The 57,671-nt window shown below is 63.1% G+C and carries 53 protein-coding genes and 2 pseudogenes (1 of these 55 running past the window's edge); 35 read left to right on the top strand and 20 right to left on the bottom strand.

Translation table 11 applies throughout. The features are described from left to right. Positions 1-278: 278 nt before the first annotated feature. From EV664_RS16730 to EV664_RS16740, 3 genes and pseudogenes are all read right to left on the bottom strand, one after another. Entirely contained in the window at positions 279-1,487 is a 1,209-nt protein-coding gene (locus tag EV664_RS16730) for an outer membrane protein assembly factor BamB family protein (RefSeq protein ID WP_133496870.1), read from the bottom strand. Next, positions 1,484-1,921: a toll/interleukin-1 receptor domain-containing protein gene (locus EV664_RS16735; RefSeq protein ID WP_133496871.1), complete on the bottom strand. Its 438-nt coding sequence runs from the start codon at positions 1,919-1,921 to the stop codon at positions 1,484-1,486. The genes EV664_RS16730 and EV664_RS16735 overlap by 4 nt, the downstream gene beginning before the upstream one ends. A gap of 115 nt (positions 1,922-2,036) precedes the next feature. Beyond that, positions 2,037-2,684: pseudogene (locus tag EV664_RS16740) on the bottom strand (magnesium chelatase domain-containing protein); the annotation flags it as partial. 112 nt (positions 2,685-2,796) lie between these two features. On the opposite strand from EV664_RS16740, the gene EV664_RS16745 reads away from it, so the two are divergent. The 7 genes from EV664_RS16745 (at position 2,797) to EV664_RS16775 (ending at position 7,084) form a co-directional block, all read left to right on the top strand. Continuing rightward, positions 2,797-3,096 (top strand): hypothetical protein, encoded by a 300-nt coding sequence (locus tag EV664_RS16745; protein WP_229668324.1) that lies wholly within the window; start codon positions 2,797-2,799, stop codon positions 3,094-3,096. Positions 3,097-3,183: 87 nt separating this feature from the next. Beyond that, positions 3,184-3,318, top strand: coding sequence for a 50S ribosomal protein L34 (gene rpmH / locus EV664_RS16750; RefSeq protein WP_010545931.1), 135 nt, complete (start codon positions 3,184-3,186; stop codon positions 3,316-3,318). Further along, on the top strand, positions 3,315-3,641 hold the full coding sequence (gene rnpA, locus EV664_RS16755; protein WP_133496924.1) for a ribonuclease P protein component: 327 nt from the start codon (positions 3,315-3,317) through the stop codon (positions 3,639-3,641). The genes rpmH and rnpA overlap by 4 nt, the downstream gene beginning before the upstream one ends. Further along, positions 3,638-3,895 (top strand): membrane protein insertion efficiency factor YidD, encoded by a 258-nt coding sequence (gene yidD, locus EV664_RS16760; protein ID WP_133496873.1) that lies wholly within the window; start codon positions 3,638-3,640, stop codon positions 3,893-3,895. Before rnpA ends, yidD begins: the two co-directional genes overlap by 4 nt. A gap of 3 nt (positions 3,896-3,898) precedes the next feature. After that, the gene (yidC, locus tag EV664_RS16765; protein WP_133496874.1) at positions 3,899-5,620 is read left to right on the top strand and encodes a membrane protein insertase YidC; all 1,722 of its coding nucleotides are present in this window, start codon (positions 3,899-3,901) and stop codon (positions 5,618-5,620) included. Further along, complete coding sequence (gene yihA / locus EV664_RS16770; protein ID WP_133496875.1) at positions 5,601-6,251, top strand: ribosome biogenesis GTP-binding protein YihA/YsxC; 651 nt, start codon at positions 5,601-5,603, stop codon at positions 6,249-6,251. Before yidC ends, yihA begins: the two co-directional genes overlap by 20 nt. A 170-nt stretch (positions 6,252-6,421) precedes the next feature. Next, positions 6,422-7,084: a glutathione S-transferase family protein gene (locus EV664_RS16775; protein ID WP_133496876.1), complete on the top strand. Its 663-nt coding sequence runs from the start codon at positions 6,422-6,424 to the stop codon at positions 7,082-7,084. A 39-nt stretch (positions 7,085-7,123) separates the two neighbouring features. Here the strand turns inward: EV664_RS16775 and EV664_RS16780 are convergent, their stop codons facing one another. Continuing rightward, a complete protein-coding gene (locus tag EV664_RS16780; RefSeq protein ID WP_133496877.1) occupies positions 7,124-7,570 on the bottom strand; it encodes a cupin domain-containing protein in 447 nt (148 codons plus the stop codon). Between the two features lie 12 nt (positions 7,571-7,582). On the opposite strand from EV664_RS16780, the gene dapE reads away from it, so the two are divergent. Further along, positions 7,583-8,722 carry a succinyl-diaminopimelate desuccinylase gene (dapE, locus tag EV664_RS16785; protein ID WP_229668326.1) on the top strand — a complete coding sequence of 380 codons (1,140 nt, stop codon included), beginning with the start codon at positions 7,583-7,585 and terminating at the stop codon, positions 8,720-8,722. Here dapE and EV664_RS16790 read toward each other — a convergent pair. From EV664_RS16790 to EV664_RS16805, 4 genes are read right to left on the bottom strand one after another with little or no spacing between them, the layout of a single operon-like run. Further along, on the bottom strand, positions 8,700-10,427 hold the full coding sequence (locus EV664_RS16790) for a putative bifunctional diguanylate cyclase/phosphodiesterase (RefSeq protein ID WP_229668327.1): 1,728 nt from the start codon (positions 10,425-10,427) through the stop codon (positions 8,700-8,702). The genes dapE and EV664_RS16790 overlap by 23 nt on opposite strands. A 43-nt stretch (positions 10,428-10,470) precedes the next feature. Beyond that, positions 10,471-11,037 (bottom strand): Smr/MutS family protein, encoded by a 567-nt coding sequence (locus tag EV664_RS16795; RefSeq protein WP_133496878.1) that lies wholly within the window; start codon positions 11,035-11,037, stop codon positions 10,471-10,473. Beyond that, positions 11,018-12,238: a murein transglycosylase A gene (gene mltA, locus EV664_RS16800; protein ID WP_133496879.1), complete on the bottom strand. Its 1,221-nt coding sequence runs from the start codon at positions 12,236-12,238 to the stop codon at positions 11,018-11,020. Before mltA ends, EV664_RS16795 begins: the two co-directional genes overlap by 20 nt. 6 nt (positions 12,239-12,244) lie before the next feature. Then, on the bottom strand, positions 12,245-12,892 hold the full coding sequence (locus EV664_RS16805) for a Tim44/TimA family putative adaptor protein (protein ID WP_268237688.1): 648 nt from the start codon (positions 12,890-12,892) through the stop codon (positions 12,245-12,247). A gap of 156 nt (positions 12,893-13,048) precedes the next feature. Between EV664_RS16805 and secB the strand changes: the two genes are divergently transcribed. From secB to trpS, 3 genes are read left to right on the top strand one after another with little or no spacing between them, the layout of a single operon-like run. Then, a complete protein-coding gene (gene secB, locus EV664_RS16810) occupies positions 13,049-13,561 on the top strand; it encodes a protein-export chaperone SecB (protein ID WP_133496881.1) in 513 nt (170 codons plus the stop codon). 36 nt (positions 13,562-13,597) lie between these two features. After that, positions 13,598-15,166 carry a murein biosynthesis integral membrane protein MurJ gene (gene murJ / locus EV664_RS16815; RefSeq protein ID WP_133496882.1) on the top strand — a complete coding sequence of 523 codons (1,569 nt, stop codon included), beginning with the start codon at positions 13,598-13,600 and terminating at the stop codon, positions 15,164-15,166. 8 nt (positions 15,167-15,174) lie between these two features. Beyond that, positions 15,175-16,182, top strand: a complete 1,008-nt coding sequence (gene trpS / locus EV664_RS16820) for a tryptophan--tRNA ligase (protein ID WP_133496883.1) — start codon at positions 15,175-15,177, stop codon at positions 16,180-16,182. A gap of 62 nt (positions 16,183-16,244) precedes the next feature. On the opposite strand, the gene EV664_RS16825 is transcribed toward trpS, so the two are convergent. The 4 genes from EV664_RS16825 to mutM form a co-directional block, all read right to left on the bottom strand. Then, a complete protein-coding gene (locus EV664_RS16825; protein ID WP_133496884.1) occupies positions 16,245-16,778 on the bottom strand; it encodes a hypothetical protein in 534 nt (177 codons plus the stop codon). A gap of 76 nt (positions 16,779-16,854) precedes the next feature. Beyond that, on the bottom strand, positions 16,855-18,249 hold the full coding sequence (gene dnaA, locus EV664_RS16830) for a chromosomal replication initiator protein DnaA (protein WP_133496885.1): 1,395 nt from the start codon (positions 18,247-18,249) through the stop codon (positions 16,855-16,857). Between the two features lie 429 nt (positions 18,250-18,678). Beyond that, positions 18,679-18,942, bottom strand: coding sequence for a 30S ribosomal protein S20 (rpsT, locus tag EV664_RS16835; RefSeq protein ID WP_133496886.1), 264 nt, complete (start codon positions 18,940-18,942; stop codon positions 18,679-18,681). A gap of 100 nt (positions 18,943-19,042) precedes the next feature. Then, positions 19,043-19,855: a bifunctional DNA-formamidopyrimidine glycosylase/DNA-(apurinic or apyrimidinic site) lyase gene (gene mutM, locus EV664_RS16840; RefSeq protein WP_133496887.1), complete on the bottom strand. Its 813-nt coding sequence runs from the start codon at positions 19,853-19,855 to the stop codon at positions 19,043-19,045. A gap of 91 nt (positions 19,856-19,946) precedes the next feature. Here mutM and EV664_RS16845 point away from each other — a divergent pair, with 91 nt between their 5' ends. From EV664_RS16845 to EV664_RS16905, 13 genes are all read left to right on the top strand, one after another. After that, entirely contained in the window at positions 19,947-20,678 is a 732-nt protein-coding gene (locus EV664_RS16845; RefSeq protein ID WP_133496888.1) for a class I SAM-dependent methyltransferase, read from the top strand. Between the two features lie 54 nt (positions 20,679-20,732). Further along, positions 20,733-22,265, top strand: a complete 1,533-nt coding sequence (gene ubiB, locus EV664_RS16850) for a 2-polyprenylphenol 6-hydroxylase (protein WP_133496889.1) — start codon at positions 20,733-20,735, stop codon at positions 22,263-22,265. Then, the gene (locus EV664_RS16855; RefSeq protein ID WP_133496890.1) at positions 22,265-23,380 is read left to right on the top strand and encodes a hypothetical protein; all 1,116 of its coding nucleotides are present in this window, start codon (positions 22,265-22,267) and stop codon (positions 23,378-23,380) included. Before ubiB ends, EV664_RS16855 begins: the two co-directional genes overlap by 1 nt. After that, positions 23,377-24,555, top strand: a complete 1,179-nt coding sequence (coaBC, locus tag EV664_RS16860; protein ID WP_133496891.1) for a bifunctional phosphopantothenoylcysteine decarboxylase/phosphopantothenate--cysteine ligase CoaBC — start codon at positions 23,377-23,379, stop codon at positions 24,553-24,555. Before EV664_RS16855 ends, coaBC begins: the two co-directional genes overlap by 4 nt. Further along, on the top strand, positions 24,545-25,345 hold the full coding sequence (locus EV664_RS16865; protein ID WP_229668328.1) for a hypothetical protein: 801 nt from the start codon (positions 24,545-24,547) through the stop codon (positions 25,343-25,345). Before coaBC ends, EV664_RS16865 begins: the two co-directional genes overlap by 11 nt. Beyond that, positions 25,342-25,788, top strand: coding sequence for a dUTP diphosphatase (dut, locus tag EV664_RS16870; protein ID WP_133496892.1), 447 nt, complete (start codon positions 25,342-25,344; stop codon positions 25,786-25,788). Before EV664_RS16865 ends, dut begins: the two co-directional genes overlap by 4 nt. Further along, positions 25,785-26,186: a hypothetical protein gene (locus EV664_RS16875; RefSeq protein WP_229668329.1), complete on the top strand. Its 402-nt coding sequence runs from the start codon at positions 25,785-25,787 to the stop codon at positions 26,184-26,186. The genes dut and EV664_RS16875 overlap by 4 nt, the downstream gene beginning before the upstream one ends. Continuing rightward, entirely contained in the window at positions 26,183-26,938 is a 756-nt protein-coding gene (locus EV664_RS16880) for a HesA/MoeB/ThiF family protein (RefSeq protein ID WP_229668330.1), read from the top strand. The genes EV664_RS16875 and EV664_RS16880 overlap by 4 nt, the downstream gene beginning before the upstream one ends. Next, positions 26,926-27,288, top strand: a complete 363-nt coding sequence (locus tag EV664_RS16885; RefSeq protein ID WP_133496894.1) for a peroxiredoxin — start codon at positions 26,926-26,928, stop codon at positions 27,286-27,288. Before EV664_RS16880 ends, EV664_RS16885 begins: the two co-directional genes overlap by 13 nt. 80 nt (positions 27,289-27,368) lie before the next feature. After that, positions 27,369-27,704 (top strand): hypothetical protein, encoded by a 336-nt coding sequence (locus EV664_RS16890; RefSeq protein ID WP_133496895.1) that lies wholly within the window; start codon positions 27,369-27,371, stop codon positions 27,702-27,704. Between the two features lie 54 nt (positions 27,705-27,758). Beyond that, positions 27,759-28,889 carry a non-hydrolyzing UDP-N-acetylglucosamine 2-epimerase gene (gene wecB / locus EV664_RS16895; protein WP_133496896.1) on the top strand — a complete coding sequence of 377 codons (1,131 nt, stop codon included), beginning with the start codon at positions 27,759-27,761 and terminating at the stop codon, positions 28,887-28,889. Then, positions 28,873-30,144 carry a UDP-N-acetyl-D-mannosamine dehydrogenase gene (wecC, locus tag EV664_RS16900; RefSeq protein ID WP_133496897.1) on the top strand — a complete coding sequence of 424 codons (1,272 nt, stop codon included), beginning with the start codon at positions 28,873-28,875 and terminating at the stop codon, positions 30,142-30,144. The genes wecB and wecC overlap by 17 nt, the downstream gene beginning before the upstream one ends. Before the next feature lie 280 nt (positions 30,145-30,424). Beyond that, positions 30,425-31,210: a metallophosphoesterase family protein gene (locus tag EV664_RS16905; protein ID WP_133496898.1), complete on the top strand. Its 786-nt coding sequence runs from the start codon at positions 30,425-30,427 to the stop codon at positions 31,208-31,210. Positions 31,211-31,240: 30 nt separating this feature from the next. Here EV664_RS16905 and EV664_RS16910 read toward each other — a convergent pair whose 3' ends face one another. Further along, the gene (locus EV664_RS16910; protein WP_162848893.1) at positions 31,241-32,281 is read right to left on the bottom strand and encodes a M48 family metallopeptidase; all 1,041 of its coding nucleotides are present in this window, start codon (positions 32,279-32,281) and stop codon (positions 31,241-31,243) included. Positions 32,282-32,468: 187 nt separating this feature from the next. On the opposite strand from EV664_RS16910, the gene EV664_RS16915 reads away from it, so the two are divergent. Then, complete coding sequence (locus EV664_RS16915) at positions 32,469-32,735, top strand: hypothetical protein (RefSeq protein WP_229668331.1); 267 nt, start codon at positions 32,469-32,471, stop codon at positions 32,733-32,735. 780 nt (positions 32,736-33,515) lie between these two features. On the opposite strand, the gene EV664_RS16920 is transcribed toward EV664_RS16915, so the two are convergent. The 7 genes and pseudogenes from EV664_RS16920 to EV664_RS16950 all read right to left on the bottom strand — a co-directional run bounded on the left by EV664_RS16920 (position 33,516) and on the right by EV664_RS16950 (position 44,012). Further along, complete coding sequence (locus EV664_RS16920) at positions 33,516-34,523, bottom strand: DUF2891 domain-containing protein (protein ID WP_133496901.1); 1,008 nt, start codon at positions 34,521-34,523, stop codon at positions 33,516-33,518. Further along, on the bottom strand, positions 34,520-35,431 hold the full coding sequence (locus EV664_RS16925; RefSeq protein ID WP_133496902.1) for a DUF979 domain-containing protein: 912 nt from the start codon (positions 35,429-35,431) through the stop codon (positions 34,520-34,522). The genes EV664_RS16920 and EV664_RS16925 overlap by 4 nt, the downstream gene beginning before the upstream one ends. Continuing rightward, on the bottom strand, positions 35,428-36,090 hold the full coding sequence (locus tag EV664_RS16930; protein ID WP_133496903.1) for a DUF969 domain-containing protein: 663 nt from the start codon (positions 36,088-36,090) through the stop codon (positions 35,428-35,430). Before EV664_RS16930 ends, EV664_RS16925 begins: the two co-directional genes overlap by 4 nt. Next, a complete protein-coding gene (locus tag EV664_RS16935) occupies positions 36,090-39,692 on the bottom strand; it encodes a hydantoinase B/oxoprolinase family protein (RefSeq protein WP_133496904.1) in 3,603 nt (1,200 codons plus the stop codon). Before EV664_RS16935 ends, EV664_RS16930 begins: the two co-directional genes overlap by 1 nt. 491 nt (positions 39,693-40,183) lie before the next feature. After that, positions 40,184-40,506, bottom strand: a pseudogene (locus EV664_RS16940) (transposase); the annotation flags it as partial. Positions 40,507-40,509: 3 nt separating this feature from the next. Further along, entirely contained in the window at positions 40,510-43,332 is a 2,823-nt protein-coding gene (locus EV664_RS16945; protein WP_229668332.1) for an exo-rhamnogalacturonan lyase family protein, read from the bottom strand. Further along, on the bottom strand, positions 43,329-44,012 hold the full coding sequence (locus EV664_RS16950; RefSeq protein ID WP_133496905.1) for a DUF6250 domain-containing protein: 684 nt from the start codon (positions 44,010-44,012) through the stop codon (positions 43,329-43,331). Before EV664_RS16950 ends, EV664_RS16945 begins: the two co-directional genes overlap by 4 nt. Positions 44,013-44,203: 191 nt before the next feature. On the opposite strand from EV664_RS16950, the gene EV664_RS16955 reads away from it, so the two are divergent. From EV664_RS16955 to EV664_RS17000, 10 genes are all read left to right on the top strand, one after another. Continuing rightward, complete coding sequence (locus EV664_RS16955; RefSeq protein WP_133496906.1) at positions 44,204-44,998, top strand: rhamnogalacturonan acetylesterase; 795 nt, start codon at positions 44,204-44,206, stop codon at positions 44,996-44,998. After that, complete coding sequence (locus tag EV664_RS16960; protein ID WP_188656457.1) at positions 44,989-46,224, top strand: rhamnogalacturonan acetylesterase; 1,236 nt, start codon at positions 44,989-44,991, stop codon at positions 46,222-46,224. Before EV664_RS16955 ends, EV664_RS16960 begins: the two co-directional genes overlap by 10 nt. Continuing rightward, on the top strand, positions 46,224-47,186 hold the full coding sequence (locus EV664_RS16965; protein ID WP_133496907.1) for an alpha/beta hydrolase: 963 nt from the start codon (positions 46,224-46,226) through the stop codon (positions 47,184-47,186). Before EV664_RS16960 ends, EV664_RS16965 begins: the two co-directional genes overlap by 1 nt. A gap of 27 nt (positions 47,187-47,213) precedes the next feature. Further along, the gene (locus tag EV664_RS16970; RefSeq protein ID WP_373287530.1) at positions 47,214-48,605 is read left to right on the top strand and encodes an oligogalacturonate lyase family protein; all 1,392 of its coding nucleotides are present in this window, start codon (positions 47,214-47,216) and stop codon (positions 48,603-48,605) included. A 308-nt stretch (positions 48,606-48,913) separates the two neighbouring features. Next, entirely contained in the window at positions 48,914-52,108 is a 3,195-nt protein-coding gene (locus tag EV664_RS16975; protein WP_229668333.1) for a TonB-dependent receptor, read from the top strand. A 116-nt stretch (positions 52,109-52,224) separates the two neighbouring features. Beyond that, positions 52,225-53,025: an IclR family transcriptional regulator gene (locus tag EV664_RS16980; RefSeq protein ID WP_133496909.1), complete on the top strand. Its 801-nt coding sequence runs from the start codon at positions 52,225-52,227 to the stop codon at positions 53,023-53,025. 15 nt (positions 53,026-53,040) lie between these two features. After that, positions 53,041-53,802: an L-rhamnose 1-dehydrogenase Lra1 gene (gene lra1 / locus EV664_RS16985; protein WP_133496910.1), complete on the top strand. Its 762-nt coding sequence runs from the start codon at positions 53,041-53,043 to the stop codon at positions 53,800-53,802. 45 nt (positions 53,803-53,847) lie between these two features. Beyond that, a complete protein-coding gene (locus EV664_RS16990) occupies positions 53,848-55,341 on the top strand; it encodes a rhamnogalacturonidase (protein WP_133496911.1) in 1,494 nt (497 codons plus the stop codon). 64 nt (positions 55,342-55,405) lie between these two features. After that, entirely contained in the window at positions 55,406-55,720 is a 315-nt protein-coding gene (gene rhaM, locus EV664_RS16995) for an L-rhamnose mutarotase (protein ID WP_133496912.1), read from the top strand. A gap of 1 nt (position 55,721) precedes the next feature. Further along, positions 55,722-57,671 carry the 5' portion of a glycoside hydrolase family 35 protein gene (locus EV664_RS17000; protein ID WP_133496931.1) on the top strand. It continues 1,056 nt past the right edge of the window, so the window shows 1,950 of its 3,006 coding nt (coding positions 1-1,950); its start codon is at positions 55,722-55,724; its stop codon lies off the right edge, out of view.

Below are 57,671 nucleotides of genomic sequence, written 5' to 3' on the forward strand. Positions count from 1 at the left end.
TGCTCCTCGCTGAACCTCGATCGCTTCATTCGTCCGTCTCCTTGTCGAAGGCCGGACTCTACCTATCAATGGAGGAAATCTAGGGGCTCAGACCATTCAGGAAGCGGCAGGCGGGCCCGCGATAGCGAAGAAGATACCGAGGTCCGACCGGCTCTTTAGGTTTTCAACGATGCGGCTTTAGTGATGCCTAACGTACTTTTGACCGGGAACGGGGGAGCCGCTCGACATCATTACATCCTAGAACACGACTGCCGTACACAAGGCGGCTCCAAGGCGATTTAATGCGCAAGAGAAAAGTCGATCCGAGCCAACGTTCCCGCCGTCGTTCCCACGAACAGTGAGCTACCACTGACACTCGGAGTTCCACAAATGCCGCCTACGGGCGCAGGTTCCCCGGGATAAAGACCGTAGTTATGTTCTTGGTATTCTTTCCCCAGATTGACCCGACCCAATCGCTCGGTCTCCGGCGTGGCAAGAGAGATAGAAGAGACAAGCTCCTCGTTGACCACATCAACAATCGAGCAGACACCGTCAACTCTACCAATAGCGACGTGGTGGGGACTTATCTGAACAGGCGAAGACCATTGCTGAAAGACATTCAATCCCAACTTAACGCCGCCAATAAGTTCACCGGTATCAGGGCTAAGGAAGGCAAGACGATCGGTGTACGCGCTAGCCACAACTAGTTTATTCGCGACCATCACAGGAGTGGTGCGACAATTTCCGAACGACTCTTTTTCGTCAGAATTAGACGCCGCCCACACAACACTTTCTTCGCGCAGATCGACACAAAAAACTGCCGGGTTGCGGTCGTACGTACATCTCGCGAAGCCGATATAAGCTTTGTCGCCGATGACGAGCGGCCTAGATGAGATTGAGGTGCCTCCTGCAAACTCTCCATCAGGTGCCAAAGCAATCGGATGAGTTAGCAACTTTCCTGTTTGAAGCGACCCTTTTAGGACATCTCCATTCTCAGCGACAGCGACAAAGCCGTCGGAACCGATCGGCATTAGTCCGGCACGAAACCCACCCCCGCGTTCTCCTAGCGTATGCAGAATGCTTGAACCGCTCTCGACATAATAGAATGTCCCCAAATGAGATGCGAAGAACGCCTTCCACGCCCCCACCGCTTGGAAGGTCAACGGCTCGCCAAACACGGGTGAGTCTGCGCGGTAAATCTCTGCGATTTCACCGTTTGCAGAATCGATAACAAACACATCGCCTGAGTCGGTCGGCGCAATGATTTGCCTACCCACCACTACGATCTCATTGACGTCGGAAAGAGTAGGGGTGAACCACACAACCTCGCCACTCTTCACATCGATGCAGTAGACGCCGTCATCTTTGTCTCGCTGATTCCAGCGCTTGCCACACGTGCCCAAGAAAAGGTGCCCCCCTTGGACAATCATCGTATTGCGGCTCTGGATACTGCCAATCTGAATCTTCCAAACGATTCTAGCTCGCGCGGTTCCGGTTTTGATCGTCATCTGCCGAGGTCCGCCTCTACCATATTAAGAAACACATCCATCTCTATTTCGTCGAGATTCGTCCATTGGAGGTTGGCTAAGCTAATGCTGCCTACTACAAGATCAGGTGGTGTGCAGTCTTCGATCAGCAAGGGTATCGCAAACCGTGTATTTGGAGGCATGTAGGCCATTGCCTCTAGCGCCAACCGAAACTCGTTTTGCACATATCCTACCTTCGCGATTGACGTTGACGAGAGAACCAGAATCACCCTCACAGCGCGCCTGATCTCTTCGGAAAGCCTCCGCCGCCAATCTTCTCCAGGTATCAAGCCGTCCGCCTGATAGGGCGCGGGAGGCTTATCCATCCACGGCTCCAGCCCTCTAGCTTTAAGCGCACTGTAGAGTTCGTGAGCAAACTCCGTGTCTTCTTTAGCGTATGAGATGAATATGCTCACCCTCTATCGCCCCATTCCCATCGTGACACTTCGGGCCTCGCGCCCCTATTTTTGAGGCTTTGCTGCTGAGCCTCGGTCTGTCACGCACAATGGTGATCGGCAAGGGTCTTTACGTACCCATCGGGAGCATATTGTGACCGCCCGCCGCCGCGATTTCCAGCGCGCGCTTCGCGGTCTCCTGCCCCTTTACCTGTTTGAGATCGGGGCCGTCGAAGCGCGCTTCCACCGCGCCCGCGACCGGCGCGGAAAGCAGTTGCTGTCCTTTCAGATGGTTGAGAAGCCCGATCAGGTCGGGCGCGGCGACCACTTCGACCGATGCCGCCCAGGCCGCCTCCGCCCCCTGCACCGCCGGGCAGATCAGCCCCTTATCGACCGCACCTGCATGCAAAGCGGCGAGCAGCACGCCGGGCGACGCAGCGATGCGGGCGTCGAGGCCAAGCTCGCCCACCACGACATAGCCCGCCAGCGCCTCAGCATCGGCGATGCCCATTGCGGCCAGCACGCCTAGCGCGATCGGCAGGTCGAAATGCGATCCTTCCTTGGGCAGGTCGGCGGGCGACAGGTTCACCGTGATCCGCTTGGGCGGCAGCGCGAGCCCGATCGCTGCCATTGCGGCGCGCACGCGTTCGCGGCTTTCGGCGACCGCTTTGTCCGGCAGACCGACAATCACAAAGGCGGGAACCCCCGCCGCCACCTGCACCTGAACCTCGACTGCGCGCGCATCGAGCCCGAGATACGCCACTGTCGAGACGATCGCGACCATATGAACTCCCCCCTGCCGGCCATCCTCATACCGTTTTTTCAGCGCTGCGGAACACCGGTCGAACGCAGGGGCGTGCGCAAAGCGCTTGCACTGGTGCCGGACGACCACCCATATGCAGGCCGTGTCCGGCATTTCCCCTTCCCGCTTCGGCGGTCTGTTCCGCCTGCCGCTGCTGTGCGTCGGCGTGCTGCTGGTCATCATATCGCCGATTGTCGGAGCGATTCCGGGGCCGGGCGGGATATTCGTGTTCGCCGCCGGGCTGGTGCTGGTCCTTCAGAATTCGCAGATGGCGCGAAAGCATTTCGTCCGGGCCAAGCGCCGCTGGCCGCGCGTCGGCGATCTGGTCGACCGGGCATTGCGCAGGCGCAGTGCGCAGCGGCGCAGAAAGCGGGAAAAGCGCGCCGCGCGTTGACTTAAAGTGCACTCTCGCTTATGGACCCGCCCGTCAAGGCCGCCGCTATGGCGGCCCTTTTAGTTTTGAATACCTAGGGAATGAGCGATGAAGCGGACTTTTCAGCCGAGCAATCTGGTGCGCGCGCGCCGTCACGGTTTCCGTGCACGCATGGCGACTCCGGGCGGCCGCAACGTGATCCGGGCACGCCGTGCACGCGGTCGCAAGAAGCTGTCGGCCTGACACAACTTACCCGCCGCGCGGACTATCTGGCGGCAAACCGGGGGGCGAGAGCCCCGATGCCCGGTTTCGTCCTGCTGGTCCGCGCGCGGGATGATGGCGATGCCACGAAGCGCATCGGCATCACCGTTTCGAAAAAGGTGGGAAATGCCGTGGTGCGCAATCGCATGAAACGGCGGTTCCGGGCTCTGGTCCGGGACGTCCTGCCCGATTCGGGCATTGCCGGCGCCGATCATGTACTGATCGGTCGGCCGGGCGGAATCGAGCGTGATTTTTCACGGCTCAGGGTCGAACTGAAAAAGGCGCTGGGGAAGCTGGCGCGGTGATCGCGAAGCTGCTCATCCTGCTCGCGCGCGGATGGCAATATGGCCCGTCGCTTATCCTGCCGCCCACTTGCCGCTACACACCCTCCTGTTCGGCCTATGCAATCGAGGCGTTACGCCGCTATGGCGCGCTGAAAGGTAGCTGGCTTGCGCTTCGTCGCATTGCCCGCTGCCATCCTTGGGGCGGATCGGGTTACGATCCCGTTCCGGAATCGGGCGAGACACGAAAATGCTGTCATCGCCATGGCGGGGAATAGTTGGTGAAGGACGAATACAAGAATTTCATCATCTTCGCGGTGATCGCCGCGTTCGTGCTGTTCGCATGGCAGCCGATCGTCGATCATTTCATGCCCGCCAGTCCCGAGCCGACCACCGCGCAAAGCGGCGTGAAGACCGAGCCGAAGCCCAATCCCGCTGCCGACCCGACCGCCGACTCCCCCGCGGCGACTCGCGACCGTGCGCAGGTGCTGTCCGAAAGCAAGCGAATCCCGATCGATACGCCGACGCTGAAAGGATCGATCAACCTTCGCGGCGCGCGGATCGACGATCTCGTCCTGAAACAATATGACGAGACGATCGCGAAAAATTCACCGCCGATCCGCCTGCTGTCGCCTGCGGGCGCGCCCGGCGCCTATTTCGCCGGGTTCGGCTGGCGTACCGAGGGCGTGAAAGCGCCCGGCGCCGATACGGTGTGGCAGGCGAGCGGCAATCCGGTACTCGCGCCCGGAAAGCCGGTCACGCTGACCGCCGATAACGGTCAGGGCCAGCGCTTTCAGGTCGAGATCGCGGTTGACGACCAATATATGTTCACCGTCAAACAGACGGTCGGCAATGGCGGCAATGTGCCGGTTCAGGCCGTCCCCTATGCACTGGTCAACCGCACCGGCGAATCGAAGGACAAGGATACCTGGACGATCCATACCGGTCCGATGGCGGCCTATAACGGTTCGGCGGATTACGGCATCGATTTCAAGGATCTGAGAGACGCGCCCGCCAAATTCGATTCGACCGGCGGCTGGCTTGGCTTCACCGATAAATACTGGCTCACCGCGCTCGTGCCCGATCAGTCGATACCGTTTGCGGGCCAGTTCCGCGCCGGCGGCAATGACAGCTATCAGGCCGATTATGCCCCGGCCAATGTCGGCATGATCGCACCGGGCAAGCAGCTGAGCTACACCTCGCGCTTCTTTGCGGGCGGCAAGGATGTGTCGCTGCTCCAGCATTATCAGAATGACGGCCATATCGAACTGTTCGACAAGGCGATCGACTGGGGCTGGTTCGAAATCGTTGAAAAGCCGATCTTCTATTATCTCGACTGGCTGTTCCGCCATATCGGCAATTTCGGTTTCGCGATCATCCTTTTGACCTTCACCATTCGCGGGCTGATGTTCCCGATCGCGCAGAAGCAATTCGCGTCGATGGCCGGAATGCGCGCGCTGCAGCCGAAGATGAAGGCGCTGCAGGAACGGCATAAGGAGGACAAGCCGAAGCTTCAGCAGGAAATGATGAAGCTGTATAAGGAGGAGAAGGTCAATCCGCTCGGCGGATGCGCCCCCACCCTGCTTCAGATTCCGGTGTTCTTCGCGCTGTATAAAGTGCTGATGCTGACCATCGAAATGCGGCACCAGCCGTTCATTCTGTGGATCAAGGATCTGTCCGCGCCCGACCCGCTGACCCCGGTCAATCTGTTCGGGCTGATCCCGTTCGACCCGCCGGGCTTCCTGCATATCGGCGTGGTGCCGATCCTGCTGGGCATTTCGATGTTCTTCCAGTTCCGCCTGAACCCGGCACCGATGGACGATACGCAAAAGCAGATTTTCGGCCTGATGCCCTGGGTGATGATGTTCATCATGGCACCGTTCGCGGTCGGGCTTCAGATTTACTGGATCACCTCGAACGTGCTCACCATCGCGCAACAGCAATTCCTCTACAGCCGCCACCCGGCGCTGAAGAAAAAAGCCGATGCAGGCACCGGTGGCTGAGTTCGATCCCGAACTGGTCGAGCAGGCGCGTAAGGTCTTTGCCGGACCGATCGCGTTCCTGAAATCGGCACCCGCGCTGCAATTTCTGCCCGATCCGGCGGTGCCCGAAGTGGCATTTGCCGGTCGGTCGAATGTCGGCAAATCCTCGCTGCTGAACGCGCTGACCAATCGCAACAGCCTTGCGCGCACCTCGGTCACACCGGGACGCACACAGGAGCTGAACTTCTTCGACGTGGGCGATCCGCTGCTTTTCCGGCTGGTCGATATGCCGGGCTACGGCTTTGCCAAAGCGCCGAAGGATGTCGTTAAGAAATGGCGTTTTCTGGTGAATGACTTTCTGCGCGGGCGGGTGGTGCTGAAGCGCTCGCTCGTGCTCATCGATTCGCGTCACGGGATCAAACCTGTCGATGCCGAGATCCTCGATATGCTCGATGGTGCTGCGGTCAGCTATCGCCTCGTCCTCACCAAGGCCGATAAGGTAAAGGCGACCGAGCTCGCCCGCGTGCTGCAGGAAACCGAAGCGGTGGCGCGCAAACGCCCCGCCGCCCATCCTGACGTGATCGCGACGTCGTCGGAAAAGGGCATGGGCATTCCGGAACTGCGCGCTGCGGTGTTCGAAGCGGTTACCTGACATTTCGCCGCATTAAGCCAACAACCCTTTGTCATTCCCGCGCACGCGGAAATCCGGGGCGAAAGGCGCACAAGCCAATTCTGACTCCCGCTTTCGCGGGAATGATGCGAACTGGCGACCTGAGCGAACGTGCATTGCCGCGCTGGCATCCGCCCGCTATCCCCTCGCCCATGAAACTGATCATCGGTAACAAGGCCTATAGCTCCTGGTCGCTGCGCGGCTGGCTCGCCTGCAAACAGTCCGGCCTTCCGTTCGAGGAAGCGGTGGTCCCGCTCTATGACGGCGAATGGGATCAGCGGCGCGAGGGCGATGAATTCGCCCCCTCATCGGGCAAGGTGCCGATCCTGTGGGACGGCGATGCGGTCGTATGGGACAGTATGGCGATCGTCGATTATCTGAACGATCGCACCGGCAATACGCGCTTCTGGCCGAAGGATGACGCCGCGCGCGCGATGGCGCGATCGATGGCGGCCGAAATGCATTCGAGCTACACCGCGCTTCGCCGCAAATGCCCGATGAACATCCGGCAGGTATTTCCGGCCCGGCGCCCCGACGATGATGTGCTTGCCGATCTGTCGCGCATCATGGAGCTATGGGCGCAGGCACGCGCGCGGTTCGGCGGCGACGGCGATTTCCTGTTCGGCGCATTCGGCGCGGTCGATATCATGTTCGCGCCGGTGGTGACGCGGATCGTCAGCTATCAGCTTCCCGTCGCCCGGTTCGCCCCTGCGTATATGAATGCGGTGCTTCAGCATCGCTGGATGCAGGACTGGATCGCAGCCGCGCAGGAAGAAGACTGGGTGATCGAGCGATTCGAACCGCAAGCTGTCTGACCGGCAAGGCCCAACCAGAACGGACCGCGCCCGCCCGGATCAAAATTCGCTGCCGTCCTTGCGGCGATACCGGCCGTCCGCGCCCAGATGCATATCGATATCGGGATAGTGGCAGTCGCTGGTCGGGGGCCGCCCGACGGCAATGAAAACACAGTCGGTATCGCCGCGATTCTGCAAAACATGGCCGTTGCCGTCATCCATCGGAAAGGCCGCGCAATCGCCGGGGCGCAGCACCGTTTCGCCCGAATCGTCGACCAGCACCGCCTCCCCGGCCAGCATGACGACGAATTCATCCTCGCCCGCATGCCAATGGCGCTGCGCCGACCATGCGCCGGGTTTCAGCGTGACATGGCTCACCCCGAACTGGGTCAGCCCGCCCGCCGGGCCGAGCCGCCGATACCAGCGGCCCGCGACCTTGTCGGCATATTCGGCCGGATAGCCGGTCCGGTTCGACTGCGGGATTGTATCGAGGTTCAGCTTGGGCAATGCATATCTCCCATGACGAATAGCGACACCATGACCGAAGCGACGGCGCTCGCCACCCGCCTGATAAACGCCGAAAGCGTGACCCCGGCAAGGGGCGCGGTGTTCGATGTGCTGGAGGCGGCGCTGGTCCCGCTCGGGTTCCGCGTGGATCGCTTCGTCGCGGGCGAAGCGCCTGACGGGCCGGTCGAAAACCTCCTTGCCACGCGCGGCAGCGGCGGCCCGCATTTCGCCTTTGCCGGGCATCTCGATGTCGTGCCGCCGGGCAAGGGCTGGGCGAGCGATCCGTTCGCTGCCGAGATTCGCGGCGGCCTGCTCCATGGGCGCGGTGCGGTGGATATGAAGGGCGCGATCGCTGCCTTTGTCGCCGCGATCCCGCCCGAACAGGAAAGCGGCGCGATCACCCTCATCATCACCGGCGATGAGGAGGGACCGGCAGTGTTCGGCACGCGCGCGCTGATCGACCGGATGCGCGAAACGGGCGTTGCGCCCGATATGTGTCTGGTCGGCGAACCGAGTTCGGTTCAACGGCTCGGCGATATGATCAAGATCGGGCGGCGGGGCTCGGTCAATATCTGGATCGATGTGCCCGGCAAACAGGGGCATGTCGCGTATCCGCATCTCGCCGATAATCCGATCCCGAAGCTGGTCGCTGCACTGAATGCGATCGATGCGATCGAGCTCGATCAGGGCACCGACTGGTTTCAGCCCTCGAATATCGAAGTCACTGACATCAGCGTCGACAATCCGGCGCATAATGTCATTCCCGGCCATGCCACAGCGCGGCTCAGCATCCGCTTCAACGATCTGCACAAGGGCGAGGCGCTGATTGCGCTGATCGAGCGCACCGTACGCCCTCATACCCCGGAAGCACGCGTTTCCGGCATCGTGTCGGGGGAGGCGTTCCTGACCCGGCCCGGTCCGCTTTCCGATCTGGTCGGCGATGCGATCGAAGCAGCGACCGGCGCACGGCCTGAATTGTCGACCACCGGCGGCACATCGGATGCGCGGTTCCTCACCCATGTCTGCCCGGTGGTCGAATTCGGCCTGCTTAATGCGACGATGCACAAGCTCGACGAAGCGGTCGCGCTGGCGGATCTCGAACAGCTGCGCGCCATCTATGCCGATATCCTTATGCGGGTCTTCGAAGGGTGACCTGCTCTTCGCTTCTGCCCATCCATTCGAGGAAATGATCCTCAGGCATCGGCTCGGCAATCGCATAGCCCTGTAAAATGTCGCAGCCGATGATTCGCAGCGTTTCGGCCTGATCCGGCGTTTCGATCGCCTCCGCCACTGCCTCGCACCCGATACCGTGGATCAGCGCGATCACCGCCTGCGCGATGGCACGGGTTTCGGCGCGTTCGGCAATATCGACGATGAGCGTCCGGTCGAGCTTGATCCGGTCGACCGGCAGTCGCTGCAATCGCGCCATGTTCGAATAGCCGGTGCCGAAATCATCGATCGCAACGCTTGCCCCGTCGCCGCGCAGCGCAGCGATCGCGTCGAGCACTTCGTCGCTGCAGTTCATCGCCAGCGTTTCGGTCAGCTCAAGCTCAAGCAGCGCGGCGGGCGCGTCGGCGTCGCGCAGCGCCTTGCGCAACCCCAGAAAGAAGGTCGCATGGTCGAGCTGGCGCGCGCTGATATTGACGCCCAGCCGCTGCGTCATGCCCGCGACATGCCAGCGCCGGATCGTCTGCGCGACCTGCTGCGTCACCCATTCGCCGATTTCGACGATCAGCCCGCTTTCTTCGGCGCGCTGGATGAATTCCAGCGGCATCCGCAGCCCGTCGGGGTGAAGCCAGCGCAGCAGCGCCTCCGCGCCCACCACCGCCCCCGTCCGGGCACTGACCTGCGGCTGAAAGACCAGCGCGAACTGCCCCTGATCCAGCGCCTCGCGAAGGTCGCTCTCCATCTGCGCACGACCGGCGATCGTTCCGGCCAGCCGGTCGCCGAACAGTTCCACCCTGCCCCGGCCATGCGCCTTTGCATGATACATGGCGGCATCGGCGGCGCGCATCAGCTCGTTCAGCGTCACGCCATGACCCGGGTATATCGCAACCCCGACCGACGCGCCGACCTGCACCGGCTGATCGGTGAGTGTGAAAGGCATGTCGAATGCCCCGAGAATCGCCCGGCCGACGCGATCGGCCTCTGCGGCATCCACGATGTCCGGATAGAAAAGGGTGAATTCATCGCCTGCGATCCGGCCGACCAGCGGGCTGAACCCTTCATCGCCCGCGAAGCGACCGGCCACCGCGCATAAACGATTGGCGACCAGCGATAACAGCATGTCGCCTTCGGCATGGCCCAGCGTATCGTTGACCTGCTTGAACCGGTCGAGGTCGATGAAGAACATCGCTGCCCGGCGCGAATCGCTCATATCGGCCAGCACATGCTCGCAATTGCGACGAAAGCCGATGCGGTTGGCGAGGCCGGTCACCGGATCGACCATCGCCAGACGCTGCACATTTTCGAGGTTGGAATTGAGCTGACCGAATAATCGCTCCATCGCACGGGCGAGGCGTGGTGCACGCCGCTTCACCTCATGCGGTACCGGGCTGCGCAGATCACCGTTCGCCGCCTGCGCCAGCCGCGCGATCGCGGCATCGAGCGCCGCTCCGATAGCGGCAAAGGAACGCCGCGCCGCCAGCCAGCACAATAGCGCGCAGATAATGGCGGGAACGGCCGCACCCCGGACATCGGCGAAACGGACATCGCGCGAACCCGAAAAACAGAGCGCAAGGAGGAACGCCACCAGCCCTGCCGCAACCGCAACCGGCAGAGCGCCGATCCCCGGTGACACCGTACCCAAACGCCACGGCTTGCCGAGCATCTTTATAAAGACATCTATGCTGCGCATCTTCGAAATACGACGATACGCCAAAAAGGTTAATACAGCTTAATCAGACCGTCCGATTTCGCCGCAGGACGATATAAATAGCACCCTGCCCGCCATGACGCGGATGCGCGCCCCGGACAGCGGCGATATGGCCGGAATGCGGCGATATCGCGAGCCAGTCGTGCACCGCCGCCCGAATCGCTCCGCGCGCAAAGGGCCGTTCGACACCCGGGCGCGGCGGCTTTCCGGTGACGATCAGCAACACGCGGTCGCCGCGCGCAACCGCTCCGGCCAGTCCGCGCTCAAGCGTCGCATGCGCACTGGCAAGGCTGTGGCCGTGCAGGTCGATGCTCGAATCGGGGATGATCTGCCCCTTGCCGATCCGGCGGTCCCAGCCCGCATCGAGCGTATTGGGCATCGCCCGCACCATCGCTCGCGGCTCGGCCTTGTGCTGAACCGGCGGCACACGCCCGGCGCGCTTTTTCGGCGGCGGCGGCGGCGCAGCCCGGACATCGACCGGCGGCGCGACCGGTTGCGGGCGCGGAGGTGAATCGCGTCGTAATGGCCGGACCGTGGCCTTTACCCGCGCCCAGATCGCCGCTTCTTCGGGACTAAGATCCCGGCGTGCCATGCGCGATCGCCCGCTCTGCCGCTGCTTTGGGCAGAAGGATATAGCTGGTTCCGCGCGCCGACATGCCCCCCGCTATTTCGCGCGCCGAATCGCCTGCGCCCCAAAAGGTGTCGAACCGGTTCGCCCCCTTGATCGCGCCGCCGGTATCCTGCACCACCCACAGTCCGTTCGCTTCGCCGCGATCGGTCGTAAGGAACACCGGAGCGCCGAGCGGCACGAAATCGGGATCGGCGGCAACGCTCGCCCGCGCGGTCACCGGCAGGCCGAGCGCACCGAGCGGCCCCGGCCCGTCAAGCACGCGGAAGAACACGAAACTCTTATTTTCACGCATGATCGCACGGCCCTGTTCGGGGTTGGCGTGCAGCCATGCGACCATGCCCTGCATCGACGCCTGATCGCGCCCGATCAGCCCGCGATCGAGCATCAGCCTGCCGATGCCGGTATAGCTTCTCCCGTTCTGCCCGGCATAGCCGATGCGAATCACGGAGCCATCGGGCAGGCGCAACCTGCCCGAACCCTGAATTTGCAGGAAAAACACTTCGACCGGGTCCGCTGCCCAGGCAAGCTCGAGCCCGCGCCCGTCAAGCGCACCTTCCTCGATCTCGGCACGGTCATAATAAGGCACCAGGTCAGTGCCATCGACCCGGCCACGCACGTGCTTTCCCGAAAGCGACTCGCTGAACCGGCCGAGATCGACATCGACCAGATCGGCGGGCCGGGCATAGATCGGCGTTTGATACACCCCGCCCCGGTTTCGCGCGGCGCGTATCTCCGGCTCATAATAGCCCGTCGCGAACGCCTTGCCGTCACCCACGCGAACCGCAGCGAAATGGTTCAGGAAGAAATTGCGCGCCGCGCCGGGCGCAACATTCGCTGCGGCATCGCACGCCTCGCGCCAGTCATTGCCCTCACTAAGGCCGCTGCGATCGTTACGTTTGACGAGCGCCGGACAGGAAATCCGAAAGGCGGTCAGCGCCCGCGCTGCCATTTCTTCGGTAACGGGCAGCGTATCCAATGGCGGCCCGGCAACCACCCCAGCTGCCGAGGCATCCTGCGCTTTCGGAGTTCCTGCCTTGTCCGGCGCAGGCTTTTGCGGCGGAGCAGCGGGAGTTGGATCAGAAGGCGGCGGCGTCTGCGAACCCGAACAGGCTGAAACCATCAGCGCCAGACCAGCCGACGCTATTCCCCCCGCTTTACGCATCGCCTCTCAGGCCTCGTCGGTTTCGACCAGCTTCCAGTTCGGATCGTCGCTGCGCAGATTTCGGCCAAAGGTCCACAGGTCGTGCGTCTGCACCGCATCGCTCAGCGAACCGGCGACGACTTCGCCCTCGGCATCGCGCGTTACCGCCGCAATATCGGCATCGAACCGCACCGTGACCCGGGCCTCGCTGCCTTCGATGCCGGCATCGGCGATCACCGCCCGCTCGATCGACACAAGCCGGTTTTCGAGGCGATGTCCTGCCTGTTCGCGTGCATCGATCGCCGATTCGAACGCGGCTTTGACATCACCGGCCACCAGCCAGTCGAGCGTCTCGCGATCGCCCTTCCAGAAGGCTTCCAGAATCATCTTATAGGCCGAGCGCGCGCCTTCGACGAATTGCCCCACGTCGAAATCGGTTCGTGCACCGACCAGTTGGCGAACGCCGCCTTCAGCACCGGGTTCGATCAGACGCGGGCCGCCTTCACGCGGTTCGGCAGGCGCGTCGACGGAACGCGGCAGCGGCTGCTGCGACGTACGTTCCTCCGCAGGTCTGGGCAGCGGCTGTTCGTGTCCCGTGCGCTTGCCGAGTACCGAATACAGGCGAAGCGCCAGGAAACCGGCCACCATGGCGAGGAGAACTATATAGATGAGCACCGTTCCTCCGACTTTCTTGTCCGCTAACATAAGCGTAACATCGCCGTCTTTCAAATGGCATCGCCGAGGCCGTTGAACTGGCGCTGCCCTGCTGCTACGCGCGATCGTCATAGTAACGCGGAAGATGCCGCGCTTATCCGACGAGAAGGAATTTTAATGGCCGAGCAGGACGAATTCGTCACCACGGGCGCTACGACCGCGAACGGCGCGGACAATATGCCGATGGCGAACCTGATTTCGCAATATGTGAAGGATCTTTCGTTCGAAAATCCCAATTCACCGCATGTGTATCAGCGTGAAAACGCGCCGCAGATCGATGTCCAGTTCAATATCGGCGTCAATCAGGTCGGCGACGATGTTCACGAAGTCCTGTTGAAGATCGAAGCGCGCGCCGAACATGACGGTCAGGTAACGTTCCTCGTCGACCTCACTTATGCCGGCCTGTTCCAGCTGCGCAACCTGCCGCAGGAGCATCTTCAGCCCTTCCTGCTCGGCGAAGCGCCGCGCCTGCTGTTCCCCTTCGCTCGCCGCGTGCTGGCCGATGCGGTGCGCGACGGCGGTTTCGCACCGCTGCTCCTCGATCCGCTCGATTTCAACGCAATGTATCAGCAGCAGCTGCAACAGCATCAGGCCGCGACGCAGGGCGACGCCCCGGTCGGCAACGCCTGATCCGAACGCTGACATAAAGCCGATGGAGAATCCGGCGTGAAGCTTGCCCGCGCGCTGGGCTCCATCGGTGGCCTGACGCTGGCGAGCCGCGTACTCGCCCTGTTCCGTGACACGTTGCAGGCGACCTTTGTCGGGGCGGGTTTCGCGTCCGACGCTTTTCTGGTCGCGTTTCGCCTGCCCAACATGTTTCGCGCCTTTTTCGCCGAAGGTGCGTTTTCGGCGGCATTCATCCCCCTGTTCAACCGCCGGGTGGGCGAAGACGGCGATCTCGACCCGGCGCTCGATTTCGCCGAGCGGGCGCTGTCGATGCTCTTTCCCATCCTGGTGGCGTTCACCGCGCTGATGCTGATCGCCGCCTGGCCGGTCACCCGGGGGCTGTCGGGCGGGTTTCAGGACCCTACGCCGGAACAATTCGCCTTTGCCGTGATGCTGTCGCGGATCACCATTCCGTATCTCGCGATGATTTCGCTGGTGTCGCTGCTCGGCGGCATCCTCAATTCGATCGATCGTTTCTGGGTGAATGCCGCAGCGCCGATCCTGCTCAACATTGCAATGATCGGCGGGCTCTGGTTCTTCCACGGCGATGGTCCCTATGAGACCGCGCGGGTGCAGGCGATTTCAGTGACGGTGGGCGGCGCGTTGCAGCTCGCATGGCTGGTGATCGCCTGCCGCCAGTCGGGCGTCAAACTGCGCCTCAAAATTCCGCGCATCGACAAGGATATGCGCGAATTGTTCCGGCTGATTCTGCCCGCCGCGGCCGGATCGGGCGCGACGCAGATCAACCTGCTGATCTCGACCGCACTTGCCGGCGGCCTGCTCGATGCGGGGTCGATTTCCTACATCTATTATGCCGACCGGCTGAACCAGTTGCCGCTGGGCCTGATCGGTATCGGGCTCGGCACGATTCTGCTCCCGACGATTTCGCGCATGGTCGGATCGGGCCGCGATGCCGAAGCGAGCGAAACCCAGAATCGCGGGATCGAACTGGCACTGTTCCTGACCCTGCCAGCGACTGTCGCGTTCATCGTCGCTGCGCAGCCGATCATCGCCGGGCTATTCCAGCACGGCCAGTTCACCGCGCTCGATGCTGAGCGATCGAGCTGGGCGCTCGCCGCCTTTTCGCTTGGCCTGCCCTCTTATGTGCTGGTGAAGGTGCTGACGCCCGGCTTTTACGCGCGCGCCGACACCCGCACACCGATGCGCTATGCGACCGTCTCGGTGGGCGTGAATATCGTCGGCAATCTGGTGCTGATCCCGCTGATCGCGCATGTCGGCCCGCCGCTCGCCACTGCGATCGCCTCGACCGTCAACGTCGCCTTGCTCTACCGCATGCTGCACAAGCGCGGGCATCTGTCGCTCGACGACCGGCTGCGCCGCCGCCTGCCGCGGCTGGCATTCGCTGCGATCATCATGGGCGCGACGCTGTTCGCCATCGATCCGCTCGTCCAGCCTTATGTCACCGGGCACCTGTTTACCCGAGCAGTGGCACTCTCGGCACTGGTCGGCGGCGGCGTGGCGGTCTATGGCCTCGCCTGTATCGTCACCGGCGCCTATCGCATCAGCGACCTCACGGCGATGGTGCGTCGCAAACAGCCAGGCAAGTAGGAACTATCATGCGCGTCGTTTCCGGCATTCAGACCACCGGCAACCTTCATCTCGGCAATTATCTGGGTGCGATCAAACAATGGGTCGCGATGCAGGACGAGGTCGCGGCGAAGGGCGGCGATTGCCTGTTCTTCCTCGCAGATCTGCATGCGCTGACCGTCGCCAACGATCCGAAGGATCTGGCCGCGCACACGATCGAAATGGCAGCCACGCTGATCGCGGCGGGCATCGATCCGGCAAAGGCGGTGCTGTTCAATCAGGCGCGCGTTCCCGCCCATGCCGAGCTTTGCTGGATATTGCAGGGCACCGCGCGGATGGGCTGGCTCAACCGGATGACGCAGTGGAAGGACAAAGCGGGCAAGAATCGCGAAGGCGCGAGCGTCGGCCTGTTCACCTATCCGGTGCTGCAGGCCGCCGATGTGCTGGTCTATAAGGCAACGCATGTCCCGGTTGGTGAGGATCAGAAACAGCATCTCGAACTCGCCCGTGATATCGCGACCAAGTTCAACACCGATTTCGGCGTCGAGCTCTTCCCCCTCCCCGATCCGATGATTTCTGACGCAGCGCCGCGCATCATGAGCTTGCGCGACGGGTCGGCAAAAATGTCGAAGTCCGATCCGTCCGACATGTCGCGAGTCAATCTGATCGACGATGACGATCTGATCGCGCAGAAATTCCGCAAGGCGCGTACCGATGCTGAGCCGCTTCCGGACGATTTCAAGGCGCTGGCCGAGCGGGCCGAGGCGCGCAATCTGGTGACCATCTATGCCGCGCTCGCCGATCGCTCTCCGCAATCGGTGGTGGAGGAATTTGCCGGCCAGGGGTTCGGCGCGTTCAAACCCGCGCTTGCCGATCTCGCCATTTCGGTGCTCACGCCGATTCGCGCGCGGCTGATCGAACTGCGCGGTCAGCCCGATGCGGTGCAGGCGCATTTGCGCGAGGGCGCTGCGCGCGCAACGGCGCTTGCCGCGCCGACGCTTCGCGAAGCGCAAGAGGCGGTCGGGCTTCAGGTCTGAAGATTTCGGGGCGGCAGGGGCGACGCGCGCAACAAAGGCGCCGGCCGCCCCGCAGCGACGCTTCAGCTATTCCAGTCGGACAGTTTTTCGTCCGGACAAAGCGCATAATGGATACGCCCGGTCGAACCGATGCGGGTGTAGCGCGTCGCGCTATCCACCTTCACCGTCCATTGTTCCATTTGCTGCGAGCGGGAGGCCGGATCCGTGCAGGTCTGCGTCCCCGACCATATACTGTCCTCCCGGCTGAGCGGGACGAACGTGCAGTCGGCCGAGTTGCGGCTATCGAAGCCTTTCCCGTCGAACACTGCCACCACCGCCAGCGCGGGTGGACATTGCGGCGTTCCGTCCGCCCGCTCGACCTGCGCGTAGACGCCTTTTTTAAGCGCTATCTCGGAAAGCCTCGGGGCCGTTCCCGCGCTGCCTGCGTCCTCCGCAGCGTCTGATCGCTCCGCCTCGTTGCGCGGATCGGATGTCGCATTAAGCAAGACAGCGGACTGATTCGGAGCTTCGGCATTGCCTGAGGAAACTTCGCCCGACCCCCCGCATGCGCTGAGCAGGGCGAGAAACGGCAGGCCGACCGCGATACGATAGTTCATGTTCTAGACCTCATTCCGGTTGATCGCCCTCCCAACACCGCAAAGGCATGGCAGGTTCAATCGAATCGGGTCCGGATCAGCCCTCCAGCTCGCGGGTCAGCGACCGCACCGCATTATCGATCTCGGCATCCCTGGTGCGCAGATCCTCGATCCGGCGGACGGCATGGATCACGGTGGAATGATCGCGATTGCCGAACTTCCGTCCGATCTCAGGAAGCGAACGCGTGGTCAGCCGCTTGGCGAGATACATCGCGATCTGGCGCGGACGGGCGATCACAACGGCACGACGCGCCGACAGCAGGTCGATCGTCCGGACGTCGAAATGATTCGAAACCGCGCGCTGGATTTCGTCGATGGTGATTCGCTTGCGCGGCCCGGCAAGGACTTCGCCCAGCGTCTGCACCGCGAATTCCATCGTCACTTCTTCGCCGATCAGCTGCGCGTAAGCGACGATCCGGTTCAGCGCGCCCTCCAGCTCACGAACGCTGCTGGTGATTCGACTGGCGAGCAGTTCGAGAACATCTTCGGGCACCGGAACGCCGGAAGTCTCGAGCTTGCGGTCGAGAATGGCACGGCGCAGCTCGCGCTCGGGTGCCTTGATATCGGCGACCAGCCCGGACGAAAGGCGCCCGATCAGGCGATTATCGACGCCCTCCAGCGCCTGCGGGCAACGATCGGCGGCGATGACCAGCCGCTTGCCCGCATTCATGAACTCATTGACGGTGTGGAGGCACTCCTCCTGCGTCGAATCCTTGCCGCCGATAAACTGAAGATCGTCGATCATCAGCAGGTCGACGCCGCGAATCCGCTCCTTGAACGCAATCGTATCGCGCGCGCGCAGCGCTTGGACGAATTCGAACATGAACCGCTCGGCCGGCATGTAGATCGCGGTCGCATCGGGCTCTGCCGCCAGAAACGCCTGACCGATGGCGTGCATCAGGTGGGTCTTGCCCTGTCCGGTGCTGGAATGGAGGTAGAGCGGGCTGAAGCGCGGCGTGCCGGGTTCGGCCAGCGCGCGGGCGGCGTTGAAGGCCACGCGGTTGGACGGCGCGGTAACGAACGCATCGAAGCTGTAGCGCGAATCGAATCGCGGCCGCTGCACTTCGGCGCGGGGAGCCGACCGGACATCGCTCCGATTCGGAGCGGTCTCTGCTGCGATCTCTGTGGACAGGGCGGTAAGCTGACGCGCCTTGGCAGCGCGAATCGTTTCGACCGATACTGCACGGATCTGCGGCAGCAGCGAGCGGAACTCGAAGGTCAGCCGCTCGGCATAATGGTTGCGGACCCAGTTGGTCATGAACGCCGCGGGAAGACCGAGCCGAACCGTTTCGGCATCGCTTTCCTCGATCAGCTCCATCGGGCGCAGCCACTGGTCGAACAGGCGTTGCCCAGCCGAAGCGCGAAGATTCTTGCGTACCCGATCCCAGGCAGCGGCCTTTGCGCTCGATGGTAGGACAGTCTGTTCGGCCATCACGCGCAAAATCTCCCCCCGCCGGAAAATACATTTTCCCGGACGCCAGCATTCGAAAGTCAAAAAAGCCCCCGCAGCCGGAATCGACATCCGGCTGGCCCGCAAGGCTTCAGCTTGAACCCCGGCGGATATCATCGCGCCGGGAGGGACTGTGTAGAAAGGGATCGCCGAGTCGATCAAGTGGAGGAACCGTCACTGAACCGAAATATATAAGTTGACAGCCCGCCAGCGCAGCAAATGCGTCGGATTTCTTCGATTATCGTTATTTATCAGTGTTTTAGTCAGCGATTCCGAACCACGATCTCACTCGACTCGTGCTCCCTCCAAGGGGTTCCGAAAACGTTCCGAAAGGGCGCCGGACACACGAAAAAAACCCCGCCGGAAACCGGCGAGGTTACAATTCCATTTCAATGAAATGATGGTTCGGCGTCAGCCGAGCGCAGCGACCCGCTTGGTCAGGCGCGACAATTTGCGCGACGCGGTATTCTTGTGCAGCACACCCTTCGACACGCCGCGGGCCAGTTCAGGCTGCATGTCCTTCAGCGCTGCCGCAGCAGCTGCCTTGTCGCCCTGATCAAGCGCGTTTTCGACGCGCTTTACGAAGGTGCGGATGCGGCTAACCCGCGCACCATTGATGTCCGCGCGACGCGTGTTGCGCCGAATACGCTTCTTCGCCTGTGGCGTGTTCGCCATGTACGTCCTCGAATTCTGCTATAACGAAATGGACGCCGCACCGATGCGGGCGTCCGGGAAAGCGCGGCCATTAGCGGCTATGGCCGTTCCCGTCAACCGTTTAGCGCTGGCATTTCGCGCAGAAAAAGGTCGATCGCCCGCTGTCGACGCGCCGCTGAACCGTTGCGCCGCAAAGGCAGGCCTCGCCTTCACGGCCATAGACGCGCCATTGCTTGGAAAAATAGCCGAGCTCACCGTCAGGCCGCGCATAATCGCGCAACGTCGACCCGCCGGCAAGAATCGCAGCGGCCAGAACCTCGCGAATCGCTTCGACCAGCCGATCCAGCCGCGCTTTGCCGATTCGCCCCGCCGCACGGCCGGGCGCGATCCCCGCCATGTGCAGCGCTTCGCACACATAGATATTGCCCAGCCCCGCAACCACCCGCTGGTCGAGCAGCCGCGCCTTTACCGGCGCCGCCCGGCCCGCAAAGGCAGCGGCAAGATGATCGGCGGTAAACGCTTCACCTAGCGGTTCCGGCCCCATCGCAGCGAATGGTGGCCATTGGTCCACCGCCCCGGTCGCAACCAGATCGAGCGACCCGAACCGCCGCGGATCGTTGAGCGCGACGCTGCGCCCCGCTTCGGTTTCGATGACCAGATGGTCATGCGTGAGCAATTCCCCCGGATCGACTCGCCAGCGCCCCGACATGCCGAGATGAAAGATCATCGTGTCGCCGCGATCGGTGTCGATCAGCCCGTATTTCGCGCGCCGCCCCAGCCCGATCACCCGCGCGCCGGTCATCCGCTGCACCAGATCGACCGGAATCGGTCGGCGCAGATCGGGGCGGCGTGCGATGACCCGGGCCAGTCGCTGGCCTTCGAGCACGGGGGCGAGACCGCGAACGGTCGTTTCTACTTCGGGAAGTTCGGGCATGGTTTCAACAATTCAGCTAGGCAGGGTTTGCCCCGCCCACAAGGCTTGGCTAGAGCGAGCGCGACAAGATGTTTTCCGGAAAGCCCCCGTTATGAACGACACCGTATCCTTCGGCTATGAAGATGTCGCGCCCGGCGAAAAGACCCGCCGCGTCGGCGATGTCTTTCGCAATGTGGCCGCGCGCTACGATCTCATGAACGATGCCATGTCGGGCGGCATGCATCGGCTGTGGAAGGATCGATTCGTCCGCCGCGTCAAACCGCGCGAGGGCGAACAGATTCTCGATATGGCGGGCGGCACCGGCGACATCGCCTTTCGTCTGGCCGAAAGCGACGCTGCGATCACCGTCGCCGATATCAATCCGGCGATGCTGGAAGTGGGCATGGACCGGGCGGCAAAGCGCGGCATCGACGGGCTGGTCTGGACCGAGGCCAATGCCGAGACGCTGCAATTTCCCAACCGGTTTTTCGATGCCTATACGATCGCGTTCGGCATTCGCAACGTGACGGATATCCCAGCGGCGCTGAGCGAAGCGCATCGCGTGCTGAAACGTGGCGGGCGGTTCTACTGCCTCGAATTCTCAACCACGCTCTGGCCGGGATTCGCGGACGTCTATGACGTCTATTCGCACCGGCTGGTGCCGAAACTGGGTAAGCTGCTCGCCAATGACGAGGACAGCTATCGCTATCTGATCGAATCGATCCGCCGCTTTCCCGATATGGAAAGGTTCAGGGGCATGATCGCTGAGGCAGGCTTCGCACAGACCAAGGTCGAACCGATTCTCGGCGGACTGGTGGCGATCCATAGCGGCTGGAAGATCTGATCCGTTGCGCCTTTCCTTATCCCATCCCCCGGCTGCGCGCGTGGAGCGCTTCGCATGACCGCGCCCGTCGTCCATCTCTGGCGCCTGCTCAAATGGGGCCGCACGCTGGCCCGCCACGGTGCGCTGCAGGGCATTGAACGCGACAAGAACACCCCGCTTCCCGTCCGGCGCATGGCCCGGATCGCCCGGTTCGGCGCGCGGGTGCTGAAGACGCCGGCCTATGCCGATGCGTTTCAGGCGATCGGCCCCGCCGCGATCAAGCTCGGCCAGACGCTCGCCACCCGCCCCGATCTGGTCGGTGAGGAAGCAGCGCGCGACCTGCTGAGGCTGCAGGACGCACTCCCCCCCGTCCCCTTCGACACGATCTGCGAACAGATTCGCTCCAGCTTCGGGCGGCCGATCGAGGATATCTTCGCCTCGATCGAGGAAAAGCCGATCGGCGCTGCCTCGATCGCGCAGGTCCACCGGGCGGTTACGCCTGACGGCAAGCAGGTCGCGGTAAAGGTGCTTCGCCCCGGCGTTGAGGCCGAATTCGCCCGCGCGATCGACACCTATGAATGGGCGGCGGCACAGGTCGAGGCGATGGGCGGCGAAGCCGGGCGACTTCGCCCGCGCCTCGTCATCGAAAGTTTCAAGCGCTGGACCGCGCGCGAGCTCGATCTGCGGCGCGAAGCTGCTTCGGCGAGCGAGCTTGCCGACGGCATGCAGGCCGAACCTGATTTTCTGATCCCCGAAATCGACTGGCAGCGCACCACGGGCAAGGTGCTGACGCTCGAATGGATCGACGGTATCAAGATGTCGAACCTTGCCGCGCTCGACGAGGCCGGGCTCGACCGGACCGCGCTTGGGCAAAAGCTCGTCCGCGCCTTTCTGCGTCAGGCGATCGCCGAAGGTTTTTTTCACGCCGATATGCATCAGGGCAATCTGTTCGCATTGCCGGGCGAGCGGATCGCAGCGATCGATTTCGGAATCATGGGCCGGATCGACCGGCGCGCGCGGGTCTGGCTCGCCGAGATTCTCTACGGCCTGATTACCGGAAATTATCGCCGCGTCGCCGAAATTCATTTCGAGGCGGGCTATGTTCCGGCGCATCATAATGTCGCTGAATTTGCGACTGCGCTTCGCGCGGTGGGCGAACCGATGCGCGGGCTGCCGGTCAAGGAGATGTCGGTCGGAATGATGCTCGATTCGCTGTTCAACATTACCCGCGATTTCGACATGCAGACTCAGCCGCATCTCCTGCTCCTGCAAAAGACGATGGTGATGGTTGAGGGCGTGGCGACTGCGCTCGATCCCGATATCAACCTGTGGGAAACCGCAGCGCCGTTCGTCCGGGGCTGGATTCGCGATGAGCTCGGCCCCGAAGCGGCAGCGGCCGACCGGCTGGTCGAGGATGTGCGCACCCTCGCCCGCCTGCCCCAGCTGATCCGCAATATCGAAGCGCGCTACCCCAATCCGGGCGGCGCGCCCCCTGCCCCGCCGCTGCGCGATATTCAGGTGGTTCGAGTGGGGTCCGGCTGGGCCTATGCCGCGGTCGCGGTCTTCAGCGCGGTGGCGGGCGCGATTGCGACGCTGCTGATCGGCTGATGGCGCGTCCCGCCCCGCCTTTCTGGCTGACCGGGCCAAGCCGCTTCGCGACGCTTCCGCGCAGCAGGGCACGCTGGGCGCTGTTGCTGCTGATCGGGATGGTCGCCGCCGCGCTGACCGCGCTCGCCACGCCCGACCCTGCCGGGCCGCCCGATTCGCTGCCGCCGTCGGTGCGGCAAAACGAACTGTGGCTCTATGGCTCGATCGTCGATTCGATGCGCGCGGGCGGTGATTATTATTCGGTCGCGGAAAGCGCGCTGCGGGCGGGCGACTATCCGTTGCGGCCCTTTACCGCGTTTCGCCTGCCTACTCTCGCCGCGATGGAAGCGCTGCTGCCCTATCAGGCGATCATCGGCCTGCTCTGGGCGCTTGGCCTTACCGTGGCGCTGGTCTGGCACATCCGGCTGCGCAGCGCGCTCAGCAGCAGCGCCGCGCGGATCTGCGCAATCATCCTGCTTGCGGGCGGGATCGTCGCCTGCGTGCAGCCGGCGCTGATCCTGTTCCACGAAGTCTGGGCGGCGCTGCTGATCGCACTATCGATGGGCCTATGGCGGCCCGGACGCTGGTTCGATGCGGCGGCGGTCGGTCTGTGCGCTATGCTGATCCGCGAAACCGCCGCACTCTATGTGCTCGTCATGGCGGTGCTCGCATGGCGCGGCGGAGCCCGGCGTGAGCTGTTCGGATGGATCGGCACGCTCGCCATCTTTGCGATCATCCTCACCGTCCACGCCATCGCAGTTGCAAAGGTGACCGGCCCGCTCGATGCTGCCGCTACCGGCTGGTTCGCGATGAACGGCGTCGGCTTTTTCATCCGCGCGCTGACGCTGTCGACCGCGCTGCACTCGCTGCCCCTTGCGCTGGCGGCGATCCTGATCGCATTGTCGCTATATGGCTGGGCCGGCTGGGCCGATCCGCTGGGCCACCGGGTATTCGCTACGCTGCTCGCTTATGCCGCGATGATCGCGCTCTTCGTTCAGGCCGACAGTTTTTCCGCCGCACTGATGATCGCTCCCCTGTCGCTGATCGGGATAGCCTTTGCCCCCGATTCGGTGCGCGACACGGTGCGCGCCTGGCTCGACATACGGCGCGTGCGGGTGCAGAGGATCACGCGATGAAACGCATTCTGCTCATCGTCGGCGGGGGTATCGCTGCGTATAAGGCGTGCGAGATCATCCGTCTGGCGCGCAAGGCGGGGATCGGCGTTCGGTGCGTCCTGACCGATGGCGGCGCGCATTTCGTGACCCCGATGACGCTTGCCGCGCTTTCCGAAAATCCCGTCCATACCAGCCTGTGGGATCTGAAGGATGAGGCGGAGATGGGGCATATCCAGCTCAGCCGCGAGGCCGATCTGGTCGTCGTCGCTCCCGCCACCGCCGATCTCCTGGCGAAGATGGCGGGTGGTATCGCCGATGATCTGGCGACCACGCTGCTGCTCGCGACCGACAAGCCGGTGCTCGCCGCGCCGGCGATGAATGTCCGCATGTGGCAGCACGCGGCGACGCAGCGCAATGTCGCGACGCTTCGCGGCGACGGCGTCACGGTGATGGCACCGGACGAAGGCGCGATGGCGTGCGGCGAATATGGGCCGGGGCGGCTTCCCGAACCGCCGGCGATCCTCGCCGCGATCGAGCGCGCGCTGGACGGCGGCGATGATCGGGAGCGGCTTGCGGGCAGGCATATCCTCGTGACCGCCGGGCCGACGCACGAGCCGATCGATCCGGTGCGTTATATCGCGAACCGCTCTTCGGGGCGGCAGGGCTACGCGATCGCAGGCGCGCTGGCCCGGATGGGCGCGCGGGTGACGCTGGTTTCGGGGCCGGTTTCGCTGCCCGTACCGGCAGGCGTCGATCGGATCGAGGTCGAAACCGCGCGCGAAATGGCCAATGCGGTCGCCGCCGCACTTCCCGCCGATGTAGCGGTAATGGTCGCTGCAGTTGCCGACTGGCATGTCGAGGAGGCGGCGCACAAGATCAAGAAAGGCGATGGCGCGCCATCGCTTTCGCTCGTCGAAAATCCGGATATCCTGCAAATGCTCGGCAACAGCCCGAAACGTCCGAAGCTGCTGATCGGCTTCGCCGCCGAAACGCAGGAGGTCATTGCTCATGCCACCGAAAAACGGGCACGAAAGAACGCCGACTGGATTGTCGCCAACGATGTTTCGGGCGATGTAATGGGGGGAGATGCCAATAGCGTTCACATCGTTACTGAAACCGGCGTGGAGAGCTGGGATCGGCTCGACAAGCATGAGGTTGCGCGGCGGCTCGCGGAGAGGATCGCCGATGCGCTTTAGCCCTGGCCTGTTGCTCGCCGCTGCGCTGCTCGGCGGATGCGCGGTGCAGCGCATCGAACCGCCCGCAACCGGCCTTCAGACGCGGTTGTTCGGGGAAAGCAAGCGTGACGCCATCCGCACGCTGATCGTCGTGCTGCATGGCGATGCTCCCTCAGGGGAACGCGCCGATCCCTATGGGTTCGCCGAACGGGCGGTCGACGCGATTCCGCACAGCGCAGCGCTCGCCATCATTCGGCCCGGCTATGGTGACAGCGAGGGCAATCGCTCGGCGGGCGAGCGGGGTAAGGGCGTCGGGGACAATTATACACTCGACCAGCTGAAGCAGGTCGGCGATGCGATTCTGGCGGCCAAAGCACAGCTTCCGCAGGCGCGCGTGGTCGTGGTGGGCGATGGCGGCGGGGCGGCGATCGCTGCAGATCTTGCCGGAATTCGCCCGAAACTGATCGACGGCATCGTGCTTGTCTCCTGCCCCTGCACGCTGCCCGAATGGCGCAAATATATGAAGAAGCAGGCACCGCGGGGAGGATGGCAGACCGTATCATCGAGCCTCGACCCGCTGAAAACGGCGGGCGGCGTCCAGCCGGGGCTGCGCGCGGCAATGCTGGTCGGCGCGCAGGATAAGGTGACGCCCGACAAATTCTCGCGTCCTTATGCCGAAGCACTGGCGCTGCGGGGCATCGCCACCGACTATCGGATCGTGCCCCAGGCGGGGCGATTGACGCTGAACGATCCGCAGGTGCTGGAGGCGACGCAAAAGCTGGTTTCGTTGCTGCCGGAGAAGCAACGATGACCGACCCGATCGCGATTGCGGTAAAGCGCCTTGATAACGGCGCCGATCTTCCGCTCCCCGCTTATGCCAGCGACGGCGCGGCCGGAATGGACGTGGTGTCGGCCGACACGCTGACCCTTGCCCCGGGCGAGCGTGCAGCGGTCGCGACCGGTTTCGCGATGGCGATCCCGGCGGGATATGAGGTGCAGGTGCGCCCGCGCTCCGGCCTTGCGCTGAAACACGGCATAACCTGCCTTAATGCGCCCGGCACGATTGACTGCGATTATCGCGGCGAAGTGAAGGTCATACTGGCAAATCTCGGGAACGATCCCTTTGCGATTGCGCGCGGCGACCGTATCGCGCAGCTCGTTCCTGCGCCCGTGCTTCGCGCGACGCTCGACGAAGTCGATATGCTCGATGCGACCGCACGCGGCGCGGGCGGATTCGGGTCGACCGGCCGGTGAAGACGCTGTTCGCCATGCTTGCCGCGATGCTGGGCCAGCAAAGCGGGATGCTGGGGCTGACGCTGCCGATCGACTGGGATTCGATGACGCCGCTTCCCTATCAGCGCCAGCCGGTGGTGACGGCGCAGATGAGCCGGTTCGTGGCGAAGGAAATGGCGTTCAGCAAATGCCCCATGCCGCCGCAACAAAATGGCAGGCATATCGTCGCGCTCGACATCGCGGTGCTGCTGTCCGACGATGGCAGCGTTCGCGCGACCATTCCGCGCGCCATCAATTGCTCGGCCGTCGAACAATATGGCGCTGGTCTGGTATCCACCTTTGCGCGCAACAATCTGGACCCGCAAACCGGCGATCCCAGCGGCTGGTATCGCGCCACCGTCACGTTTGAATGGAAGTGACCGCGCTCAGCGACAGCCAGCTGGAACGCTATGCCCGGCACATCATCCTTCGCGAAATCGGGGGAGCCGGTCAGTCGAAATTGCTCCGGTCGCCTGTTGCGGTGATCGGCGCGGGCGGGATCGGTTCGCCCGCCATCGAATATCTCGCCGCCGCCGGAATCGGGCGCCTGACCATCATCGATGACGATCATGTCGATCTTTCCAATTTGCAACGCCAGACGCTGTTCGCAACTGCCGATCAGGGGCAGGCAAAGGTGGAGGTCGCCGCGCGGGAGGTGGCCCGCCGCAATCCCGACTGCGCGGTCACTCCGGTGCTTCGCCGGATCGACGCGGCAAATGCCCGCGACCTGCTGGACGGTGCCGATGTGGTGCTCGACGGGTGCGACAATTTCGAAACACGGCTGATCGTTGCTGACACCGCGCTGGCGCTGCGCATCCCACTGATATCAGCGGCGGTGGGCCAGTTCGAGGGGCAGGTCGGCACCTTTCGCGGCTGGGAGCCGGACAAGCCCTGTTATCGCTGCTTCGTCGGCAATGACCCGGACCGGCCCGATATCAGCTGCGCCGATCAGGGCGTGCTGGGCGCGCTCACCGGCATGATCGGCAGCATGGCCGCGATCGAGGCTATCCGGGCGATCGTTCCGTTCGGCGAGGACAGCGCGGGCAAAATCGTTCTCGCCGATACGCTCGCGCTTCGTTTCCGCACGCTGTCGCTGCCCAAGGACCCCGGATGCCCGGCATGCGCGGCCTGACCATCATGGTCGTCACTGCCGATCCCGAACGCTTTCGCGGCGCATTGACACTGGCATGCAGCCATGCGGCATTGGGCGCGCGCGTTCGCGTCTATTGCCATGAGCGCGCGGTTTCGCTGCTCCGCTCCGATTCCGGCCCCGCCGACCCGCCCGACCTTTTCGAACATGGCCTGCCGGACCGTTCTGCGCTCCTTGCGCTGGCAATAGAATCGGGCGTCGGGATCATCGCCTGTCAGACAGGGCTCGATCTGTGCGACGTTGCGATTGGCGATCTGGTGCCGGGGGTCGAGGCGGGGGGAGTGATGGGGGTGGTCGCTACGCTGGGCGAGGATCGGCTCGTCACGATTTAAATAGCGCCGCTCGCGTTTCGGGATGGGGTGCAGCGCACAATGTGATAGAGGCGCGTTTCGTTTTTCCGGCAGGACCCGCAATGCTCGATACTTTCGCCGTGCAATATCATCAGGTGATCAACGATATCGTCGCGCTTTGCCCCGCCCCGGACAAATTCGCGCACACTTATGCCGGTCTTATCATCTGGCTGCTTTCGGGCATTTTTATGCGTAGGCCGCTCTGGTCCTTCCTGACGCTGGTGCCGCCGGTCGTGCTGGAGGTCGCGAACGAATATATGGATCGAATCGTCAGCGGTTCGTGGAACTGGCCGGACACCAGGGGTGATGCGGCAGCGACCTGGTTCTGGCCGCTGATCCTTGTCCTTGCCATGCGCTATATGCCCTGGCTCCGCGGCGGTTCGCGTTCGCGACGCTAAGTCCGCCGACCGGCGCTTAGCCTTCTTTTAAGATCGTTCGCTTATGGAAAGCGCATGACCAAGCCGACGATATTGGTGATTTTCGGCACCCGGCCAGAAGCGATCAAGCTTTTCCCCGTGATCCATGCGCTGCGCGAAACCGGCAGGGTTCGCGTTCGCACCTGTGTCACCGCACAGCATCGCGGCCTGCTCGATCAGGTGCTCGCCATCGCCGGTATCACGCCTGATATCGACCTCGACCTGATGCAGCCGGGGCAGACGCTTGATCAGCTGAGCGCGCGCCTGCTGACCGGTCTGGGGGGCGTCATGGGTGCAGAGCGCCCCGACCGGGTGGTGGTACAGGGCGATACCGCGACCGCCATGATCGGCGCGCTCGTCGCTTATTATCGCAAGATTCCGGTATCGCATGTCGAGGCCGGACTGCGTTCGGGCGATATGCACCATCCCTGGCCCGAAGAGGGCAATCGCCGGATGATCGCACCGCTTGCCGATCAGCATTTCGCCCCGACCGAAACCGCGGCGCACGCGCTTCGCAGCGAGAATGTTCCGGCCGAACAGGTGCATGTCACCGGCAATACGGTGATCGACGCACTGCTCGCCACGCGCGATCGCCTCAACCGCGAACCCGATCTTGCGGCAGTCGCGCCGGCGCTGTGCGAGCGGCTGGGGAATCGGAACATCATTCTCGTCACCACGCATCGGCGCGAGAATTTCGGACCGGGCATCGCCAGTATAGCCGACGCGCTGGGCCGGATCGCGGCGCGCGACGATGTCGGCATCCTGTTTCCCGTCCATCCCAATCCCAACGTCGTGTCGGCGATGGACCGGATGCTGGGCGATCGGCCCAATATCCTTCGCTGCGAGCCGCTCGATTATCCCAATTTCATCGCCGCGCTCGACCGCGCGCATATCGTACTGACCGATTCGGGCGGCGTGCAGGAAGAGGCTCCCGCGCTGGGCAAGCCGGTACTGGTGATGCGCGAAACCACGGAGCGACCCGAGGGCGTGGCGGCAGGCACGGCACGGCTGGTGGGGACCGACGCGCCGCGCATCGTTTCCGAACTATCGAGGCTGCTTGATGAAAAGGCGGCATATCAGGCCATGGCGCGTGCGCATAATCCCTTTGGCGACGGCAGGGCGGCACAACGGATTGCAGGATTGATCACGGATGGAATCGATGGCTGAGCCCGATGTGGTGGTGATGGGGCTGGGCTATATCGGCCTGCCTACCGCGGCGATCATCGCGCGATCTGGGGCAAAGGTGCTCGGCATCGATGTTGATCCCGATATCGTCGAAACGATCAACTCGGGGCGGGTGCATATCGAGGAGATCGATCTCGACGGGCTGGTTTCCGGCGTCGTTGCGCGCGGCAATCTGCGCGCATCGACCAGCCCTGCCCCCGCCGATATCTTCGTCATCGCCGTCCCTACCCCTGCCCGCACCGATCATTCGCCCGACATCAGCTATGTGCTTCAGGCCGCCGCCAGTGTCGCCGCTGTGGTGAAAGCGGGCGATATCGTCATCCTCGAATCGACCTCCCCGGTGGGCACCACGGCCGAGGTAGCGGCTTTGTTCGCACGCGAGCGTCCCGACCTCAAAATTCCCGGCCACTGCGCGGGAACGCCCGATATCGCGATCGCGTATTGCCCCGAACGCGTGCTTCCCGGCCGCATCCTGGTCGAGCTGATCGACAATGACCGGGTGATCGGCGGGGTGACCCCCCGCTGCGCGCGAAAGGCGCTGCAATTTTACCGCCGCTTCGTGCGGGGCGAGTGCGTGACGACCAGCGCCGCCGCTGCCGAAATGACGAAGCTCACCGAGAACGCTTTTCGCGACGTTAATATCGCCTTTGCCAATGAATTGTCGCGCGTCGCCGATTCGCTCGGCGTCGATGTGTGGGAAGTGATCCGCCTCGCCAACCGCCATCCTCGGGTGAACATCCTGTCCCCCGGTCCCGGCGTGGGGGGCCATTGCATCGCGGTGGACCCCTGGTTCCTCGTCCATTCGGCGCGGGAGGAAACCCCGCTGATCCGCACCGCGCGCGAAGTGAACGATGCAAAGGTGGATTATACGATCGAGCGTGCAACGGCGCTGATCGATTCGATGCCCGGCGTTCCGGTCGCCTGTCTCGGCCTCGCCTTCAAGGCAAATATCGATGATTTTCGCGAAAGCCCCGCGCTGAAGGTCGCCGCGACGCTGGCCCAGCGATTTGGCGAGCGCATCCATATCGTCGAACCTTATACGAAGACGCTTCCCGCCGCCTTTGCAGGCTGCGGGGCGCAACTGAGCGATGTCGACGCAGCGATCGAAATCTGTCCGGTCTTCATCGTTCTGGTCGATCATGAAGTCTTTCGCTCGATCCCGCTTGCCGAGCGCCGGAATAAGCATGTGCTCGATACGCGGGGAATCTGGCCCGATCAGCCGGCCGTCCCCGCCTGAACCATCGGATCAGCGACCGGCTGATATGGTGCATTGCAGCAGCGGCGATTAAGGTGCATGGTCGTCGCGCAATTGCAACGCTTTCTCACGATAATTCAGCGTGTGCCGGCCCTGCGGTTGCATGACATGCGGGTGACGCATAGATAAGCGAGCCGTCGCGATGATCTGTCCGAATACCATGGATGGCCTGAAACCGATATTGACCGCCCGACCGGTCGCCTTGTGCCGCGCGATGAGCCGTCCGGCCCGAATTTGATCCTAAACCGCTAGGTTAGCCCGAATGAACCCGTTGCGTAGCGTCATCAGCATCCTGCCGAAAAAAAACAAACGCCCGCAAACCGTGCGCCGTATCGCCGATGATGAGCGTATCTATGCCATCGGCGATATTCACGGCCGGTTCGACCTGATGCTGCAGCTGCTGGACAAAATCGAAGACGACGATATTTCGCGGCCCTTACTTCCCCGAACGCTGATCTTTCTGGGCGACCTGATCGATCGCGGCCCGGATTCGGCGAAAATCATCGAACATCTGATCACGCTCAGGAAAAACCGGCCCAATACGCGGTTCCTGATGGGCAATCATGAAGAGATCATGCTGCTCGCGCTGGAGGGCAAGCGGGAGGCGCTGAAGCTGTTTTCGCGGATCGGCGGCGATGAAACCATGCTGAGCTATGGCGTGTCCGAGGCGGATATCATGGCCTCCGACTATGATGAATATGGCGAATTGCTGCGCTCGTGCGTTCCGGCGCACCATCGCGAATTCATCGAAAGTTTCGAAGATATGGTGGTGTCGGGCGACTATGCGTTCGTCCATGCTGGCATATCCCCCTCCTGCCCGCTCGAGGAGCAGAAGCCGAGCGACCTGCGCTGGATTCGCGGACAGTTTCTCAACCATCGCGGGCCGTTCGAAAAAGTGATCGTCCACGGCCATACGATCAGCGAGGATATCGACCGCACGCCGCATCGCATCGGTATCGATACCGGAGCTTTCGCCTCGGGCAAACTCACTGCCATCGGGCTGGAGGGCGAGGAAAGCTGGTTTTTGCAGGCGATCGCCGAAGCGTGATCGCCTGAACTTCGGGCGGCGCCCGATCGGCTATTCCAGCGGCGTATCGCGCGTCTTCAGCAGATCGGGGATCACCGGATTGCCGGTTGCGGCCCTGGCGCGTTCGGCCTCCGCATCGAGCAGTTCCGCACGCTTGCGCCAGCCCATATGCGTGCCGTCCGACAGGAAACCGGCATCGATCTTCCGACCCGCATTGCGCCAGAATCGTCCCGCCGCCATCGGATCATATCCTGCATTCAGCAACAAATAGACGCTCAGCCGGTCCGCCTCCGCCTCGGTACGCCGGATCAGCCGCCGGTTCTTGCCGAACATGGCGAGCAGCCCGCGATCGACCCCGGCATCGGTCAGCCGCTGGGGGTGGCGCAGGATCAGATGCGAATATTCATGCGCGATCACCGCCGCCAGTTCGGCATCGGCGGGAACGATGTTGAACAAACCGCTGGAAATCTGCACCACATCCCCGTCGGTGCTCGCCACCCGATCGGCAGAGACCATCAGTTCGACGCGGCCGGAACAGGTCTTTAGCGGACTAATGGTAATCCGTTTGCGCTCGCCCCCGCGCAGCACCGTCAGTTCGATCGGGCCGCGTGTTCCGGCTTCGACCAGCGCCCGCTGGGCAGCAGCCACCGCTTCCGGCCCCCGAACATCGGGCAAAGGCCTGCCGCCGATCGCGACAATGCTGTCATTCGGTCGCAGCCCGGCGCGGTCGGCCGGTCCGTCAGGTGCCACCACCTCCACCGAAAGCTCGCTTTCGAAGCTGAAATAGCGCTGAGCGGCTTCGGCGAAATCGCCATCATAGCTCGATCGCGCCTGAAGCAATGCCCCGATCGCCGGTACCGCGCCTTCGCATAAGGCCGCATTACGCGACCCGAGGCGCCAGAATATGCCGAACAGCCGCGTGTCAGCGGCGCGAAGCTGCTGCAGTTGCGCGATTTCGGCATCCTGCGACGGCGCCGCCGCAAAAGCCACGGCCGGAACCGTCGGAAAGGCGAGCAACAGGGCCGGCAGGATACCCCTCAGCCAGACGCGCCTCTTCTTCTGCCCGCCATCCGCGTCAGTCCGCGCTGCCAATGTCAAACCGATCCGATTCTCTACACCATCCGTCGGACAAATGCCGGTTAGTCGGTGCAATATTTTTGAATTAGTCCTTTTTTCCAAAGGAGTTACCTTAATATCCGACGCATTCGCTGGGGGTTGTGTTTGCATTGCGGCAACTTTATAAGCCATTTCGAGAACTGGTTGGAATAGGGAGTGTAATATGCAGCTTATCAAAACTATCGCTACGGTTGGCGCCGCTGCAAGCATGGCTTGCTCGACGGTTGCTTTCGCGGCTGCCCCCGCAGCGCAGTCGGTTTCGGCGACCAAGGCTCCGGTGAGCTCGGTTCGCACCGGCACCAAAGCTAAGGGCAAGAGCGAACTGGCTGGCAGCTCGGCAATTGTCGTCGGCGTTCTCGCCGTTGCGGCTGTCGGCGCAGGCATCGTTGCCGTCGCTTCGGACGACGACGATACGCCGGACAGCAACTGAGCTATTTCAGCCAGTATGAATAGAGAAGGCGGCAGGGTTTCCTGCCGCCTTTTTTATTGCCTCGGTCCGGCAATGCGCCGGAGCGAGCGCTATTGACCAATGCCGTCTGTCCCTGACGCATCTCCTGATGCCGTAGTTCCGGCGGAGGCCGGCAAGGCATTGCGTGGCTTTGAAATTCTTCAACGGCAGCACGAAGTGCATCATCGCGGGCATCGCGCATCATCGCGCGCATCGCGCCGCGCGCTGCTCATGAATGTCAGTCCGGCCATCGGCGAATTCACCCGCTCCGGATGGCTTCCCTATCCCCCGGCTCAGCGAAGCAACCTGTTCGCCCGGCGTTGGCGTCGATTATTCTCTGTGACCAATCCGGATATCGGGCGTCGACACCATGTAGTCGGGGGCCAATCCGGTGACCACGATCCTGAAGATGCGCGTGCCGGGCATTCGCTATCTGCGGATGCCGATATTCTGCTGAGCGGCGTTCAGCAGCCATAGGCTGATCGTCGCTTCATCTCCAATCCTTACCGCCATGCTCGCAATGCTGATTCTCGATGAGAGTTGCGAGCTGGTCGGATTCGCCTGCTGCTGCAAAGATACGATTCATTTCTACAAGCGTATCGGTCATGACCAGCGACTCTTACAACAAAAAGCAACCTGCTGATGCCGCGCTCCGTCACAGGTGGTTTCCGGCGAGGAAGCGTAAATTCGTCCCGCCCTCATGCCCTGCCATCAGAGCCTGTTACACCGTTAGCCCGGAACGATACCGCTTCCCGGCTCTGCTTATCCTGCGTTTTGTCCCGCCGTCAGCGCCAGCAGCGCGAACGTCGCCAGCCAGTGCGTCCCCATATAATCGTCGTCGATATGCGGCAGGCTCGCCTGCAAATGCCGTTCGGCTGCGGCACGGGCGAGGGCTGCGACGGGGTGATCGTCGCCCGCTATTGCTGCAATCTCGCGCCAGCACCAGGCGCGGCTGAGATTGAGACCATCAAGATGGGCGATCTTGCCGTCGCTGCGATCGGAAACGATTGCCGGAAGGAACAGCGTTTCCGGCCGCCCCTCCCCCACCTTCGGCAGGAAATCGGTAAACCATCGGGCGAAGGCGGGGCGATCGAGCACGCGGCTCATCAGCAGCGCTTCACAGAGCGCCGGCGACAGGAATTCGTCACCGCCCGGCTCCCACGCCTGACATGCGCGGTCGTCACCGAACCATTCGTGCGCGCGCTCGGTGATCAGCCGGGCCAGCGCTGCGTCATGCTCACGAGCCCAGTCATGCGCAAGGATCAGGGAAAAGGCAGTATTGGCGTGCGTGCCGGTGCGGATAGGGTAAGTCAGCTTGGGCAGGAACGCCCGGAACCGCTCGGCAAAGGCCGCGGCGAGCGGTGCCAGCGCCTCGCCCCAGCTGTTCGCATGGCGCGCCGCCTCGCCATGCAAGGCGAGCGCCCAGGCCCAGCCATAGGTCCGTTCGAACCCGCCGGCGCCGGGGCGATCGAGATAGGCGCATTCCTCCGCGATCAGCGCCGGCGTCAACATCAGGTCGGCGCGCGCGCGGATGGTCGGCGCTTCGTCGAGATCGGGATAGAGCCGCGCCAGCGTCAGCACCTGCCACCAGCCGTGCACGCAACTGTGCCAGTCGAAACTGCCGTAGAACACCGGGTGCAGCACCCGCGGCGGCAGCGCATCGGTATCGCCGTTGAGCACATGATCGAGCTTGTTCGGATATTCCTGACCGAGATGGCCCAGCGTCAGGCCGGCGAAACGGGAGGCGGTGTCGGCGTCGAGGCGGGTCATGGCATCACCAGATAAAGCAGCACGATATTGAAGAAGAGCAGCGGGATGGCGGTCGGCACCTGAGCGCGGATCACACCGTAGCGATCCTTTAGCTCGAGCAAGGCCGCGGGCACGAGGTTGAAATTCGCCGCCATCGGCGTGACGAGCGTGCCGCAGAACCCGGCCAGCATGCCGATCGCCGCGATCCGCGCCGGATCGCCGTGATACGTCTGGATCAGCAGCGGCAGCCCGATTGCGGCGAGCATTACCGGGAAGGCGGCGAAAGCATTGCCCATGACGATGGTAAACGCCGCCATGCCGATGCAATACACGGCGACCGCGCCGAACACGCTGCCCGCCGGAATGACATGGCCGATCAGTCTGCCGACAACATCACCCATACCGGCGAGCGCAAAAACCGCACCGAGACTGGCGAGCAACTGCGGCAGGATCGCGGCCCAGCCGATATGGTCCATCAGCCGCGCACCCTCGCTGAACGGCGCAGCCGGCGGAACGCGCAGCCAGACGTAGCAGACGCCCAGCGCGAGGATCACACCGAATGTGAGCGAAACCAGCGTCACCTGCCGGGGATCGACAAGGCCGGGCAGGCGCGCCAGCAACAACGTCCCGGCAAGCGCCGTCACCGGAATGATCAGCGCGGGCACGAACAGCCATGCGCCTCGTGCTTCGACCGAATCGGCTTTATCGTCGCGCGGCCGCCTCCGGCCCAGCGTCGCTACTGCGACGATCGCCAGCACCAGCACGCCGTTGCCGATGTCGCCGAGTCGGTCGCCCAGAAGGAAGCTTACCGCGATCAGCGCATAGAATAGCGCATTGCCGGAACGGCGCGGCACCTGAACGATGCTGAGCACCGCGAAGGCGCCGAATGTCAGCCCGGCAACGGCATAGAGGAATCCGAGGCCGATCATCCGCCGCGCTGCCGCTTCAGCCGCCGGTCGGCGAGCAGCAGGCGGGTACCATGGATCAGCGTTGCTGCAATCGCCGTCGGAATCGCCCAGACCGACAGCGACAGCGGCGGCAGATCGATGCCATAGCCTTGCAGCGCGCCCTTCATCAGCAGGATCGATCCGATCGCGATGAAGATGTCTTCACCGAAAAACAGGCCGATATTGTCGGTTGCCGCCGCCAGCGCCTTGACTCGCTCCGGATCGCTCTCGCCGGGCGCCTGCACCTCGTCTGCCGCTTCAGCCATCGGTGCGATCAGGGGGCGCACGCTCTGCGCCGGCCCGGCGATCGATGTCAGACCAAGCGCCGCAGTGAGCTGGCGGAACAGCAGATAGGCGAGGAGCAGACGCCCCATCGTCGCACCGCGTATGCGACCGATGAGATCGCGCGCGCGCGCCTGCAGGCCGTGGCGCTCCAGAATGCCGATCACCGGAAGGACGATGTAGATGATCGTTATATATCGGTTGTCGTTAAACGCCTTGCCGAACGCCGCCAGAATCGTGACCGGATCGAGCCCCGCCGCAAGGCCGGTGACGATCGCGGACGCAATGACCACCAGCAACGGATTGAAGCGCAGCAGGAAGCCGGCGGTAATCACCGCGATACCGGCCAGTTCCAGCATCAGTCGGCGCGCCCATAGCCACCGCCGCCGGGCGTTTCGATCACCAGCACATCGCCCGGTGCCATTACGCCGACGCCGGTGCCGGCCAGCGGCTCGACCCGGCCGTCGGCGCACTCGATCCGGTTGAGACCGGGCGCACCGGCGCCGCCGCCATGAAGGCCGAACGGCGGCACCCTCCGGCGGTTCGACAGGATCGCCGCATGCATGGCTGCGCGAAAACGCAGCCGGCGCACCGTACCGTCACCGCCGCGATGCTGCCCCGCACCGCCCGACCCGCGGCGGATGGCGAAACTATCGACCAGCACCGGAAAGCGCGTTTCGAGCACCTCCGGGTCGGTCAGGCGGCTGTTCGTCATATGGGTCTGGATCGCATCACATCCGTCAAAGTCAGCGCCGGCCCCTGCCCCGCCGCAAATCGTCTCATAATATTGATATTTGCTGTCATCGCCGAAGGTGAGGTTGTTCATCGTTCCCTGCGAAGCAGCCAGCACACCCAGTGCGCCGAACAGTACATCGGTGACGACCTGACTGGTCTCGACATTGCCCGCGACCACAGCAGCCGGATATTGCGGGTTGAGCATTGATCCTTCCGGCACGACAATATCGACCGGGCGCAGAAAGCCGTCGTTGAGCGGGATCGGCAGATCGACCAGCGTGCGCAGGACGTATAGCACGGCGGCGCGCACCACCGCGCGCGGCGCGTTGAAATTGTTCGGTAGCTGGTCGCTGGTGCCGGTAAAATCGACCACAGCCTTGCGTGCCGTGCGATCGAGACGGACCGAGACGCGAACCCGGGCGCCATTGTCGAGCTCATAATCGAAATCGCCCTCGGCAAGGGTACCGATCAATGTCTCCACGGCACCGGCGGCATGGTCCTGCAGATGCGCCATATAGGCCTGTACGACCTCGGCACCGTGGCTCTCCGCCAGCGCGACAAGGCCATCGGCGCCGCGCCGGCACGCAGCGACCTGCGCGGAAAGGTCGGCGATGTTTTGCGCGATGCTTCGGGCCGGATACTCGCCGGACGCCAGCAATGCGCGGATCTCGGCATCGCAGAACCGCCCTTCGTCGACGATCAGCACATTGTCGAAGATGATGCCCTCCTCAACGATCGTGGTGCTGTCGGGCGGCATCGATCCGGGCGTCATCCCGCCGATATCGGCATGGTGCCCGCGTGCTGCGGTGAAGAAGCTCGGCTCCGCTGCATCGCCCACGAAAACCGGCATGATGACGGTGATGTCGGGCAGGTGCGTGCCGCCTTCATAGGGATTGTTGAGCGCATAAACGTCGCCACGCCGGATGCCGCGTCCGTCGGCACCGTCGCCGCGCCGGGCGATGATCGTGCGGATGCTGTCCCCCATCGAGCCGAGATGCACCGGGATGTGCGGCGCATTGGCGATCAGATTGCCCCCGGCATCGAACAGCGCGCAGGAGAAATCGAGCCGCTCGCGGATATTGACCGATGCGGCGCTACGCTGAAGCGCGGCCCCCATTTCCTCGGCAAGACCCATGAACAGACCGGCGAACAGCTCCAGCCGGACCGGATCGACACTGCTGTCGGCGCTGCCGTCAGCAGCGGGGCGTGCGACGGGCAAGTGCCGCGTCAGGATCAGGCTGCCATGTGGATCGACCGTGGCGCTCCAGCCCGGCTCGACCACGGTGGTCGCGCTGGGGTCTACGATGACTGCCGGGCCCGGGATCGTCGTATCCGCCGCCAGCGCGGTGCGGTCGAACAGCGGCGCCTGATGGGTTTTTCCGCCGGAAAACAGCGCGATCTCCGCAAGCGCCGGTGCACTGCGCGCGGGCAATTCGGTGACCGCCGATGGGGCCGCTACGGCACCCGAAATCGCCTCGACGCGCAACAGGTCGACGACCAGATCATCGTCGACGACGAATCCGAACTGACGGCGGAACGCCGCGTCGAATGCAGCCTTCATCGCCTCAGGCGTGTCGAGCCGAACGGCAATACCGAAATCGGCCCGGGCATGGCGCAGTTGCGCGCTCGCCTCGATGCTGATCGTGTCGTCCCCGACCCCCTGTTCGCGCAGCGCCGCGCGTGCTTCCGCCTCGAGCGCCGCCGTTGCCTCAGCGCGGGCCGCGTCGTCGCCGAGCGGCAGCGACACCGTGCGCTCGCGCATCACCCTGCGCTTCGCGAGGCCCATGCCATAGGCCGACAGCACGCCCGCCAGCGGGTGGATCATCACCCGCCGGATACCGAGCGCGTCGGCGACCAGACATGCATGCTGTCCGCCCGCACCGCCGAAACTGGTCAGCACATAATCGGCCGGATCATGGCCACGCGCGACCGAGATCGACTTGATCGCCTTCGCCATGTTGGCGACGGCAATGGCGATCAGCCCTTCGGCGAGCGCCTGCCCGTCGAGCCGCTGCCCCGTCTCCGCCTCAACGCGCGCGGCGAGTTCAGACAGACGCGCTTCGGACCCAGCGCGATCGAGCGGCTGATCGCCGTCGGGGCCGAAAACATGCGGGAAATGCTCGGGCTGAATCTTGCCCAGCACAAGGTTGCAGTCGGTCACGGTCAGCGGGCCGCCCTGACGATAGCAGGCAGGCCCCGGCACGGCCCCTGCCGATTGCGGCCCGACAACGAGCCGCCCCAGACTGAGATTGCATACCGATCCGCCACCGGCTGCCACGGTATCGATCCGCAGCATCGGCGTGGCCACGCGGACACCGCCGAGCACCGCATCGTGACGCCGCTCATATTCGCCCGCATAGAGCGAAACGTCGGTCGACGTGCCGCCCATGTCGAAACCGATGACCCGATCAAATCCTGCCTGTTCGGCAGTGGTCGCCATGCCGACGATACCGCCTGCGGGACCGGACAAGAGAGCATCCTTGCCCGAAAAGCTGCGGCCGTCGGTGAGGCCGCCGTTTGATTGCATGAAGAGCGGGTGCTGCCCTTCCCCCAGCGCTTTTTCCAGCCCGACGACATAGCGGCCAAGCACCGGCGACAGGCTGGCGTCAACCACGCTGGTATCGCCGCGCGCGACGAGCTTGATCAGCGGCGAAACCTGATGGCTGACCGACACCTGCGTGAAACCGACTTCCCGGGCAATATCGGCCAGCGCCGCTTCATGCGCGGGATAGCGGAAACCGTGCATCAGGACGATCGCGATCGCGCGCAGCCCGCGATCATAAGCGGCGGCGAGCGATTCCCTCACGGCGCGGGCGTCGGGCGCCTGAACCACCTCTCCCCCGGCGGTCACACGCTCGTCGATTTCGACGACATCGGTATAGAGCGGCGCGGGCCGTTCTACGGCAAGCGCGAAGATGTCGGGGCGATCCTGATAGCCGATCCGCAGCGCATCCCCGAAGCCGCGCGTGATCGCCAGCAGCGTCGGCTCACCGTTGCGCTCGAGCAGGGCGTTGGTGGCGACGGTGGTGCCGATGCGAATATCGGCGGGCGGCAAATCACCGCTCGCCACGCCCGTCAGCTGTCGGATCGCAGCCACAGCCGCATCGTCATAATGCCCGGGATTTTCGGAAAGCAGCTTGGCGGTTTCGATCCGCCCGTCAGGTCGTCGCGCAACGACATCAGTGAAGGTGCCGCCGCGATCGATCCAGAAATGCCAATGGGTCATAGCACAGCGTTCTGCCACCATGCGCCCCGCCGCGCCACCCGGTCAAACGCCTCATGGACAATCGCATGGCCCGACGCGAGCCGTATTCGAGGTGAAGGCGCACCGGTGCCACCCCGATAACGCCGCGATCCGGCCCAATTAAGCGAAAACTGGCTGGGGCGACAGGACCGTCACGCCGATGCTTTAACGATCTATGTCCGCATTTTAACGGCAGATTACCTGAGGCTCATTAATCAGGATAGCCATGCACTTGTCGCATGGAAAGACACCAAGCCAAAAATTCTAGCGCGACCGACGCCTATTTCAGATCAACCCGGTTTATTTTTCCCACGCGGTAGCTTCGGCCAGAACTCGAAGCCAAAACCACCTGATCCAGCTACGACGACGGGGTGCCCGACCCACTCGGACGCCCCGTCGCCTTGATTGTATATGCAGCATGAAAAGGGACCACTTGGGCCTGTCCGATATTTTGTGCGCGAGGCCGATTGCCGTCATTTGATGACGAACCGCTCGCCGAAGACCACGGCGAACTGGGTTCTCGCCTCGAACCATTCGCACGGCGGCCGTTTCCACTGCGCCGCTGCATGATTGAGAACGAGATATAATAGCTTCATCGCGCCATCCTCACTCGGGAAGTGGCCGCGGGTGCGCACAGCGCGGCGCAGCTTGGAGTTCAGCGCCTCGATCGCATTTGACGTATAGATGATACGGCGGATTGCCTCGCTGAACGCGAAAAACGGGATGATCTGCTCCTAGTGGCGGAGCCGGGTCTGCGCGACTACGGGTATTTTCGGCCCCATTCGCTCTCCTCGAAGGTTCACACATGACCTGCTTGAAGCATCGTTGCTAGGCGTCCAACGTCCTTGTTATATTTCCTGCGCCCGGAACTCGGCTTGAACGGTTGTAGCCGGGGTGCATGCCGGTTTGAGAACCAGAAAACTGCTCCTCGGAAGCGATCAGATGTGCCGGCGCGGAATTGGTTGGGCATCGAGCGCGGCGGGGATGAGCGCGAGATTCTGGATCGCGGCGAGGCCCCATTGCGCCGATGCGTTGGTCGAAACCCCCGGCCATTCGACAACGCCTTCGACCATATGGCGCGGATCGCGGGGCCAGATACCCAGCCCTGCATCGCCCGACATAATTCCCCGGCTGCGCGTCGGGCGAGCGCCGGATCGTGTTCCTGACAGGCCGCATAGGCCGCAAGCCGCGAATGCCCTTCCTTAAGGTTGCGCGGGCCAAAGGGCGGGCCGAATTTTGCGAGATATTCGGATTTCGGTGCGTTATACCAGCGGCAATATTGCAGCCATGCCGCGCGATACCGCGGGACATCCAGCAATCGGATAAGTTCGGAGCTGATTTCGACCGCGCCGAATACCGCGTTGAGGTGCGACAGGCTGATCCCGCGATTCTGGTCGATGAAGCGTCCCGTCGCCAGATCGAACGGTGCGCTGCCCGTCATCCATCCATGCGGCAGGCGACCGATACTTTCCAGCCCGGCAAGAATGAGATCGCGCCAGCGCGTATCGCCGGTCCGCTCCCATTCGGTCAGCCATGCCGCGGCCAGCGGGCACCAGGTCGTGCCGAACGCCATTTCTATGGTTCCGGGCGGCAGCTGCGGTTTTCGAACGCCCGGCACCTTGCGACCGATCTCGACATGGGTGAGCGTCTCGTCCGAGGTGATGAGATCGTGCATCAGATCACCGACGCGCTCATCGGCGGTCAGATAGTAAAAGGGCCTGCGATAGGTCGCGTTGCTGATACGCGGCTGCTTTGAACTGTCGCTCCAATGCTGCACACCATGCCGGGTGCCCAGCCCTTTGAACCTGCCGAGATGATAGACATCGACCTCACCGGTGTGACGCGTCATCGCCTCGGCAAGGCGCCATGTCCGGGCATCGCCGGTGCGCAGCACCTGATACCATAGCCACAGATCGGTCGACAGCTCGCTATTGTCCCAGGCGAACCCGCCGATGTCGTAGCGCCAGCGATGGCGATCGCTGTCATAGCTGTGCATGACATCGCCATGGTCCCAAAACCCGTACCATCCGCGCCGGTCGACCTCATCAGCATAGAAATCGATCAGATTGACCAATTGAGTCTCGATGATCGCGCGCGTTGCGGTGGACCGATCGGGTAGCCCCCAGTCGCCAAAAACGCGGGCGGTAACGAGATGATCGGGCGCGACCATGAGCTGTGGCGGCTGCGCCTGCATCGCCGCGAGCTGCGTCAGCGTGTCGGTCTCGGGCGTCGCCGGAAAGGCCCAGAGCATCATTTCGCTGGTGCGTGCGATTCCGCAAGCATCGTCCCAGCCGGGCTCATAATCCTCATAGGTGATCGACAGCCCTTCATTCTGGGCGTCATACCCCTCCATTCCCATCGTGCCGTGATAGGGACGCATATCCATTGCGGGCGCTTCGGGCGACCAGAGCCAGGCGGTGAGCGCCGCGGCGTCTCCGCCCGCGCCGGTGATGTGCAGGGCGCTGGGATGGCGTTCCCAGAAATAGCGCATTCCAACTGCAACGCCGCCGTCGACACTGCCGACATAGGCAAGGCCGGGCGCGCGATGGCCCTGATCGGCGTTGATCCAGCCCATCTCCGGCGCAGTGCGCTTCGTGATCGTCCAGCCATTGGCGTTGGGCTGTTCGAGCCGGAATTCGCCCCATGCGGGAATGCGCTCCAGCGTGTCGCGCACGGCAGGGGCCATCTGCTCCAGCGGCGGCACCGCGCGCCCCGCAACCTGTGCGCTGCGAAATGCCGCACCCGGATCGCGGCGCAGGCCCGTCAGCGGGCGCACCCCCTCGGCAAAGGTCTGTCCGTCGGTCGCAAAGCGCACATGGCGGTCATAGAGCGGCGCCGCCGCCATCGGCACTTCGGCGCGCAGGCCCAGAGCGGACAGAAAATCGCGGGACGGATCGCCGTCGAAGACGAAGCTGTGGACGATGCGCAGCCCCGCCGATCCGGCATAGCCATAGAGGCGAACGACAAAAGGCAGCCATGCCCGATCCGCTGCGACGTGATGGCCGGTGATCTTAACCACAGCGCGAACCGGCCCGCGCTGTTCGACGGCAACGCTGTCGATGCGGCTTTGAAACGGCGTTTCGCTTCCTCCCTCGGGCGCAGTGCGTGACGCGCCGACAAGCGTAACCGCGCCCATGACCCTTTTGTCGCCCATGCGCGCTTCCCGGATCAGGGCGGGACCGGAGCGTGCAATGCGCCAGCGACGATCGCCCATGGTGAAAACAACCTCGTCATCCGTTTCCTCGACGGTCACGGGCTGATTGGGTGCGGCCGCGCGTCCTTTGTCGACGGTCAGCGCACCCGGCGCGACATCGGCGGGAATTGCGTGCGCGCTCCATTTGACCGACCCGTCGGGCCAGCGCGCGGTGATCCAGCTTTGCGATGGCACCGTCGCACCCTCGGCCGCGCGGACCGTAAGCGGCGCCTTGTCGGTAAGTGCGCCCTGTGGCCACGCCACGCCGAAAGTCTGCCCGGCATGCAGCGCCGGCGCGTCACCGTCGATCCACCGTACCGGTGCGGGCGCGAAGTCTCCACGCGGCATGGCGTCTAGGCGGAACGGCAGTGTCAGGCCCGCACTGCCGAGCAGCGCGGTCTTCAGACTGTCGCGTCTGGTCATGGTCATTTACGCTCTCCGGTTACAGCCTCGCCCTGCACCACCGACACATTGCGGATCCGCAAATGGCTCCAGGTGGTGCGTACCCCCCAATGGCCGTGCGTGTAGGGTGCGGGATCATTCAGAGAAAACAGCCCCTTCCCGTCGCGTTCGACCGCGATCGTCGAACCGTCGGCGATCAGCCGGATATGCGTCCAGCGATCCGGAACGAGCATATCGGCGGCGGCGCTGCGATCATGTTGGGGCAGCAGCGGCCGGTTGCCCGGTTCGCCGATATAGCGGCGAAAGCGCGTCGTGCTGTTCCGGTTGCCGCCGATGCCGACATAATAAGCGCGCATATCGTCATAGGTGGCGAACGCCCCCGAGCGCGGTGTCGTCAGCACCGAACTGCCATCGCGATTGGTCGCCATCCAGAAGGCGTTGAGATCGCTAACCTGATCATTTGCGCCCGGGCCTGACATGGCCATCGCGTCGAAGCTGATGATCACCGGCGCGGTTACGGGGCGACGCCACCATAAGGTCAGTCCCTTTGGGGTATCGATATCGATGCTGCCGTCGATCAGGCGGACATGCGCCTGCGGAGATTCCGCTTCGATACGCCAGTCATCGAGCGACGCCACGCCCGGCGCGGGGTTTGGCAGCGAGGTGCAGGCCGAAAGCGCGACGCCCATGGCAGTTATGACCTTCATCCTCACCCTGCCCTCCTCCCCTTTAGAGGTTTTCGAGCAGCTTACGGGCAACGAACGAAACCGCAAGGACTTTCCGCATCGTGCTTATTCATTACACTATATGGTTTTTTAATGCGCATTTCACATTTGCCGGATTGCGCTTTGTGAAACGCGATTGCATAATGCGGGAAAATAAAATGGAGGGTGAGGCTGTGAAATTGATATTGGGTGCCGTGCTGGCGGCTGCCGCCATTCTGCCCGCTATGGCCGCTGATGCGCCGCCGATGCGGATCTTCATCGCCAGCGATTCTACCGCGCAGGACTATAAACCCGATCGCTATCCGCAAACCGGATGGGGAACGATGCTGCGCTGCGCGGTTACCGGAAACGTCGAAATCGAAAATCGCGCAATCGGCGGGCGCAGCACCAACAGCTTCATTCGCGAAGGCAGGCTCGACAAGATCGCGGCGGATTTGCACAAAGGCGACACGCTGCTGATCCAGTTCGGCCATAACGACCAGAGCATCGACAAGCCCGAACGCTATACCAGCGTCCCGCAATACAAGGCCAATCTGCTCCGCTTTATCGCCGTGGCGAAAAAGGCGGGCGCGCGTGCCGTGATCCTGACACCGGTCGCCCGGCGCGATTTCAAGAACGGCGTCGAGCAGCAGACCTATCCCGCATATGCCAATGCGGCGCGCGCGGTGGCCCGGCAAACGCATACGCCGCTGCTCGATCTCGGTAAAATGTCGGAAGCGATGGTGCAGGCGATGGGCCCTGATCGCGCCAAAGCCTATTATCTGCAATTCGACGGTGCCGACGGCGCGCCCGGCTATCCCAACGGCGTTCATGACAATACGCATTTCAGCGAGCTCGGCGCACGCCATATGGCGGACCTTGTCGCGGTCGGGTTGCACGATCTGAACCTGCCGATTTCGCGCTATGTCACGCCCCATCCCCCCGCCCTCACCCGGACGACTCCGGCGGGCGGACCATCATGCGACTGATCGTCAGCGCCGCGCTGACGATTGCCATATTTTCAATGCCCGCGATCGCGGCACCGCGACAGCGAAGTTTCACCCTCGCCGGACAGCCCCGCGCGGACAGCGTCGCGGTTGCCCCGTCGCACCGCTATGACGGGCAGTATGGCTATGAACCGGGAACGACGCGCTTGTTTTCGATCGCGACGACACCCGGCAATTATCGCGTGACGGTGACGCTGGGTCTGCCCGACAGCGCCACCCGAACGACGATCAAGACGGAGTCGCGTCGCCTGATGCTCGATGCGGTCGCGGTGCCTGCGGGCCGGTCGGTAACGCGCAGCTTCATCGTCAATGTGCGCGATCCCACACTGGTTGCGCCGCCACCGCACGCGCCGGGGGGCAGCGCGGTGCGGCTAAAACCACGCGAACGCGGCTCCTATGACTGGGACGACAAGCTGACGCTGGAGATATTGGGACAGCATCCCGGCGTTACATCGGTCTCGGTCGTTCCGATCACGGTGCCGACCGTGTTTCTGCTCGGCGACAGCACGGTCACCGATCAGCCCGCCGAACCGGCGGCGAGCTGGGGCCAGATGCTGCCCGTCTTCTTCCGCCCCGACATCGCGATCGCCAATCACGCGGAATCGGGCGAGACGCTTAAATCCTTCATGACCGAATTGCGCTTTGCCAAGGTGCTGGAAACGGCAAAGCCCGGCGACTGGGCGCTGATCCAGTTCGGCCATAATGATCAAAAGGCGAACTGGCCGCAAACCTACGCCCCCGCCGACAGCGTATATCGCGATCTGTTGCGGCTGTGGATTTCGGAATTCCGACGCCGCGATGTCACACCCGTGCTCGTCACGCCCCCCGACCGGCGGCAATGGTCGGGTCCACATATCCATTCGACGCTCGCCGACTATGTCGCGGCGATAAAGGCGGTCGGCGCGGAGATGCACGTGCCGGTGATCGACCTCAATGCCGCGAGCATCGCCTTTTACGAGGCGCTTGGCCCGAAACGCGCGCCGCTTGCCTTCAATGACGACGGACGGGATGCGACGCATCACGACAATTACGGCGCATGGGTGCTGGCGCGCAGCGTCGCGCAGGGGATCAGCGGTGCGAAGCTGTCGCTGGTGGGGAATCTGCTGCCCGATCTGCCCGCATTCGACCCGGCCCATCCGCCGGCGCCAGAAGCGTTTCGCCTCGCGCCCAGCATCGCGCATGATTCCACTCGACCGGATGGTAACTGATGACTGATCGCCGCACCTTTCTCGCCGGTTCACTCGCAACGCTCGCCATCGCCCTGCGCGCGGTCGCAGCAGAACCGGTGACACGCGAACGCTTCCCGCTCTGGCCCGCCATGCCCCCCGGCGCAGAGCGCGTGCGCGTGCGCGACGAATGGGTCAGGCGTTCGCCCGACGGCGATCCCGACGACATCGCATGGCCGCATGTCGCGGTTCCGATGCTGACAATGTGCCGCCCCGCACGGCCGAATGGCGCTGCGGTGCTGATCTGTCCCGGCGGCGGATATGCGCGCGTCGCGGTCGGTCGTCATCCCGGCGCCATCGCCCGCGATTTCGCGAGCCGCGGCATCACCGCCTTCGAACTATTGTATCGCCTGCCGCATGACGGCTGGCCTGCCGGGGCCGACGCCCCGCTTCAGGATGCGCAGCGCGCGATGCGGGTTATCCGCGCCGGGGCGGATAGCGGCTGGCCTATCGATCCCGACCGCATCGCGGTGACGGGCTTTTCGGCGGGCGGGCATCTGGCGGCCAGACTGGCTGCGCAGGCCGGGCGCAAAATCTACTCGCCCATCGACGCGACCGATCGCCTTTCCGCGCAGCCGGATGTCGCAGGATTGTTCTTTCCGGTCATCACGATGCGCGATCCGGGCGTTCATAAGGCGTCGCGCCGCGAATTGCTCGGCACCCATGCCGCCGATCCCGTGTGGCAGCGGCGCTATTCGGCGGAGCTGAACCTGCCCGCGACGATGCCGCCCACCTTTGTCGCGTGCAATGTCGACGACTCTGTCGTGCCGTTCAAAAACAGCCTGTTGATGGCTGAAGCGCTGCACGATGCGGGTATCCCGACCGAGCTGATGGCATTCGAAGAGGGCGGGCATGGTCCGCCCGCACCGCATGCGAACGGCACCCCCACGCCGTGGATGGACCTGTTTCTCGCTTTCGCCGCCGATCATGGCTGGCCCGCCTGACTTAAACCATTTCGGGAGATGACGACTATGCGCCACATCATTCTGACCGCGCTTGTTTCGATGGCCGCCGCAGCGCCCGTAGCGGCACAGACTGCGGATATGCCCAGCTGGATCGATGCAAAAACCGGCCACAGGGTCGTTCGCATCACCGATGCACCGGGCAATTACGCGCTCTATTTCAACTACAACGCCTATACGCCCAATGGCGATACGATGCTGTTCCAGACTGCCGAAGGTATCAAGGCGATGGACCTGAAAACCTGGCGCATCCGCACGGTGCTCAAAAAACCCGGCGTCCATCTGCTCTTCACCGGTCACAAGACCCGTACCGCCTATTTCTCCAGACGGAACCGCGACGGCGTGGACGTCAGCTCGGCAATCTGGGCGGTCGACATCGACAGCGGCAAGGTCCGCAAGATCGCCGATGTGCCGCCGGGAAGCCGGATAGACACGATCAATGCCGATGAGACGCTGCTCGCGGCTCAGATCGCAGAACGGCCGATGGAACTGCAACCCGGCAGCAAGGGCCGCGACCCCAAAACCGATCAGGCCGCATATGCCGCCAACGGCCCTGACGGCAAACCGCTCCCCTATGCCGAGGCGAAGGAGGTGCGGCTGGACGAGCGTCTCGAAGCCAAGATACCGATGCGGATTTTCACCATCAATGTGCGCACCGGCGAGCAGCGGACGGTGGTGCAGTCGACCGACTGGCTCAACCATCTGCAATTCTCACCGACCGATCCGACGCTTCTGATGTATTGCCATGAAGGGCCGTGGCACAAGGTTGACCGGATCTGGACGATTCGCACCGACGGTACGCAAAAAACCAAGATCCATCACCGCATCATGAACATGGAAATCGCCGGCCATGAATTCTGGTCGCCCGATGGCAAGACGATCTGGTACGATCTCCAAACTCCTCGTGGCGAGGATTTCTGGGTTGCGGGTTATACCATCGCTACCGGCAAGCGGCGCTGGTATCATCTGCACCGCAACCAATGGTCGGTCCATTACAATGTATCGCCCGACGGCAAGCTGTTCTCCGGCGATGGCGGCGACAGCGAAATGGTCGCGCACGCACCTGACGGCAAATGGATATATCTGTTCCATCCGCACGACATCCCCGATGTTGCCGGAATACATGCCAAAAATGCAGCCGATCTGATTTCGCCCGGCACCTTCACGCCCGAAAAGCTCGTCGACATGAGCAGGCAGAATTACAAGCTGGAGCCGAACGCCCGCTTTTCGCCCGATGGCCGCTGGCTGTTCTTCCGCGCCAATATCGAAGGAAAACCGGCGATCTACGCCGTATCCACGGAAAAGCGGAATAGCCTGGCGGACGACAAGCCTCAACGATCGGGCGAGGCCGGGCAGGCTGAACAGGCTGGTCCGATCAACTGCCCCATTTTCGGTCGATAGCGCCAAACTAATCTCAATAGTTATGATTGCCTTTCACTTATTGGTACGATAATACGAAACAGCGATTCACAATGTGGATGTTTCGTCGACCCCGGGGGGTCGCTGGTGACGGTAAAAACCGCTCCGGACAAAGAGGGGATGAGGAATGCGGGGTACAGGACACGAGTCTGCCAACTCCATGCCGGTTACGGAACACCCGTACCCGCACGCCGCGATGCGTCGCGGCCAATAAGCCCAACAAAAGCAACGACACCGTCGAGGCATCGGCGCGAGCCGCGGGAATCGGCGTTTTAGGGGAGATCAATCAAATGCAGGCATTTCGCCAACTGTCCGCCCGTCAACTGACGATGACGACATCGGCATTCGCACTCGCGCTCGGTTGCGCGCTGCCGGCGGCCGCACAGACCGTACCGGTAGAGCCCACGCCGCAAACGGCGCCCGAAACCGATCGCAATATCGCGCCCTCGTCCGCTGCCGTAGAGCCGAAAAAGCCGTCGCAGACCGTAGACGGCACTTCGAAGACGGACGGAGAAACGGCGGACGGTCAGACCGTCAGCGCCAGCTCGGGCCAGGGAAGCGAAGACCCTACGGACATTCTCGTCGTCGGCACCCGCGCCTCACTCCAGTCCGCGATCGCCCGCAAGCGCAACGCAGGGACCGTCGTTGATTCAATCGTAGCCGACGACATCGCAAGTTTCCCCGACAAGAATGTCGGCGACTCGCTCGCTCGCATTACCGGCGTTCAGCTCTCGCGCGATTTCGGCGAAGGGACGCAGGTATCGATCCGCGGTGTCGAACCCGACCTCAACCGCGTCGAGATCAACGGCGTCAGCCAGGTGTCGGCCACCGGCGGACGCGCGGGCGATTTCCGCGAACTCGCGACCGAACTGGTCAAATCGATCGATGTATATAAGGGCTATCAGGTCGACCTTACCGAAGGCGGAATCGGCGGCACCGTGTCGATCGAGACGCGCAAACCGCTCGAACTCAAAAAGGCGCTGGGCAGCGTCGTGCTTTCGGAACAATATCTTGAAACCATGAAGGACTGGCGCCCGCGCGGCACCATCGTACTGGGTTCACCGCACTTCCTGATCGACGGCCTCGGCGTTTTGCTCAACGTCACCTATGATGACAAGACCACGCGTCAGGATTATGCGAGCAACACCAATTACAAATTGCTCGCCGATTTCGATCGGTCGGATCAGAAGACCGTCGCCAATCCGGACTATGCCGATTATGCGACGTTCGACAGCTGTTCGGCGCTGACCTCCGCCTCCGCCAAGCTTGGTTGCCAGACGCAATTTTTCGACTGGGTGCCGACTGTTCCGCGCTATCGCAACTGGATTCGCCGGGACAAGCGTCTGTCGGGCGACTTCTCCGTCCAGTATGAGGCCGCGAACAATTTCCGCGTTTATGCCGAAGCCCAGATCAACAACCGCAATCAGCGGCTGAACGACACCAATTATTCGCTCGACATGGGACGCTATCAGCGTTTCCAGCTCGACGATCCGACCGTTCCGCGCGTTGCGGAGGGAACCTCGACCGTCGACGCCAACCATGTCGTTACCAGCTTCACGACCGCGCTGGATTCGATCAATATCGGGACCGCTGCCAACCCGGTATACAGCGGGTCGAGCAATATCCTCGGCGTCCAGCGCCGCGACTTTTCATATGATCAAAAGTCGAAATATCTTCAGACCGGGTTCGAATGGAATCTCGACCGCGTGCATGTGAAGGGGCTCGCATCCTATGCGAAGGCCGACACGACGCAGGAAACCAACCTGATCTCGCTGAGCACTGGCATTGCCGGGGTAACGGTCGACCGCCGCAATCCGCAGGGTGTGCCCGTTTTCATCTACCCGTCGACCATCGACCCTGCCGACCCCAGCATCTACACCGATTATAACCGTCCCGGTAATGCCGGACAGGCAGGACCAACGCTGCAATATCGCCCGGGACAGCAAAGCAATACGGAAAAGCAGCTAAAGATCGATGTCGATGTCGATGTCGATCGCGGGCTGCTCAAGAGCATCAAATATGGCGGTCAGTTCCGCTGGCAGAATTATATCAGCTATGCCGGTGGCGGATCACGGCTGCTGTCGGCGCCGGGGGTGACGCCGCTGCAATATCAATCGAGCGCCAATGTCTCGTTCAACACCCAGATCGTCGATGCCGCTACCGTGCCGCAACGCCGCGACGGCAATACCTTCTACCTGACGCGCGACGAATATGCCTCGCTCATCAATTCGCTGGGCACGACGACATCGGGCCAGCCGCTTTTCTCCGGCATCAGCGGCGTTCCGGGCGATATTCCGGGGCGGATTGCCTATGCAAATTTCGATCCCAAGGTGCTGGGCCAATATTTTGACCTGTCGGGATTCGATCAGGATCTGGTCCGCTCTGCTGACGGATTGCCCCAGATTCCGCAGTACAAGATCGATGAAACGATCGCTTCGGGCTATGTCATGGGCAATATCGAAACGCATGTGTTCGGCATGAGGCTGACCGGCAACGGCGGCCTTCGCTACACCTTCACCCGCGATGACGGAACCGGCACCAATGTCAGCCGCGTCACCCGATTCAAGACGACCGGCAGCGGCACCGAGACCGTCGTGGTCGCCGCACAGGAACTGTCGCTGCAAAACAGCTATTATGACGTCCTGCCCGCGTTCAACGCCGCGCTGGAATTCACGCCCAACCTGGTGCTGCGCGCCAACTGGGCAAAGAATCTCGCGCGACCGCGCCCGACCGATCTGGTGCCGAATATCAACTGTCTGGACGATGCCACGATCGTCGGATCGGACGACACCTGCAGTGCGGGCAACCCCGACCTGAAACCCTATCGCGCGGATCAGTGGGAACTGAACCTCGCCTGGTATCCGAACCCAGATACGCTGGTGAGCCTTGGCTATTACAAGAAGTACGAAAGCAGTTTTGTTGTAAGTAACGTCACGCGATCGGGCGTCGATCTGTTCGGTGACGGCGTGCTGTACACGGTGCGCCAGCCGGTCAACGGGTTTGGCGCGTTGCTCGACGGGATCGAATTCAGTGCGCAGACCGTCTTCAGCTTTCTCCCCTCGCCGTTCGACGGGTTCGGAGCGTCGGGCAATGTCACCTGGGCTCGCGCTATCCGTACGAACCTGACCAACTCGGCGACCGGCGAGCCGCTCGACGAATATCCGGGGCTGTCGAAATGGACGTTCAACGCCAGTGTCTTTTATGACAAGGGCTTCCTGAACGCGCGGCTGAGCTACAATTACCGTTCGGACTGGCTGGTCGTCGTCGCGGATTCGAACAACGGAAACCTGCCCATCTATCGTCAGGCGGAAGGGTATCTGGATGGGAAGGTCACTTTCCGCTTTCCCAAATACCACACCAGCCTGTTCGTCGAAGGACAGAATCTGAACAAGGAATATTCGCGGACCTATGTGAAGGGGATCGGGACATCGGATGTCTATTATCCGGGCCGCCGTTTCTTCGCCGGGGTGCAGTTCAAGTTCTGATCGGGGATGATGTCTTTTCCCCATTGGCGCATCCGGATCGGGCCTCTTGCGGGACGCCCGATCCTCACATGCAGCATCGATTGCCTCCCGGCGCCGCTCAGTCGTAATAAGCAATTATGAGCATTCAGATAGACGAATCCGAAAAGACCGAGGGCAGCGCGACTGCGGTCGGTGCCGGCAGCCAGACCCTGATGCGCGGCCTTGATCTTATCGAGGCCGCCAGCAAGGAGGTTCTGACGCTGAGCGAGCTTGCGCAGCGGGTCGAGCTTACCAAGAGCACGACGCACCGGCTGTTATCCGCACTGGTCGATCGCGGTTATCTGGCCTTTACGCCGCGAAGCGGATACCGTCTGGGACCGAAGCTGTTGCTGCTCGGCACGCAGGCACAGGCACAGGCCGATCTTGTGCAGGTTGCCCGCCCCTATCTCGAAGAACTTGCGGCAGCGACCGAGGATACCGTTCATATTGGCATCCTGGATGGCGATATGGCGCTGTATCTCGACAAGGTGCCCGGCCGGCGGCGCATTACGATTTCGAGCCGGATCGGCGATCGTCAGCCGCTGACATCGACCGGACTGGGCAAGGCGCTGATGCTCGATCACGCTCAGGAATATTGGCTGGAACGCTTCGCCGCGGATCAGGCAAGCGGCGCGCCAAAGGCCGATCCCGATGTCTGGAACGAGCGCATGGCGGGCTATGTCGCCGCAGGCCGTTCCTATGATCTTGAAGAGAATGAGGACCAGATCCGCTGCGTCGCGGCACCGGTTCGCGATGCCGGGGGCACGATCATCGGCGCGATCAGCGTGTCGAGCGCGGCGCAATATATGAGCGATGCGCGCATGGAGACGCTTTCGGACAACGTGCTTGCGACCGCAGCGGCGATCAGCCGTGAACTGGGGCATGAGCCCCCTGAATAGATGATGGAGAAGACCATGCTACTCGAAGGCAAGACCGTGCTCGTCACCGGCGCATCCGCCGGAATAGGTCGCGCGGTCGCGATTGGCTGCGCGCAGCATGGTGCGGATGTCGCGCTGAATTTCGCGCGTGATGTCGACGGTGCGCAGGCAGCGGTTGCCGAGATCGAGAAGCTGGGGCGCAGGGCGCTTGCCATTCAGGGCGATGTCGCCGATCCCGAAACCGCAACCGACTTTGTCGCACAGGCGGCCGACAAGCTCGGCAGGGTCGATGTCTTCGTCAACAATGCCGGTATCTGCCCCTTTCATGCCTTTCTCGACATGCCGGTCGAAACCTTCGAACGGACGATGCGCGTCAACCTGCACGGTGCGTATTTCATGGTACAGGCCGCCGCCAACCAGATGGTGAAGCAGGGCGATGGCGGCGCGATCATCGCAATGTCGTCGATCTCCGCGCTGGTCGGCGGCGAATATCAGACGCATTATACGCCGACCAAAGCGGGGCTGCATTCGCTGATGCAATCGGTCGCGATCGCACTGGGCAAACATGGAATTCGCTGCAATTCGCTCTTCCCCGGCACGATCCTGACCGACATCAACAAAGATGACCTCGCCGATGCGGAGAAGCGCCGCTATATGGAAGGCCGCGTGCCGCTTGGTCGGCTGGGCCAGCCCGAAGATCTGGTCGGCCCGACCGTGTTCCTCGCCTCCGATCTTGCCCGCTATGTGACGGGAGCCTCGCTGCTGGTGGACGGCGGCGCCTATGTCAATTTGCAGTAACGCAAGCGGGATCGTGCGAAGCGCGCAGGGGCGGGCGCTGAGCCTATGAGCGCGCTGCACATGCCGCCGCAGGATGCGGCAATATTCGATGTCCGGCATCATGGTGCGCGCGGCGATGGCCGGACGCTCGATACCGCTTCGATCAACGCCGCAATCCTAGCCGCCGCGCGCTGTGGAGGCGGAACGTTGCTCATCCCGGCGGGCCGCTATCTCTGCTTCACGCTGCGGTTGCGCAGCAATGTCTCGATCACATTCGCCCCGGGCGCAGTGATCGAAGCCGCCGACCCGGCGCTTCATCAGGGACGCTACGATCCTCCTGATGGCAATGGCCGCGAATTCTATCAGGATTTCGGCCACAGCCATTGGCGCAACAGCCTGTTCTGGGGTGACGAGGTCGAAAATGTGGTGCTTGCCGGTCCGGGACTGATCGACGGCAAAGGGCTGACGCGCAATGGTCCGGGAGCGCGCTGGCGCGCCGAAACCGGCGAGCGGCCGCTCTCGATGCGCGGCGTGTCGGCGACCGACCTTGCACGGCTGGAGCCCGATATCGCCGCGATGGACGGGCTCGGCAACAAGGCGATTGCGCTAAAGGCCGGGCGCGACATCACGATCAGCGGACTGACGCTGCAAAATTGCGGCCATTTCGCGATATTGGCCACCGGCACCCACGCGCTCACGCTGCGCGACCTGACGATCGATACGAACCGCGATGGTATCGACCTTGATTGCGTATGCGACGCGCTGGTCGAGCGATGCCGCGTCAACACGCCCAATGACGATGCGATCGTCGTCAAGAGCAGCTATGCGCTTGGTCGGATGATCGCGGCGGAAAATATCGTCATTCGCGACTGTCATGTGTCGGGATTCGACCCCGGCACGATGGTCGACGGCACGCGCGGTACCACGCAGCAATTCGCGCCCGATCGCGACCGCGTCACCGGGCGGATCAAGCTCGGCACCGAGAGCAATGGCGGCTATCGCAACATCCTGATCGAGGATTGCAGCTTCACGCGCAGCCGCGGGCTGGCGCTCGAAACCGTGGATGGCGGGGTGATGGAGGGCATCATCGCGCGGCGGCTGATCATGCGCGATGTGACCAGCGCCCCTCTGTTCCTGCGGCTCGGCAATCGGGCGCGGGGGCCAGTCGGAACCGGTGTCGGGGCGATGCGGGACATCAGGATCGAATCGGTCACCGCGACGGGAATCGATCCGCGCTATGCCGCCACGCTTGCGGGTCTGGCAAACCACCCGATCGAGCAGGTCGCACTGCACGATATCGCGCTGACCTATCGCGGCGGCGCTGCACCCGACGATGTGGTCGCCACGCCTCCGGAATTTGCCAGCGCCTATCCCGAACCGAGCATGTTCGGTCCCACGCCCGCCTGGGGACTATGGATGCGCTATGCGCGTGGGGTCATGCTCGACGATGTCCGCCTTGCCACGGAGCGCGGCGATCCCCGTCCGGCGATCGTCGCCGACGACGTCACCGCGCTCACCGTAGAAAACACGCCGACATGGCACGCGAAGCGATTGACCTGACGCATCCATAATTGTACCACATTTTCGTACGACGTGTCATATTATGGTCAACGGGAGGCGCGGGATGACGATTCACGCATTCAGGATGCGACTGAAACCGGGCATGGTGGATGAGTATCGCCGCCGTCACGACGCCATCTGGCCAGAGCTTTCCGCGCTGCTGACGCAAAGCGGCATCCATGACTATTCGATCTTTCTGGATGAAGAGACACTGGCGCTGTTCGCGGTGATGAAGGTCGATGGAGACGATCGTCGCGATGCGCTGCCCGATCATCCGGTCATGAAGCGCTGGTGGGCACATATGGCGCCGCTGATGGAAACGCACGCCGACAACCGTCCTGTCGAAGCGCCACTGCAACTGATGTTTCATCATGCGTAAGATGCATGCCGGAATCGCTGCGCTGCTGCTCGCCGGGGTGCCGACCGGGGCGCTTGCGCAGGTCGCGCGCCACACCGAGAATCTGTCCGCCCCCGTCCGCACCTTCGGCCGGGTCAGCTATGATGCACGCTCGCTGATGATCGACGGCAAGCGACAGGTGATCTGGTCGAGCGAATTTCATCCCTTTCGCCTGCCCTCGCCCGACCTGTGGCGCGATATATTGCAGAAGATGAAGGCGAGCGGGTTCAACACCGTCGCGCTCTATTTCGACTGGGGTTATCATTCGCCCAAACAGGGCGTGTACGATTTCACCGGTATCCGCGATATGGACCGGCTGCTCGATATGGCCGCCGAAGAGGGTCTGTACGTCATCACGCGTGCGGGCCCTTATGTGAATGCCGAACTGTCGCGCGGCGGCTTCCCCGGCTGGCTGGTCAATCAGCGGGCACGGGCGCGTACCGATGATCCTGCCTATCTCGCCGCCGTCGATGAATGGCTGTCCCAAATCAATGCGATCATCGCGCGGCATCAGATCAACGGCGATGGCGAGGGGAATAGAGGCACCGTCATCCTGCACCAGATCGAGAACGAGCTGGCGCTGACCACGCCGGCGCAGCGGCGCTATATGGACCATCTGTATGCCAAGGCGCGCGCCGATGGCATTACTGTGCCCATCTTTCACAATGATCAGGGGCGCAACGGCTATTGGGTTCCCGAAAGCTCGAATGTCGAGCATGTCGTCCACGGCCCCAACGATCTTTACGCCTTTGACGGCTATCCCGGCGGCACCTGCACTGTCACGGGTAAGCCGACGCGCGGCTCCGCAGCCCCCGACTGGGGCTTTTACGGCCCCGGCGGCGCAAAGGGCGGCGCATCCGCCTCTCCCGATACGCCCGGTTTCCTTGCCGAATTCGGCGGCGGCTGGTTCGATTACTGGGGATCGAACGGAAGTTACGATTGCAACGCGATCCAGCGCGGCAAGCGGTTTCAGCGCGTCTTTTACGGCACCAACCTCGCCAACGGCATCGATATTCAAAGCTTCTATATGGGGTATGGCGGGACGAGCTGGGGATGGCTCCCCGCACCTGTTGTCTTCACCAGCTATGATTATGGCGCGGCGATCTCCGAACCGCGCAACCTGCGCGAGAAGGCGGGCGAAATGAAGCAGCTCGGCGAGCTGATCGCGGCGGTGCCCGATCTCGCCGGCATGGTACCTGCGGGCCAGCCCGAAATCTCCTCGCCCGATATTCAGGTCTATCACAACCGCAATCCCGAAACCGATGCGCGCTTCCTGATGGTCACGCACAAGCCGTCGAATGCGAGGAGCGATGACCGTTTCACGATCACCGCCGACCTGCCCGACGGGCGGTACACGCTGCCGATGCAGCTCAACGGCTTCGATGCGAAATGGCTGGTCGCGGGCGTAACGCTTGGCGGACAGCGGCTGGTCTATTCGACCTCCGAATTGCAGACCGCGCTGCATCGCCCCGATAGCGACCTGCTGTTATTTTATGGCCGCAGCGGCGAAGCGGGTGAGACGGTGCTGCGCTATAAAAGCGCGCCGCAAGTGGCAGTACTCGAAGGGCAGGTAAAAAGTGCCTTCGATGCTGCACACGGCGACCTGAAGCTCGATTATACGCATGATGGCCGCGCAGTCGTGCGGATCACCGGTGGCGGCCGCCCGCCCGCGACACTCATCCTTGCCGATGAGGCGGAGGGGCAGCGCTATTGGCGTCAGGACAGCGACGCGGGACCGGTTCTGGTTCGCGGCCCCGTGCTGGTACGGCACGCCCGGATATCAGGTGCGACGCTGTCGCTGACCGGGGACACGGCTGAACCGACACCGCTCGAACTCTGGGCGCCTGCCGCTGTCCGCAAGATACGGTGGGATGGAGATAGCGTCGCGACGCACAAGACCGCGCTCGGCAGTCTGGCGGCAACCGCGCCGCTG

The sequence above is a fragment of the Stakelama pacifica genome (assembly GCF_004361835.1).
In the GTDB taxonomy this organism is placed as follows: domain Bacteria; phylum Pseudomonadota; class Alphaproteobacteria; order Sphingomonadales; family Sphingomonadaceae; genus Sphingomonas; species Sphingomonas pacifica.

Bases quoted from the DNA above. Each gene is read 5' to 3' on its own strand.
- EV664_RS16915 (WP_229668331.1), top strand. From the start codon at position 32,469: ATGCAGCTTATCAAAACTATCGCTACGGTTGGCGCCGCTGCAAGCATG.
- yihA (WP_133496875.1), top strand. From the start codon at position 5,601: ATGCAGGCACCGGTGGCTGAGTTCGATCCCGAACTGGTCGAGCAGGCG.
- EV664_RS16775 (WP_133496876.1), top strand. From the start codon at position 6,422: ATGAAACTGATCATCGGTAACAAGGCCTATAGCTCCTGGTCGCTGCGC.
- EV664_RS16930 (WP_133496903.1), bottom strand. From the start codon at position 36,090: ATGCTGGAACTGGCCGGTATCGCGGTGATTACCGCCGGCTTCCTGCTG.
- EV664_RS16960 (WP_188656457.1), top strand. From the start codon at position 44,989: ATGCGACTGATCGTCAGCGCCGCGCTGACGATTGCCATATTTTCAATG.
- mltA (WP_133496879.1), bottom strand. From the start codon at position 12,238: ATGCGTAAAGCGGGGGGAATAGCGTCGGCTGGTCTGGCGCTGATGGTT.
- rpmH (WP_010545931.1), top strand. From the start codon at position 3,184: ATGAAGCGGACTTTTCAGCCGAGCAATCTGGTGCGCGCGCGCCGTCAC.
- EV664_RS16745 (WP_229668324.1), top strand. From the start codon at position 2,797: ATGCAGGCCGTGTCCGGCATTTCCCCTTCCCGCTTCGGCGGTCTGTTC.
- dapE (WP_229668326.1), top strand. From the start codon at position 7,583: ATGACGAATAGCGACACCATGACCGAAGCGACGGCGCTCGCCACCCGC.
- rhaM (WP_133496912.1), top strand. From the start codon at position 55,406: ATGACGATTCACGCATTCAGGATGCGACTGAAACCGGGCATGGTGGAT.
- EV664_RS16935 (WP_133496904.1), bottom strand. From the start codon at position 39,692: ATGACCCATTGGCATTTCTGGATCGATCGCGGCGGCACCTTCACTGAT.
- ubiB (WP_133496889.1), top strand. From the start codon at position 20,733: ATGACCGCGCCCGTCGTCCATCTCTGGCGCCTGCTCAAATGGGGCCGC.
- EV664_RS16990 (WP_133496911.1), top strand. From the start codon at position 53,848: ATGAGCGCGCTGCACATGCCGCCGCAGGATGCGGCAATATTCGATGTC.
- secB (WP_133496881.1), top strand. From the start codon at position 13,049: ATGGCCGAGCAGGACGAATTCGTCACCACGGGCGCTACGACCGCGAAC.
- rpsT (WP_133496886.1), bottom strand. From the start codon at position 18,942: ATGGCGAACACGCCACAGGCGAAGAAGCGTATTCGGCGCAACACGCGT.
- EV664_RS16845 (WP_133496888.1), top strand. From the start codon at position 19,947: ATGAACGACACCGTATCCTTCGGCTATGAAGATGTCGCGCCCGGCGAA.
- EV664_RS16975 (WP_229668333.1), top strand. From the start codon at position 48,914: ATGCAGGCATTTCGCCAACTGTCCGCCCGTCAACTGACGATGACGACA.
- EV664_RS16980 (WP_133496909.1), top strand. From the start codon at position 52,225: ATGAGCATTCAGATAGACGAATCCGAAAAGACCGAGGGCAGCGCGACT.
- EV664_RS16790 (WP_229668327.1), bottom strand. From the start codon at position 10,427: ATGCGCAGCATAGATGTCTTTATAAAGATGCTCGGCAAGCCGTGGCGT.
- EV664_RS16965 (WP_133496907.1), top strand. From the start codon at position 46,224: ATGACTGATCGCCGCACCTTTCTCGCCGGTTCACTCGCAACGCTCGCC.
- dut (WP_133496892.1), top strand. From the start codon at position 25,342: ATGACCGACCCGATCGCGATTGCGGTAAAGCGCCTTGATAACGGCGCC.
- EV664_RS16950 (WP_133496905.1), bottom strand. From the start codon at position 44,012: ATGAAGGTCATAACTGCCATGGGCGTCGCGCTTTCGGCCTGCACCTCG.
- EV664_RS16890 (WP_133496895.1), top strand. From the start codon at position 27,369: ATGCTCGATACTTTCGCCGTGCAATATCATCAGGTGATCAACGATATC.
- trpS (WP_133496883.1), top strand. From the start codon at position 15,175: ATGCGCGTCGTTTCCGGCATTCAGACCACCGGCAACCTTCATCTCGGC.
- EV664_RS16925 (WP_133496902.1), bottom strand. From the start codon at position 35,431: ATGATCGGCCTCGGATTCCTCTATGCCGTTGCCGGGCTGACATTCGGC.
- EV664_RS16970 (WP_373287530.1), top strand. From the start codon at position 47,214: ATGCGCCACATCATTCTGACCGCGCTTGTTTCGATGGCCGCCGCAGCG.
- EV664_RS16905 (WP_133496898.1), top strand. From the start codon at position 30,425: ATGAACCCGTTGCGTAGCGTCATCAGCATCCTGCCGAAAAAAAACAAA.
- EV664_RS16945 (WP_229668332.1), bottom strand. From the start codon at position 43,332: ATGACCATGACCAGACGCGACAGTCTGAAGACCGCGCTGCTCGGCAGT.
- mutM (WP_133496887.1), bottom strand. From the start codon at position 19,855: ATGCCCGAACTTCCCGAAGTAGAAACGACCGTTCGCGGTCTCGCCCCC.
- coaBC (WP_133496891.1), top strand. From the start codon at position 23,377: ATGAAACGCATTCTGCTCATCGTCGGCGGGGGTATCGCTGCGTATAAG.
- lra1 (WP_133496910.1), top strand. From the start codon at position 53,041: ATGCTACTCGAAGGCAAGACCGTGCTCGTCACCGGCGCATCCGCCGGA.
- EV664_RS16865 (WP_229668328.1), top strand. From the start codon at position 24,545: ATGCGCTTTAGCCCTGGCCTGTTGCTCGCCGCTGCGCTGCTCGGCGGA.
- wecC (WP_133496897.1), top strand. From the start codon at position 28,873: ATGGAATCGATGGCTGAGCCCGATGTGGTGGTGATGGGGCTGGGCTAT.
- EV664_RS16795 (WP_133496878.1), bottom strand. From the start codon at position 11,037: ATGGCACGCCGGGATCTTAGTCCCGAAGAAGCGGCGATCTGGGCGCGG.
- EV664_RS16825 (WP_133496884.1), bottom strand. From the start codon at position 16,778: ATGAACTATCGTATCGCGGTCGGCCTGCCGTTTCTCGCCCTGCTCAGC.
- EV664_RS16885 (WP_133496894.1), top strand. From the start codon at position 26,926: ATGCGCGGCCTGACCATCATGGTCGTCACTGCCGATCCCGAACGCTTT.
- EV664_RS16855 (WP_133496890.1), top strand. From the start codon at position 22,265: ATGGCGCGTCCCGCCCCGCCTTTCTGGCTGACCGGGCCAAGCCGCTTC.
- dnaA (WP_133496885.1), bottom strand. From the start codon at position 18,249: ATGGCCGAACAGACTGTCCTACCATCGAGCGCAAAGGCCGCTGCCTGG.
- EV664_RS16920 (WP_133496901.1), bottom strand. From the start codon at position 34,523: ATGACCCGCCTCGACGCCGACACCGCCTCCCGTTTCGCCGGCCTGACG.
- EV664_RS16730 (WP_133496870.1), bottom strand. From the start codon at position 1,487: ATGACGATCAAAACCGGAACCGCGCGAGCTAGAATCGTTTGGAAGATT.
- wecB (WP_133496896.1), top strand. From the start codon at position 27,759: ATGACCAAGCCGACGATATTGGTGATTTTCGGCACCCGGCCAGAAGCG.